Below are 57,671 nucleotides of genomic sequence, written 5' to 3' on the forward strand. Positions count from 1 at the left end.
ATCGGCGTCGGTCAACGGCTCCAGGAACGGCCGCGAGCTGTCGGGGCCGGGTTGGTTCGACGCGTAGTGCGCCCACAGTCCGGCATAGCAGTCGGCCTGCAGTTCGGTGCGCACCGCCAGCGACGCCGCACCGCGCGGATCCTGTTGTGCCCGGCCGATGTCGCCGAGCTGGTTCTGGATGTGATGCCCGAACTCGTGCGCAACGACGTACTCCTGCGCGAGCGGGCCGGCATTCGCGCCGTACCGGTCGACGAGCAACTGGAAGAAGCTGGTGTCGAAGTAGGCCGTCGAATCGGCGGGGCAGTAGAACGGGCCGACGTCGCTCGTGGCGTAACCGCATCCGGTGTCGATCGCGCCGGAGAAGAGCCGAACCTTCGGCGCCTCGTACCTGACGCCGGTCTGGGTGGGCAGCTGTGCGCCCCAGACGGCGTCGAGACTCTCCGCGGTCCCGGCCACTCGGCAGCCGACGTCCCGGTTCGCGTCGACGCCGAACTCACAGTTCTCCAGACCGGAGCCGCCGACCGCGCTCGTGCCGGCGTCGTACGGCCCGTCCGTCGCGCCGAGAAGCGACCCCGGATCGCCGCCGAGGAGCAGCGCGAGGACGAGGACTATCAGGCCACCCGCGCCACCGCCGAGCACGTACTTCCCGCCGCGTCGACCGCCTCCGCCACCTCCGACGGAAACTCGGTCGGCGTTGATCGGGACGTCGTCGTTGAACGTCATCGCGTTGGCTCCCTGTCCGAATCCGTGTGTGCCGGTCGTAACAGCATTCCAGCAATCCGGGCGTGCGTTTCCGGTAACACGAGGTGCCTCCGTAGGATCGCAGCAACAGAACACCGTGCCGTACGCACGGATCGACCACTGTGCTGGATGTTTGTGAAAGGAATCCCGTGCTGCGCACCCACCTGGCAGGCTCGCTACGACCCGAGCACGCTGAGCAGACCGTCACCCTCACCGGCTGGGTGGCCCGGCGGCGCGATCACGGCGGAGTGATCTTCATCGATCTCCGTGATGCTTCGGGCGTTTCCCAGGTGGTGTTCCGTGCCGGCGACGTACTCGAGCAGGCGCATCGACTGCGCGCCGAGTACTGCGTCAAGGTCACCGGCAAGGTCGAGGTGCGTCCCGAGGGCAACCAGAACTTCGAGATCCCCACCGGTGCCATCGAGGTCAACGCGACGGAGCTCGAGGTGCTGAACGAGAGCGCCCCGCTGCCGTTCCAGCTCGACGACCAGGCGGGCGAGGAAGCCCGCCTGAAGTACCGCTACCTGGATCTGCGCCGGGAGGGCCCGGGCCGCGCGATCCGGCTGCGTTCGAAGGCCAACGCCGCTGCGCGGGCCGTGCTGGCCCACCACGAGTTCGTCGAGGTCGAGACCCCGACCCTCACCCGCTCGACGCCGGAGGGTGCGCGTGACTTCCTCGTGCCCGCACGCCTGCAGCCGGGTAGCTTCTACGCGCTGCCGCAGAGCCCGCAGCTGTTCAAACAGCTGCTGATGGTCGGTGGCATCGAGCGCTACTACCAGATCGCGCGCTGCTACCGCGACGAGGACTTCCGCGCCGACCGCCAGCCCGAGTTCACTCAGCTCGACATCGAGATGAGCTTCGTGACGCAGGAGGACGTGATCCTCCTCGCCGAGGAGATCCTGCACGCGGTGTGGAAGCTCATCGGCCACGAGATCAGCACGCCGATCGCCCGGATGACCTACGCCGAGGCGATGCGCCGGTTCGGATCCGACAAGCCGGACCTGCGGTTCGACATCGAACTCGTCGAATGCATGGACTTCTTCAAGGACACGACGTTCCGCGTCTTCCAGGCGGAGTACGTCGGCGCGGTCGTGATGCCGGGTGGCGCGAGCCAGCCCCGCAAGCAGCTCGACGCCTGGCAGGAATGGGCCAAGCAGCGCGGCGCGAAGGGTCTGGCGTACGTCCTGGTGGGTGAGGACGGCACGCTCGGCGGCCCGGTCGCCAAGAACCTCACCGATGCCGAGCGCGACGGTCTGGCCGCCCACGTCGGCGCGAAGCCGGGCGACTGCATCTTCTTCGCGGCCGGCGCAACCAAGCCGATGCGCGCGCTGCTCGGCGCGGCTCGCGGCGAGATCGCCCGTAAGCAGAACCTCATCGATCCGGACGCGTGGGCGTTCGTGTGGATCGTCGACGCACCGATGTTCGAGCCCACCGCCGACGCCACCGCGAGCGGTGACGTGGCCCTCGGGTACAGCGCGTGGACCGCGGTCCACCACGCCTTCACCTCGCCCAAGCCGGAGTCGATCGATACGTTCGACACCGACCCGGGCAAGGCCCTGGCCTACGCCTACGACATCGTCTGCAACGGCAACGAGATCGGCGGCGGTTCGATTCGTATCCACCGCAAGGACATCCAGGAACGCGTCTTCAAGGTGATGGGCATCTCCCACGAGGAGGCCGAGGAGAAGTTCGGCTTCCTACTCGATGCCTTCGCGTTCGGCGCCCCGCCGCACGGCGGCATCGCGTTCGGTTGGGACCGCATCACCGCGCTCCTCGCGGGAGTCGATTCGATCCGCGAGGTCATCGCCTTCCCGAAGTCGGGAGGCGGCGTCGACCCGCTCACCGACGCGCCCGCACCCATTACCGAACTCCAGCGCAAGGAATCCGGCATCGACGCCAAGCCCGAACCTGCGGCAGCCGAGTCCGAGTAGGACACCGGGGCGGGGGGAACACACGTGCTGCATCTGCGCGTGATCTGTCCGGCGGACTTCACCGACGAGGTTCTCGCACTGCTCGAGGAGGAGCCCGGCGCCACCCACATCACGGTGGCGCGGGGCTCCGCAGTGGAGCCCGCCGGTGACGTGGTCCAGGCGGACATCGCGCGCGAGTCGGCCAACGAAGTGCTCGATCAACTCCACGCGCTGCGAATGGAACACATCGGCGCCATCACGTTGGTGCCGACGGAGACGGTGCTCTCGGATTCGGCGCGGGCGGCCGAACAAGCGGCTCCCGGCGACCCGGACGACACGGTCGTCTGGGAGGAACTGATCTCCCGGACCCGCGAGGAGTCGACGCTCAACGTCACGTTCCTGGCGTTCCTCACCATTGCGTGTCTGCTGGCGTCGGTGGGCATCGTGACGGACTCGCCGGTGACGATCGTGGGGGCGATGGTGGTGGGGCCGGAATTCGGACCACTCGCCGCGCTCGCGGTCGCAGTCGCCCGCAGGAAGTTCAGCCTGGCCCGCCGTTCCTTGATCGCGTTGGTGGCCGGCTTTCCGTTCGCCATCGCCGTCACGGTGGCGTGCACGCTGATAGCCAAGTTGCTGGGCTGGGTCGACCTCGCGACGATCGAGGACCTGCACCAGGTCGACTTCATCTACCGGGTCGGACTGTCGTCGTTCATCGTCGCCCTGCTCGCCGGCGCCGCGGGCATGCTGGCCCTCGTCTCCGCGAAGTCGGCGGCGCTGGTCGGCGTGTTCATCTCGGTGACGACGGTCCCCGCGGCCGGTTTCACGGCGGTTGCCGCCACCCTCGGCGAGTGGCGGGTGGCGGCGATGTCGGCGCTCCAGCTCGGCGTCAATCTGACCGGAATTGTGATCGCGGCCATCGCGGTGCTGCTCCTCCAGCAGACGCGCACGCGTCGTGACCGAGCTGCAACACACAATATTCCCAGGTCAGCGCCCTGGGCGCCGCGTTCCTGATCCCGAATGCCCGGCCTCGAACGAGTCGGCCAGGTAGGTTGGGGGGCGATGACCGCAATATTGGCGGAACCCCTCTCCGAGGTCGTTGCCGCAGCCGAGAAGTTGCTCGCCCGTCGCACGGGCGCCGCTGTCCGACTCGTCGACCCAGTCGATCTCGGGGGGAGCGGCCGCACGATCGTGCTCCGAGTCCGCGTCGCCGAGAACCCGTTCTCCCTGCCCCGGACGCTCGTTCTCAAGCAGGTACGCGAATCGTCCCGCAAGGCGGCCGACCCGCGGCGGATCGAGTTCGACGGCGTCGACGACAACTCCGTCGATGTCGCCTTCCTGCGGGAAGCGGTGTCGTACCAGTTCGCCACGGCGCTCGCTACGGAGAATCGGCCCGGCGCGGAGCTGCTCGCCTACGACTTCGAGACGCGCCTGCTCGTTCTCGGCGACCTCGGCGATTCCACGCCGTTCGCGACGCTGCTCAAGCACTCCGATCCCGACTCGGTCACGAACTCGCTGATGGCGATGGCGCAGGCCCTCGGCCGGATGCACGCGGCCACGGTGGGTCGCGAAGAGGACTTCACGGCGCTGCTGCGGCGCGCCGAGGTGGCCCATTGCGGAGATGTGGTCGCGGAGCAGGCCGCAGCCTCGCTCGAGACGGTGCCGGCGCTGCTGGCCGAGCAGCTCGGGGTCGAGGTCTCGCCGGCCGTGCTCGACGTCGCGGCCCGGGCCGGCAAGCTGTTCGGCGGGGGCCGATTCCGCGCCTTCAGTCCGTCGGATCTGTGCCCGGACAACATCATCGTGAACGACGAGGGTGTCCGCTTCCTGGACTACGAATGGGGCGGCTTCCGCGACGCCACCCTCGATCTGGCTTACGCGCTCGTCTCGTTCCCCGCCTGTCTGTGCAGCATCGAGTTGTCGTACGAGCGGGCGCGGGCGATGACCGAGGCCTGGCGCGCCGAGGTCGTCGGTATGTGGCCAGCCCTCGCGGACGACGACTTCCTCACCGAGCGCGTTCTCGACGCCCAGCTCGTGTGGGTGTGGCTGAGCACCTTCCTGTTCCTGCCGGAGGATTACACGCGCATCGCGGCCGTGCGGGGCCACCAGCTCTCCGCGCCGCGAGCCGAGGCTCTGCAGGCGCGATGGGGGAGCCTGGCGACGTTCGCGGAGCAGACCGGCCACGAGGCCGTTGCGGAGCACGCCACGCAGGTCCTCGCGCGTCTGCGCGAACGCATGCGCTGACCGACAGCTCGTCAGCCGGCGTCCGCGGAGTCTTCCCGATCCGAGGCGCCGGCGACCAGCAGCTCGACGGAGCGACGCAGGTTCTCTCGTGCCGCCTGTTCCATGCTGGGCACACCACCGCCGGGAGCCCCGTGTCCGAGCCCGCTCGCAAGAGGGAATCTCTCGGCGAAGTCGGGCGCGGCCGCGGCCAGTGCCTCCAGACGGGGATTCCACGACGGTTCTCCGGCGTCCTCGCCGGCCGACCGCGCGCGCCTCGCATCGACGATCGTCCGTGCGGCCGCGGCGGGAAGCGAGTACGCCGACGAGGCGATCGCCACGATGTCCCGGCGATCGAAGCCGTAGGGCACGAGTGTGCCGAGGAGAAGCTCGAAGGCCTGCTGCTGATGGGGTCCGAGCACCGGGCGGGCGGGCGCGATGTCGAGTAGCCACGGGTGGGCGAGATAGAGCTCCAGGAGCCGCTCGGTCCATTCGATCACCGAAACCGGGGCCGCCGTCCCGAACTCTCGGTGGGCCCGGTCGTACATCAGGTCGAGCAGTTCGTCCTTCCCGTCGACGTAGGTGTAGAGCGCCATCGCGCTACATCCGAGGCGCTTGCCGATCGCGCGCAGCGGCACCGCGGTGTCACCGCGTTCGTCGGCGATCGCGGTGGCGGTGTCGATGATCGCGGCAAGCGTCAGACCCGTCTGTGAGGTGTGCTCCTCGCCCGGGGGCGTCCACAACATCGACATCGTCCGGGACACACGCGGGTGTGCGGCCGTCGTGCCCATCCATCTCCTTACACTGTAAAGACTGCAGGTAGTAATCACTTTACAACGTAAACCCCGATTGTGTGGAGGCTGGCCGAATTGTGTCCGTTCGGCGGTTCCGACTGTGGTGTGGCGATCGGTGGACGAGACTGGAGCGACTCGGAAGGGATTCGGCATGGACACGGGTACAGCGGACGCGGTTCTGGGTGAGATCGCTGCGGGCGGTCCGTCGCTCGTGGTGGTGGCGCATCCGGACGACGAGAGTTTCGGATTGGGCGGGGTGCTGGCCGCGCTGGCGGTGCTCGGCGCCGACATTCGCGTGTTGTGCCTGACGGCCGGCGAGGCCAGCACGCTCGGCGCTGTCGTGGACCTCGCGGAGATACGACGCGACGAGCTGTCGGCCGCCGCCGCCGGCCTCGGAATCGGCGACGTCGCTCTTCTGGACTTCCCCGACGGCGGTCTGGACGGGGTGGACCCCGACGCGCTCGACGCGGTGGTGGTCGATGCGCTCGGAACGGCCGCGACGCTGGTCGTGTTCGAGTCGAGCGGCGTCACAGGTCATCCCGACCATCGTGCGGCGACGGCGTCCGCTGTCCGCGTCGCGCGTGAACGAGGTCTGCGGGTGCTCGAGTGGGGCGTGGCACCGGCCGTCGCCGACGCACTGAACCGCGAGTTCGGCGCGGCCTTCGCCGGGTTCGAGGGTGACGACGTGCTCGATGTGGCCGTCGATCGGGAGATGCAGGCTGCTGCCATCGCGTGCCACGCAAGCCAGGCCACCGACAACCCGGTCCTGCGCCGGCGTCTCGAGCTCTCGGGGCCCCTCGACCGGATCCGATCGACCACACAGCGGCGCTGACCCCGGCTCGGGGGGTGTGGGCACAAGCACATTGTCGTGGATACCCCAGGGGGTATTGTTGACGGCACGATCCGCAACATCCCCGAGGAGATTCATCGTGTGTTACCCCGTCACCTGCAAGACCTGCTCCAAGACCACGTGGGGCGGCTGCGGCCAGCACGTCGACAGCGTCATGCGGACGGTCCCGGCGAGTGAGCGTTGCACGTGCGAGAAGCCGGCCAAGTCGGGCTTCTTCGCATCGCTGTTCGGCCGCTGACCGGGCGCGTTTCGGCGGTGACGTCCTGCGCCCTGCCCGGTCCGCGCGTTCGGCGTCACACCGCGGCTGGTTGCCGGTCGGCGGAGCGGACGTCTCGACGCGACGGATCGGGCAACGGCACCGCGTCGATCAGTGCCCGGGTGTAGGGGTCGTGGGGTGTCGTGAACACGGTATCCACCGGTCCCGCCTCGATCACCGACCCGGACCGCAGGACCGCGACCCGATCGGCGACCTGGTGGACCACCGCCAAGTCGTGGCTGACGAACAGGCATGCGAACCCCAGGTCCTGCTGGATCGCGGTGAACAATTCGAGCACCTCGGCCTGCACGGACACGTCGAGAGCGCTCGTCGGTTCGTCCGCGATGAGCAGCTTCGGCCGAAGCGCGAGAGCGCGGGCCAGCGCGATCCGCTGGCGCTGTCCACCCGAGAGTTGGTGCGGGAGGCGGTCGGCGAAGGCGGCGGGCAACCGGACGGCGTCGAGGAGTTCGAGCACGCGACGGCGGCGGTCGGCCGCGGAGCCGACGCCGTGCACGTCGAGCGGCTCGCGAACACTTGCGCCGATCGTCAGCCGGGGATCGAGGGAGGTCGCGGGATCCTGCTGGACGAACGCCACGTCGCGCCGCAGTTCGCGGAGATGCCGGGCGGTGATCTCGCCGAGATCGAGCCCTTCGACCAGCACCCGGCCCCCGGTGAGCGGTACGAGTCCCACCGCGGCCCGCCCGAGGGTGGTCTTGCCGGAACCTGATTCCCCCACGAGCCCGAGAACTTCGCCGCGGCGGACCGTGAGGCTCACCTGGTCGACGGCACGGAAGGCGGGACTTCCGTGCCGTGCCGGGTACGTGACCGTGGCCGCGTCGAACTCGAGCACGACATCGGCACCGGACGTCGGAGGCGGCGTCACGGCCGCCTCCTCGGGTAGTCGCGGAACCGCCGCCAGCAGGGATCGGGTGTACGGGTGTGTCGGGGCGTCGAACACCGCGTGCACACTGCCCGTTTCGACGACCCGGCCGGCGCGCATGACGACGACACGGTCGGCGTGCTGCGCCACGACACCCATGTTGTGAGTGATGAGCAGGATGCCCATGCCGGTTCGGGCGCGCAGGCGGTCGAGCAGCGCCAGGATCTCGGCCTGGACCGTGACGTCGAGGGCTGTGGTGGGCTCGTCGGCGACGAGCAGATCGGGTTCGCCCGCCAGGGCGAGCGCGATCGCGACCCGTTGCTTCTGCCCCCCGGATAGTTGGTGCGGGTAGTAGTCCACGCGTCGCTCGGGGTCGGGGATCTCCACCTGCCGGAGCAGGTCCACTGCCGCCGCTCGGGCGCCTGCCCTCGATGTCTTCCGGTGTGCGCGGATCGCCTCCCGTAGCTGCCAGCCGACGCGGCGTACGGGGTTCAGCGCGCTCTGCGGCTCCTGGAAGATCAGCGACACCGTGTTGCCGCGCACGCGGGCGAAGTCGGCGTCGGGGACACCGATCATTTCAGCGCCGTCGAGGACGATCGACCCTCGGGGAGTCGCGCCGTCGGGCAGGAGACCGAGGATCGCGCGGGCGGTCATGGACTTGCCGGAGCCGGATTCGCCGACCAGGGCCACGATCTCGCCGCGGTCGACGTCGAGGGAGGCGGAATCGACGGCGGGTCGTGCCGCCCCGAAGGCGATCGTCAGGTCGCGGATGTCGAGTAGTCGAGTGGTCACGAGAGTCCTTGGAATGGTGGTTCACCGCAGCCGTGACCGGGCGGCGAGGGCTTGCGAGATCAGGAGCAGTCCTAGTACCAGGACGACGACGACCGCGAGGGGGCCGACGACGAAGAACGGTGAGTGGTACGCATTCTGCGTCCCCTCCTTGATGAGGGAACCGAGCGACGGGGCCGGCGGAGTGATACCTAGGCCGAGGAAGCTCATGGCTCCCTCGATGAACACCCCCACCGACATCGCCAGCGCGAGTTGCACTGTCAGTGGTTCGAGGCAGTTGGGCAGGACGTGTCGGCGCAGGATCCATCCCTCCTCGGCTCCGAGCGTTCTCGCGGCTTCGACGTAGGGCGCCTGCCGTACCGTGAGCACCGACGTCCGGGTCAGCCGACCGAACACCGGGATCTCCGCAAGCACGATCACCGTCGCGATCGTCCAGACGCCGGGACCGATGACCATCGTGAGCGCGATCGCGAGGACGATGGTCGGGAACGCGAGGATCAAGTCGAACGCGCGTTGGACAACGGTGTCGATCCGGCCGTCCCGGGTCGCGGCGAGGCCGAGCAGCGAACCGATCACCGCTCCGGCCGGCACCGCCAGGAAGATCACTACGAGATCGATCCGGATGCCGTAGAGGGTCCGGGACAGGATGTCGCGCCCGACGGAGTCGGTGCCGAGGAGATGCTCACCGCTCGGTCCGAGCAGCGCCGCGCCGGCGGTCTGTTCGTCGGGTGCGTACGGTGCGAGCCAGGGCGCAGCGAGGCCGGCGAGCGCAACGATGGTCACCAGGACCACACCGGCCGACCCGCGACCCGTGCGCAACGCGGCCCAGCGACTGCGCCGATCGGTGGTGACGGCGGTCTCGTCCGGTGCGGCGTCCACAATTGCGCTCATGCGTGACCACCCAGCCGGATGCGCGGATCGAGCCAGGCGTTGACGAGATCGGTGATCAATTGGACGGCGACGAACAACCCGACGGAGAACAGCAGCATCACCTGCACCACCGGGTAGTCACGGCTCGAGATGGCCCGCTCGATCAGGTGCCCGAGTCCGGGCCAAGCGAAGATCGCCTCGACGAGAACGGTTCCGCCGAGCAGATGCCCGACCTGCATGCCCAGTACCGTGACCGTCGACGGCAGCGCATTGGGCAGGGCCTGGGTCAGCACGATGCGCCGGCGTGAGATCCCGAGCGCGCGGGCCGTGGTGACGTACGGTTCGGCGAGTTGGCTGCGCAGCGATTCGGTGAGGAACCGGGTGAGCGCTGCTGCGATCGGCAGAGCCAGGCACACGGCGGGGAGGATCAGGTACTGCACGGAGATTCCGGGGTCGTCGAGAAAGCCGCTCCTCGGCACACCTCCCGCGGGCAACACCGCCCACACCACACCGAACAGCACCACCAGGATCGTGCCGGTGACGAAGTTGGGGATCGCGACGGCCACGGTGCCGAACCCGGTGACGACGCTGTTGAGCCAGCGCCGGTCGACGATCACCGAGACCGTGCTCATGGTGAAGGCGATGACGACGGCGAGCAGCAGCGCCGCCGCCGCGAGGACGACGGTGTTGCCGAGCGCGTCGAGCAGCAGGGAGCCGATGTCGCCACCGAGAATCAGCGAATGCCCGAGATCGAAGGAAGCGACACCACCGAGCCATGAGAAGTACTGGCCGACTTGGGAGCCGGTCAGACCGAGGTCGTCACGGATCGACTCGAGTGCTTCGGGAGAGGAGTCGGGGCCGGCGAGGATCTGGGCCGGGTCGCCCGGTACCAGCCGCAGCAGGGTGAAGATCACGACCGAACCGATGGCGAGCACGATCAACGCGGACGGGATCCGACGGAGGCTGTAGCGCAGCATCGTCGGTCACCCACCCAGGTAGGCGTCGCTCAGGTCGAGCTCGCCCTTCTTGGTCCAGCCCACGCCCTGGAGGGCGGCGGACGCGGCCAGCTCGTTCTCGTGGTTGAACAGGCCGATCACGAAGGCGTTGTCGAGCAGCTCGGTGTTCAGTGCGCGGTATGCGTCCTCGGCGTCAGTACTGCTCGGATCGGTGATCCCCCAGACCCTTTCGACGGCGGCCTGGTATCCGGGGTCGATGAAGTTCGACGTGTTCTTGTTCGCGTTGTAGACGTAGGCGCTGGTGGGCAGGGTTGCCGGTGTGTACTGCGCGAAGGTGTGTTCGGTGATCCACAGGCCGCCGTAGGTGCCCGCGATCAGGTTCTTGAGGGTGGTGGCCTGATCCTGGGGCTGGAGGGTGGTCTCGATCCCGACCGCGGCGAGGTCGGCCTGCACGATCTGCGCGACCGCCTCGGATTCGGTGGATCCCGCCGTGTAGGCGACGGGGATGACCGGCACGCTGCCGACCTCGCCGACCAGTGCCTTGGCCTTCTCGGTGTCGTGGTCGTACGTGCCGTTCAGGTCCGCGTCGAATGCGGGCGAATACTGCGGCCACGGCAGGTTGGCGAGATCCCCGTGCCCCTGGTAGACGTCGGCGACGATCCGGTCTCGATCCACCGCGTGGGCGATCGCCTGGCGAAGCCGGATGTCGCCGAGTCCCGGCGCCTGCACATTGGCGCCGATGTAGGCGGTGCGCTGCACACCGGTCTGGTCGACCACCCGGAAACCGGGATCGGCGCCCAGTTGGTCGGCGTCGCGGGGCGCGACGTTGAGCAGCAGGTCGAGTTGGCCGGAGCGCAGCTGCGACACCCGCGTCTGGGCGTCGGGGACGATGACGTACTCCACCCCGTCGAGGTGCGGCGCGCCGTCCCAGTACTGTTCGTTGGCGTCGAAAGTGATCGACGCCCCCGGCTTCCAGGCGGCGAACCGGAACGCACCGGTCCCGTTGTACCCCTTGCCGGTATCGAGGTCGGGCAGTGTGTCGACGTCGATGATCGGCATGACGTCGAAGAGGTCGAGGAAGTTGCCGGCGGGCCTGGCAAGCGTGAGCGTGATCGCGTGCGGATCGCTGGTGTCGAAGCCCGTGACCAGGGCGGCTGTGCGGGCGAGCTGCCCGGACCGGGCCGGATCGGCGTACGTCCGGATGCTGGACTCGACGTCCGCCGAGGTGAACGGCTTGCCGTTGTGGAAGGTGACGTCGTCGCGCAACTCCAGGTGCACGGACAGCTTGTCCTCGGAGACCGTCCAGGACGTCGCCAGTTTCGGCTGCGGATCGAGGCTGTCGGCGGGGTAGCGGATGAGGGTGTCGTAGACCAGTCCGGTGATGGTGGCCTGCGCGGGGGCGCCCGAGTACAGCGACGCGGGGGTCAGATCACCACCGTCACCGATTCGAAGGATACCGCCCTCCGTGACCTCGGTACGGGTGTCGGCGCCGGCCTGGTCGACCGCGGAGTTGCACCCCGCGGCGCCGAGGACGCCGACGACGGACAGGACGAGGGCTCCCAGTAGGGAGCGACTCCGGGGGAGCGCGGGACGGCTGAACACAGGGGGTCCTTTCGGGGCCGTGTGGAGGTGAACTCGCAGGGGCGAGGTGGGGGCGTCGATCGGGATGTCGGCGCGCCTGGGCTGAAAAGCTCCGAGGATCAAAGTAATTGGGAGGAATTAAATTACGGAGGTATCGGATCCACGTGCGTCGAATCCTTTACAGGGCCGCTCACAGGACCGTCGCGCGGTCAGTGCGTGACGAGCTCCGCCGCGAGCCGCTGAGCGTCGGTGGGGCGGCTGCCGGCTGCTTCGGTCTCGAGAGTGACCTCGCCGATCCGACCGGTGTACCGGTACTCGTCGCCGCGGGCGTAGTCGGAGGTGACCGGCGTGCCCGGGTTCGCACCCACCGTCAGCCGACCGGACCCGAACAGGGCCGTGCGTTCGACGCGACCCTCCCCGACGATCCGACCGTCGACGAGGATGCGACCGGTCCCGCCCCGCCCGATGCCTCCGCCGTCATAGGCGAACAGGTACTCGAGCAGGTGTTCGCCGGCCGTGAGCGACTCGGTGGCGCGTACGTGCGTGGTGACCAGGCTGCACAGGTTGTGGGCGAACGTCACCACCCCTTCCCGGACGTAGAAGGACAGCCCGTTGAAGGAGTTGCCCAGGCTCACCAGAACGCCGTCGGACTCGGCACTGTCGGCCACTACGGGCACGCTCAGCCGAAACGACGTGTTCGATGTGCTGGGGAATGCGGCGGTCGGTAGTCGCCGTGTGCCGGCCGGCACGGTGACCCGCCCGCCCAGGTCGGGGACGCGGCGCCCTGCGACGGCCGCGTCCATTCGTTCGATGCCTCGGTCGTCGAGCGGCAGCACCTGGTGTAGCCGTGCCTGCTCCAGGAACAGCTCTTGCAGCGCGGCCAGCCGTTCCGGGTACTCGGAGGCCAGATCGGTGGCTTGGGAGAAGTCACGGGTGATGTCGTACAGCTCCCACGTGTCCTGGTCGAACGGGATGGGGTCGGTTCGCGACAGGTCCCACGGAGAACGGTGCTTGGTGACCGCGGTCCAGCCGTCGTGGAAGATTCCGCGGTTGCCGAAGATCTCGAAGTACTGGGTGAGGTGCCGGTCCGGCGCGGCGCCGTCGCGCAGGGCGTACAGCATCGAGGTGCCCTCGATGGGGCGCTGGGCGATCCCGTCGACCCGGTCGGGATGCGGGATCCCGGCGGCCTCCAGGATGGTCGGTGCCACGTCGATGACGTGGTGCCATTGTGTGCGGACGCCACCTCGATCGGAGATCCCCTTCGGCCAGTGCACGACGAGCCCGTTGCGCGTTCCACCGAAGTGCGACGCGACCTGCTTCGTCCACTGGAAGGGGGTGTCCATCGCCAGGGCCCAACCGACGGGGTAGTTCACGTAGCTGGTCGGACCCCCGATCTCGTCGAGGCGATCCCGAATCTCGGCGGCGGTTTCCGGCAGTCCGTTGTAGGTCCGCGACTCGTTGAACGTGCCTGTCAGGCGTCCCTCGCAGGACGCGCCGTTGTCGCCCAGGATGTAGAAGACCACCGTGTTCTCGAGCTCCCCGGCGGCGCGGAGAGACTCGACCAGCCGACCGACCTGCTCGTCGGTGTGCTCGGCGAACGCCGCGTACATCTCCATGAGCCGTTCCGCGACGACGCGACCGTCGTCGTCGAGCTCGTCCCAGTGCGGGGCGCCGTCGGGCCAGGGCGACAGGAGCGTGCCGGGCGGGACGACGCCCAGCTCCTTCTGCCGCTCGAGGGTCTGCTCACGTTGCGCGTCCCAGCCGTGGCCGAACTTCCCGCGGTACCGGTCCCGCCACGAATCCGGAACCTGGAAGGGGGAGTGGGTGGCGCCGAAAGGCAGGTAGGCGAACCAGGGACGGTCCTTGTCCACGTCGCGCACCGATCGGATCCAGTCCCTGGTCTTGTCGACGAGGTCCTCGGAGAGGTGATAACCCTGCTCCGGCGTCGACGGCGGCTCCACCTGCGCGGTGCCGGAGTACAGGTTCGGGTGGAATTGATCGTCGGCCCCGCCGATGATCCCGTAGAAGGTGTCGAAGCCCTCCCGAGTCGGCCAGTGCGTGAACGGGCCGACGGGAGTGATCTCGTCCTGCGGGATTTGGTGCCACTTGCCGAACACGCCGGTCGCGTAGCCGTTCTCCCGCAGGGTCCGCGCCAGCGGAGCGGCGTCCAGCGGTCGGACACCCGTGTAGCCCGGTGCGCTGGAGGAGAAATCGGTGACGACTCCCATTCCCACGCTGTGGTGGTTTCGCCCCCTGAGCAGCGCCGCCCGCGTCGGTGAGCAGATCGCCGTGGTGTGGAAGCGGTTGAACCTCAGCCCGTCGGCCGCCAACTGCTCGGCCACCGGCATCGAGCACGGCCCGCCGAAGGCCGACGAGGCACCGAAGCCCATGTCGTCGAGCAGAATCACCAGCACGTTGGGTGCACCCTCGGGTGCGGTCACTCTCGGGGGCCCGGGGAAGGGCACCTGCTGATCGCGGACGTCGTGCGCGGCGTCGACGGTCTCCGGGGTGAGGTGAATCGGTAGCTGAGTGCGATCCATCGGGGCTCTCCTCTGTTCTGAACGAACCGTCGCGCGCCGGTCCGAGAGGTCCGGGAATTCGCCCGGTAGGTGCTGAAGCTGCTGCCGCTGACGTCGAGCCGCCGCGGGTGACGACCGGTGGCGAATCGGATTCGAGAAGTGCGCCGCGGTGCCGCAATTCTCCTCCGTCGCGAAGGCGCCGAAGGTGAATTGCGCTCGGTTCCTTCCCCGGTCCAGGTGGGTCAGGCGTCGAAGCCGGGGAAACGGTCGGGGGTGTCGACGACCGAGAAATGCGACGCGTCGCCGGTGAGGATGCGGCTGGCATCCCCGTCGACCGATACCGGGACGTCGCCGGCCAGGGTCACCCGGTGCACGCTGCGCTTGTGGGTGCCGAAGTCCGCGATGCCGTAGTGCTGGGTCGCGCGGTTGTCCCAGATCACCAGATCGCCCGGCGCCCAGGCCCAGCGCAACGTGTTCTCGAGCCGAACGACGCGCTCCTGCAGGAGCTGGAACAGTGCAGCCGACTCGTTGGTCTTGAGTCCCACGAAGTTCTTGACGAAATGACCGAGGAGCAGCGACCGCTCGCCGGTTTCGGGATGCACGCGCACGACCGGGTGCTCGATCTCGAACTTCAGGCGCGTGAAGTTCTGCATCGTCTCGTGACGGTTGACCGCGATGCCCTTGCGGTCGGCGTGTACGCCTGCGTAGTCGTACTCGTTCGAGTGCACCGCCCACAGGCTGTCCACGAGGGCCTTCAGGGGGGCGGGAAGCTGCTCGTAAGCCGCGGTGGTCGAGGCCCACGTGGTGGCGCCACCGTAGGGCGGGATGTCGACCGCTCGCAGGATCGATGCCTTCGGGATCCGGTCGACGAAGCTGACGTCGGTGTGCCAGCTGTTGGCGGCGCCCTCGATGACGAGCGTCCGGTTGTCCTCGGACGTCAGCGTCGGATGGGTGGTGGTCTGCGAGCCGAGGGTCCCGGCGAACCGGTACTGGATGTCGTCGGTGACGTGGTGCTGGCCGCGGAAGACGACGACCTTGTTCGCGGCGAGGGCGTAGCGGATCGCGTACGCGGTCTCGGCGGGGATGTCCCCGGAGACGTGCACGCCCTCGATCAGGGCGCCGATGTTCTCGCCGAGTCGGGTGACGGTGATGCCGCCGGCGGCGTAGATGTCGTGCGCGGTGGACGGGCGGGTCTCGACGGTGGTCACGATTGCTCCTCTGCTGTGGGTGACGGGTACGGCCTGTGCTGTGTCAGCGCGCGGGGACGGGTGCCTCGGGCGCGACCTCGATGCGATGGATCCGACGCGGCTCGTCGCCGTAGTCGTAGATGGCGTTGTGCTGGACGAAGTGGTTGTCCCAGACAGCGATGTCCCCTACGCTCCAGCGGCGGCGGACGGTGAACTCGGGCCTGATCGACACCGTCTTCAGCAGTCCGAGCAGCGCCCGGCTCTCGTCCTCGGTGACCCCGTCGATCGCGGAAGTGAAGAGGTCGTTGACGAACAGCGCCTCGCGTCCTGTCTCCGGATGCCGGATCACCAGCGGGTGCCTCGCCTCGGGGACGTTCGGCAGTGGCGCGATCCGATGCGTCGCAGTGAGTCCGTACAGCGCTTCGCGGATCGGGGGCGAGAGTGCGTCGAGCGCCGCGTACTGGTTGGACCACAGCGTGTCGCCGCCGACCTCCGGGAGCACCTGCATGTGCAGGATGCTGAAACGTGACGGCTCGGCTCTCCACGCGACGTCGCAGTGCCAACGGTTGGCCTGGTAGGCGCTGCCGTTGTCGGTGCTGATCACACTGATCTCGCGGTAGCCCTCGTCGCCGAGGTGAGCGAGGTGCTCGTGCGGATACACGATGTCGCCGAAGTGCTGCGCGAAAGCCCGGTGGGTGGCGGGGTCGACGCCCTGCTCGGGGAAGAACAGCACCCCGTGGTCGTGCAGGGCCGTCCGGACGAGCTCGACGTCGGCGCCGGACAGGGCGGCCACGTGGAGACCGCGCACCTCGGCGCCGATCGCTCCGGCCAACGGTGTGACGGTCACCGTGGCGGCTTCGAGTGTCGTCATCGGTCGTCCTCGAATCTGTTTGGGGGACTGGGATGATCGTCAAAGTAGTTGCCGAGTATTAATTTCTGGAATGGATTCGCTCCGTGTGCGTCCAGGGGTTTACAGATCGGCGGCCGCGCGATATTCGTGAGCGCAGGACGCGCTTCGGCGTCGGCACGTCGACCCGAGATCCGACGCGATTAGGGTGAGCAGCCATGACTGCCAGACGCGGCCGCTACAGCGCCGGCCAGGAAACGCGCGTCCTCCTGGTGGAGACAGCCGAACGGTTGTTCGCCCAGCGCGGCTACGACGCCGTCACGCTCGCCGAGATCCGCAGTGCCGCAGGTCAACACAATGCATCGGTGATCGGCTACTACTTCGGGTCGAAGGAGAAACTGCTCGAAGCGGTCCTCGAGCACCGCCTGCCGGCCGTCAACGCGCACCGCGAGCGGATGATCGGCGAGCGGAGGACCGCCGACGGTCGGCTGACCGTTCGCGACGCCCTGTGGTGCCTCGTGCAACCGCTCGCCGACAGCGTGCGCGAGGGAAATCACTACGTCGGCCTGCTCGACCGACTGCTGGACGCCGAGATCCTGGGAAGCGTGTTCGGCTCCGCGGATCCCACCGTGACCGCGAGTGGCCTCGCCGTGGACCAGGCTCTACGCGAGGCCCTCGATGATCTTCGGGACGAGGTCCGCCTGCAGCGGATCATGATGGTCTACGAGAGCGCGCTGCGGACGCTGGCGCGAATCGCCCGCTCGAGCGGGTCCCCCGATCGCGGCGAGCTCTCGGCGTGCATCGACGCCTGGGTGGGGTTGCTGCGTGCGCCGACGTCCGACGAGACCCTCCGTGCGCGCGCTCACTCCTGAGTGCAGCCGGCTCGGTGCGTCGGTGTCGGCTAGTAGCGTCGGGGCGTGACTGATTTCTTCGGCGACACGGACCCGGGCAGCGATACGGGCCTGTTCGAGGCCCCCGCCGCCGAGCCGGAACCCGAGCCCCTCACGTCGGTTCCGCGCTCGGCGCCGACGTCTCATCCGGGGGCCCCGCTGGCCGTTCGGATGCGGCCCGCGGCGCTGTCCGAGGTAGTCGGCCAGCAGCATCTGCTCGCACCGGGGGCCCCGCTGCGCCGTCTCGTCGAAGGCTCCGGCGCCTCGTCGGTGCTGCTCTACGGCCCGCCCGGCACCGGGAAGACCACGCTGGCGTCGCTCATCTCCGGTGCCACCGGACGCAAGTTCGAGGCGTTGTCGGCGCTGTCGGCGGGTGTGAAAGAAGTGCGGGGCGTCATCGAACTGGCCCGCCGACGCCTGCTCCAGGGTGAGCAGACGGTCCTGTTCATCGACGAGGTCCATCGCTTCTCCAAGACCCAGCAGGATGCGTTGCTCGCCGCGGTCGAGAACCGCATCGTGTTGCTCGTCGCGGCCACCACGGAGAACCCGTCGTTCTCGGTGGTCTCGCCGCTGCTGTCGAGGTCGTTGGTGCTGCAGCTGCAGTCCCTCACGTCCGACGACATCCGGCTGGTCATCGAACGGGCCCGCGCCGACGAGCGGGGGCTCGGCGGCTCCGTCGAGATCGCCGACGACGCGCTCGAGCACCTGGTCCGGTTGGCCGCCGGTGACGCGCGCCGGGCGTTGACCGCCCTGGAAGCGGCGGCCGGCACGGCGCTGGATCGGACCGACGAGCGCCCGGCGCTGCTCGACCTCGAGACCGTCGAATCGAGCGTCGACAAGGCTGCCGTCCGCTACGACCGCGACGGCGACCAGCACTACGACGTCATCAGCGCGTTCATCAAATCCATCCGTGGCTCCGACGTCGACGCCGCGCTGCACTACCTGGCCCGGATGATCACGGCAGGGGAGGATCCGCGATTCATCGCCCGCCGGCTCGTCGTGCATGCCAGCGAGGACATCGGCATGGCCGACCCGACGGCGCTGCAGACCGCGACCGCCGCGGCGCAGGCGGTGCAGCTCATCGGGATGCCGGAGGCGCGGCTCGCCCTGGCGCAGGCCACCATCCATCTCGCGACCGCGCCCAAGTCCGGAGCGGTGATCGCGGCGCTGGGCGCGGCGATGGCGGACGTCGCGGCCGGTAAGGCAGGTCTCGTGCCGCCGCACCTGCGGGACGGTCACTACGCCGGCGCCGCCCAGCTCGGGAACGCGGTCGGTTACAAGTACCCGCACGACCACGCCGACGGTGTCCTTCCACAGCAGTACCCGCCGGACGAGCTGGTGGGTGTCGACTACTACGAACCGACCACTCACGGCGCCGAGAGGGAGATCTCGGCGCGGGTCGGGAAGCTCCGGAGGATCGTGCGCGGACGCTGATCCGCGGTTCGGTCGACCACCTCGGTCGCCGCCGAATAAATGGCGAGCGCCGGGGCGTTAAGCTTGCCCATGGCTGATTCGCGCCTCGGTGCCGATATCTGCTTGCCGAACACTGTGACATTTCGACGGACATACGTTAGGACGAACCCAGGTGCAGACCCACGAGATCCGTAGGCGCTTCCTCGACCATTTCGTCAAGGCGGGCCACACCGAGGTGCCCAGCGCCTCGCTGATCTTCGACGATCCGAACCTGCTGTTCGTCAACGCCGGCATGGTGCAGTTCAAGCCGTTCTTCCTCGGCCAGCAGACTCCGCCCTACGACACCGCGACCAGCGTGCAGAAGTGTGTGCGCACCGGTGACATCGAGAACGTCGGCGTCACCACCCGCCACAACACGTTCTTCCAGATGGCCGGCAACTTCAGCTTCGGCGACTACTTCAAGCGCGGCGCGATCAAGCATGCGTGGGCGCTGTTGACGAACAGCGTCGAGGACGGCGGCTACGGCTTCGATCCCGAGCGGCTGTGGGTCACCGTCTACCTCGACGACGACGAGGCCCGCGACATCTGGAAGGAAGAGGCCGGCATCCCCGACGAGCGCATCCAGCGCCGTGGCATGGCCGACAACTACTGGTCGATGGGCGTGCCCGGCCCGTGCGGCCCCTGCTCGGAGATCTACTACGACCGCGGTCCCGAGTACGGTGCCGAGGGTGGCCCCGAGGCCGACGAGGACCGCTACCTCGAGATCTGGAACCTCGTGTTCATGCAGAACGAGCGAGGGGAGGGCACCGGGAAGGACGACTTCGAGATCCTCGGCCCGCTGCCCAAGCAGAACATCGACACCGGTATGGGTGTCGAGCGTGTCGCGTTCCTGCTGCAGGGCGTCGACAACGTCTACGAGACCGACCTGGTCCGTCCCGTGATCACCAAGGCCGAGGAGCTGTCGGGCCGCACGTACGGCACCGACCCCGAGGCCGACGTCCGCTTCCGCGTCATCGCCGACCACGCGCGTACCGCTGTGATGCTGATCGCCGACGGCGTCAACCCGGGCAACGAGGGCCGTGGCTACGTGCTCCGCCGCCTGCTGCGGCGCATCATCCGGTCGGCGAAGCTGCTCGGCGCCGAGAAGCCCAGCATGCGCGAATTCGTGACCGTCGTGCGCGACACGATGTCCCAGTCGTACCCGGAACTCGCCACCGACTTCGACCGCATCGTCGGTGTCGCCGTGGGTGAGGAGACCGCGTTCCTGCGCACCATCGCGGCCGGCTCGAAGATGTTCGAGGCCGAGGCCGACGAGGTGAAGGCCGCGGGCAGGAAGGTCTTCGGCGGCAACGAGGCGTTCGTGCTCCACGACACCTACGGTTTCCCGATCGACCTGACGCTCGAGATGGCGGCCGAGGCCGGCCTGAGCGTCGACGAGGACGGCTTCCGCTCGCTGATGGCCGAACAGCGGAAGCGAGCCAAGGAGGATGCGCAGGCACGCAAGCACGCGCACACCGATCTCACGGTCTACAAGGAGTTCGTCGACCGCGGCGCCACGGAGTTCACCGGCTTCAACGAGCTGGTGTCCGAGGCGCACGTGCTGGCGCTCATCTCGAACGGTGTGCGCGTCCCCACGGCGACCGCCGGCCAGGACGTCGAGGTCATCCTCGACCGCAGCCCGCTGTACGCGGAGTCGGGCGGCCAGATCGCCGACATCGGCACGATCACCGCGAACGGTCTGCGGGTCAAGGTCAACGACGTGCAGAAGATCGCCAAGAAGGTATGGGTCCACAAGGTCTCGGTGACCGAGGGACAGATCACCGAGGGCGACGTCGTCCTCGTGCAGGTCGACCCGGAGTGGCGCAAGGGCGCGACGCAGGGCCACTCCGGCACCCACATGGTGCATGCCGCGCTGCGACAGGTGCTCGGCCCCAATGCCGTTCAGGCCGGTTCGCTCAACAAGCCGGGCTATCTGCGTTTCGACTTCAACTGGCAGGGCCAGCTGTCGGAGTCGCAGAAGCAGGAGATCGAGGTCGTCACCAACGAGGCCGTCGCCGCCAACCACGCGGTCAACACCTTCGTCACCGATCTGGACAAGGCGAAGCAGATGGGCGCGATGGCGCTCTTCGGCGAGAACTACGGCGACGAGGTGCGCGTCGTGGAGATCGGCGGACCGTTCTCGATGGAGCTGTGCGGCGGCACGCACGTGCAGACGTCGGCGCAGATCGGTCCGGTCACGCTGCTCGGTGAGTCCTCCGTCGGCTCCGGCGTGCGACGCGTCGAAGCGTTCGTCGGTCTCGACTCGTACCGCTACCTGGCCAAGGAGCGCGCGCTCCTCGCCGGGGTCGCGTCGTCGCTCAAGGTGCCGTCGGAGGAGGTCCCGGGTCGTGTCGAGGCACTCGTCGAGCGGCTGAAGGCGGCCGAGAAGGAACTCGAGGCCACCAAGGCGGCCGCGGTGCTGGCGTCGGCGGGCACGTTCGTCGACAAGGCGCACCGCTTCGGCGAGGTGCTTCTCGTCGCCGAGCAGGCACCCGACGGTGTCGCCGGAAACGACCTGCGTGGTCTGGTCAGCGACATCCGGGGCCGGTTCGGCACGCAGCCCGCTGTGGTGGTGCTGCTCGGCAACGCCGACGGCAAGGTGCCGTTCGTCGTCGCCACCACCAAGGCGGCCCAGGATCTCGGCATCAAGGCCGGTGAGCTGGTGTCGAGCTTCGGCCCGCAGATCGGTGGCCGCGGCGGCGGCAAGGCGGACATGGCGCAGGGCTCCGGCTCCGACGTCTCCGGAATCCCGGCGGCGCTCGAGGGCGTGCGGGGCCGGGTCGCCGAGCTGGCAGGAAACTCCTAGCGGTGCCCCCGGTCTCGTCGGGTCCCGACCGTTCCGCCCAGTCGGGTCCCGACCGGCCTGGGGCGGACGACCCCGGGCGCGGGCGTCGGATCGCAGTCGACGTCGGGAGTGTGCGGATCGGGGTGGCCTCGTGCGACCCCGACTGCATCCTCGCGACGCCGGTGGAGACCGTTCCGCGCTCGAAGGAGAAGGGCCCCGACGCGCCGGACATCCGGCGGATTGTCGCGATTGTCGAGGAGTACGAGGCCGTCGAGGTTATCGTCGGTCTGCCGCAGACCCTGCGAGGTGAACGCGGCAAGGCTGCAGACCTGGCGTCCGCGTTCGCGCGGCGACTCCGGCGTGCCGTCGAGCCTGTCCCGGTGCGGATGGCCGATGAACGTCTGACGACGGTGACGGCGTCGCGCGCACTGCGCGAGAGCGGGGTGAAGGCCAAGGGTCAGCGGCCGATGATCGATCAGGCCGCGGCGGTGGCGATCTTGCAGGGATGGTTGGACGAGCGGAGCAGAGCGGTGAACGTGTCGGATCCGGAAGAAGGCGATCGACCCACGGGAGACGCCCTGTGAGTGATCAACGGCCGCCGTCGGGGCGTCCCGAGTACGAGTCGGACTCGCGGTACGCGGGTGGTCACGACGGCGACTACGGCTACGAGTACAGCCGGCCGTACGAACCGGCGTACGACCGGGGCCGGGCCTCGGACGTCGACCAGGGCTACACCTCGGACCACACATCGGACTACGGCTCGGACTACGGATACGAGCCCCAGTACGACAGGTACGAGTACGACGACGGGCGCCGCGCCCTGCCGACCGCGGTCGGCACCCACCCGATCAGCCGCGGCGAGGCCCGTCGACTCCAGGCCGCCGCGCGCCGCAAGCGGCGTGGCCGCATCATCGGCGTGCTGGCCGGCGCGGTGCTCCTCGGCGGCATGGGCGCGGCCGCGGTCGCGGTGTACGACAAGGTCTCCGGACGCGATGTCGCGGACTACGCGGGCCCGGGCGGTCCCGAGGTGGTCGTGCAGGTGCATCCCGGCGACACGGCGAACCAGATCGCGGACGAGATGGCCGCGAAGGACGTCGTCAAGAGCGAGGCCGCGTTCTATCGGGCGGCGCTGCGCAACGATGCGATGAGTGCGGTGCAGCCCGGCTACTACTCGATTTCCACCCGGATCTCCGGTTCGGACGCGGTGTCGGCGCTCGTGTCGCCGGACGCCCGCGTCGGCGCGCTGGTGATCTCGGAGGGGCGTCAACTCCACGACACTCGCGACGTGCAGACCGGCGCGGTGAAGAAGGGCATCTACACCCTCATCGCCGAGGCCAGCTGTGTCGGCCCGGCGGACGCGCAGAAGTGCCTCACGTACGACCAGCTCAACGAGGCGGGCGCGGGCCCGGACCTCGCGGCGCTGGGCGTGCCGGACTGGGCGCGGGCAGCGGTGGCGAACGTCCCGGACCGGGATCGTCAGCTCGAGGGCCTGATCGCCGCGGGCAGCTGGGATTTCGATCCCACGCAGACCCCCGCCGAGATTCTCCGGCAGCTGGTGAGTTCGAGCGCGGAGAGCTACGAGGCGACGGGACTCGAGAGCGCGGGTGGCAACGTCGGGCTCGCGCCGTACCAGATGCTCATCGTCGCGTCGCTCGTCGAACGCGAGGCGTTGCCCTCGGACTTCGACAAGGTCGCGCGGGTGGTGGTGAACCGGCTTGCGGTCGCCCAACCGTTGCAGTTCGACTCGACGGTCAACTACGCACTCGACACGACCGAGGTCGCGACCACCGACGCCGATCGTGCCCGGGTCACGCCGTGGAACACGTACGCCATGCCGGGCCTGCCCGCGACGCCGATTGCGTCCCCGAGCATCAATGCGCTTCGCGCGGTGGAGAATCCGGCGCCCGGTGACTTCCTGTACTTCGTGACGATCGACAAGAAGGGCACGACGCTCTTCACTCGTAGCTACGAAGAGCACCTCGCGAACATCGAACTGGCCCAGAAGAGCGGCATTCTCGACAGTGGAAGGTGATCGACGTGTCGGCCCGTGAAGGCAGGAAGGCTGCCGTTCTCGGTAGCCCGATCGCGCATTCGAAGTCCCCGGACCTGCACCTCGCTGCCTATCGTGCGCTCGGGTTGACCGACTGGACGTACGAGCGGATCGAGTGCACCGGCGAACAGTTGCCGGGTCTGGTGTCGGGTCTCGGGCCCGAGTGGGTCGGCCTGTCGGTGACGATGCCCGGGAAGGTGGCGGCGCTCGAGTTCGCGACCGAACGCACCGACCGCGCCGTCGCGATCGGGTCGGCGAACACGCTGGTGCGCATCGACGACGGCTGGCGGGCGGACTGCACCGACGTCGACGGGGTCCGCGGCGCACTCGTCGAGGGCGGGATCGGCGACCTCTCGGGCGCGCCGGCCGTCGTGATCGGTGCCGGTGGCACCGCCCGGCCCGCGCTGGTGGCCCTCGCGGATCTGGGCGTCGGCTCGGTGACCGTCGTGGCCCGCGATGCCGCCCGCGCGCGCGAGACCCTGGACTGCGGGGAGGCCGTCGGTCTCCACGTGCGGCACCTGACGTTCGACGACGCCCGCCTCGGCGACGTCTGTGCGCACTCCGCCGCCCTCGTCAGTACGGTGCCGGCCGTGGGGGCTGCGCCCTGGGCCGAGGCGATCGGCCGGGCACCGTTCGTGCTCGACGCGATCTACGACCCGTGGCCGACGCCGCTGGCGCAGGCCGTCGAGCGGGCCGGCGGCACCGTCGTCGGCGGTCTCGCGATGCTCCTCAACCAGGCATACGGCCAGGTGGAGCAGTTCACCGGCATGCCGGCGCCGCGTGCGGCGATGGCTGCCGCACTCGATTCCTGAATTCGCCGATGGCGCGGTAACCGCGGCACAGCCCGCCTGTGGCGGGTGTGGCGAGTGCGACCGACGGCCCGCTGTCGAAGGTGACCCTACGGACGTGGAAAGATGCTGGACGTGTTGCGCTGGATAACTGCTGGAGAGTCCCATGGTCCCGCCCTCGTAGCCATGCTCGAGGGGATGGTCGCCGGCGTCGAGGTGACGTCCGACGACATCTCGGCGCAGCTCGCGCGCCGTCGTCTCGGCTACGGCCGCGGTGCCCGCATGAAGTTCGAGGCCGACAAGGTCACGATCATCGGCGGTGTACGGCACGGCCGCACGCTCGGCGGACCGATCGCGGTCGAGGTCGGTAACACCGAGTGGCCCAAGTGGGAGACCATCATGTCCGCCGACCCGGTGGACGAGGCCGAACTCGCCGGCCAGGCGCGCAACGCGCCGCTCACCCGTCCGCGTCCCGGGCACGCCGACTACTCGGGCATGCTCAAGTACGGCTTCGACGATGCCCGCCCGGTGCTCGAGCGCGCCAGCGCCCGTGAGACCGCGGCCCGTGTCGCCGCCGGTACCGTCGCCCGCCAGTTCCTCCGCCAGCTCTTCGGCGTCGAGGTGCTCTCGCACGTCATCTCGATCGGCGCGTCCGAGCCCTACGTCGGCGTCGGCCCGGAGGCCGGCGACCTCGAGGCGATCGACGCCAGCCCGGTGCGCGCGTTCGACAAGGCCGCGGAAGACTCCATGATCGCCGAGATCGAGGCAGCGAAGAAGGACGGCGACACCCTCGGCGGCGTCGTCGAGGTCATCGTCCACGGTCTCCCGGTCGGCCTCGGCTCGTTCATCAGCGGCGCCGATCGTCTCGACTCGAAGCTGGCCGCCGCCCTGATGGGCATCCAGGCGATCAAGGGCGTCGAGGTCGGCGACGGCTTCGAGACCGCACGCCGTCGCGGTAGCGCGGCACACGACGAGATGCGTCCGGGGCCCGACGGCATCCTGCGTTCCACCAACCGCGCCGGCGGTCTCGAGGGCGGGATGACCAACGGCGAGGCCCTGCGGGTCCGCGCCGCGATGAAGCCGATCTCCACCGTCCCGCGCGCGTTGTCCACGATCGACATGGCCACCGGTGAGGAAGCGGTCGCGATCCACCAGCGCTCCGACGTGTGCGCGGTCCCGGCGGCAGGCGTCGTGGCCGAGGCGATGGTCGCGTTGGTCGTGGCCCAGGCCGCGCTCGACAAGTTCGGTGGCGACTCGATCGCCGAGACCCGCTCGAACTTCCAGCGCTACGTCGACGGCATCGCGGCACGTCACCCGCGGTGATCGGATGACACCACGTGCGGTGCTGATCGGGCCGCCCGGTGCGGGCAAGTCGACCATCGGTCGACGGCTCGCGCAGGCGCTCGACCTGGAACTGCTCGACACGGACGTCGAGATCGAACGCCGGACGGGCCGCACCATCCCGGAGATCTTCGCGACCGACGGGGAGCCGCACTTCCGGGAGATCGAGGAGCAGGTGGTCGGGGAGGCGCTCGAGAAGCACGACGGGATCCTGTCCCTCGGTGGTGGCGCGATCCTGTCCGAACGCACCCGTACCCGGCTTGCCGGGCATACCGTGGTGTACCTGGAGATCAGTGTCGCGGAGGGCCTCAAGCGGACCGGTGCGACCACCGGTCGGCCGCTGCTCAACGGGGGCGACCCGAAGGCGAAGTACCACGCGCTGATGCGCCGCCGTCGGCCGCTGTACCGGCAGGTGGCGACCATCCGGATGCGCACCGACAGTCGGAGCCCGAGCCGGGTGGTCCAGCAGTTGGTGACGAAGTTGACCGACGGGCCCGCACCGGGCACCCCGGCACACGACGAGACAGAAGCGGAGCAGTAGAGAAGTGACCGAACCGGTACGCGTCGAGGTGGCAACGGCCGATCCCTACCCGGTGATCATCGGGCGGGGTCTGCTCGGTGACCTCGTCGAGGAGCTCGAAGGCACCCGCACGGTGGCGATCTTCCATCAGCCGCCGCTCGCCGAGACCGCGGAAGCGGTACGAGGGGCGTTGGCGGAGAAGGGGATCGATGCGCACCGCATCGAGATTCCGGACGCCGAGGACGGCAAGGATCTCGCGGTCGCGGGCTTCTGCTGGGAGGTGCTCGGCCGGATCGGCCTGACCCGCAGCGACGCGATCGTCAGTCTCGGCGGCGGCGCCGCCACCGACCTCGCCGGTTTCGTGGCCGCGACGTGGATGCGCGGCGTGCGGATCGTGCACGTCCCGACGACCCTGCTCGCGATGGTCGACGCCGCCGTCGGCGGCAAGACCGGGATCAACACCGAGGCCGGCAAGAACCTGGTCGGTGCGTTCCACGAGCCGTCCGCGGTCCTGATCGACCTCGCGACGCTGGAAACGGTGCCGCGCAACGAGATAGTCGCCGGCATGGCCGAGGTCATCAAGACCGGATTCATCGCCGATCCGGTGATCCTCGATCTCATCGAGGCCGATCCCGAGGCCGCGTTGGATCCGACCGGAACCGTGCTCCCGGAGCTGATCCGCCGCTCCGTCGAAGTCAAGGCGAAGGTGGTCGCCGCGGACCTCAAGGAGTCGAGCCTGCGGGAGATCCTCAACTACGGGCACACCCTCGGACACGCGATCGAGCGTCGCGAGCGGTACCGCTGGCGTCACGGCGCCGCAGTGGCCGTCGGCCTGGTGTACGCCGCCGAACTCGGTCGGCTGGCCGGCCGCCTCGACGACGCCACCGCCGACCGGCACCGGTCCATCCTCGAACTCGTCGGCCTGCCCACCACGTACGACGGGGACGCGTTCGCGGATCTGCTGAAGGGCATGCAGACCGACAAGAAGAACCGCGCCGGGCTGCTGCGTTTCGTCGTGCTCGACGGGCTCGCCAAGCCCGGTCGGCTCGAGGGCCCGGACCCGGCGCTGCTCGTCGGCGCCTACGGTGCGATCGCGCGGGACGCGAGCCCCAGCGGTGGGTCGGTGCTGCTGTGAGGGTGCAGGTCGTCAACGGCCCGAACCTCGGCCGTCTCGGGAAACGTCAGCCGGAGGTCTACGGCTCCACCACGCACGATGACCTCGTCGCGCTGTGTGAGCGCACCGCACAGGAACTCGGCATCGAGGTCGTCGTGCGGCAGTCGGACAGCGAGGCCGAACTGCTCGGCTGGATCCACGACGCCGCCGACGCCGGTGAACCGGTGATCCTCAACGCCGGCGGACTGACCCACACGTCGGTCGTCCTGCGGGACGCGTGCGCGGAACTCACTGCCGGGCTGGTCGAACTGCACATCTCCAACGTCCATGCACGCGAGGAGTTCCGGCAGCACTCCTACCTGAGTGCGGTCGCGACCGGGTCGATCGTGGGCCTGGGCGTCGCGGGTTACGCACTGGCGCTGCGGTTCCTCGCCGAGCGGGGCTGACCGACAGCGAATTTGCCGAGTCCGACGAGAACGGGCCGGGGCGGTACTCCGCCCCGGCCCGTTCGCCGTCCTGTACTCCCCGCCGCCTGCTGGTCGACTGCTACTTGTCGGCGCGGTGCGCTCCGCCCCCGCCCTGGCTGCCGTCGGGATCGACCGGGCTGAACACCTCGGTGGCGGACTCGTCGGCCGCCGGGTTGTACCCGCTCTCGTTGCCGTGCTCGTACGACCATTCGCTGTCGGCGTAGTTCTCGGCCGCGTTCTCCTCGACCTCGAGGTCGGCGTCGTGCTCGTAGGCGACCGCCCCGTCGGACGACTTCGACTCGCGGCCGGCGAGGAACCGGCCGAGAGCCACGGCGACGGACGCCGGGACGAACACCAGCAGGACGGTGAACGCGGCGCCGGAGGTCACCTCGAAGAACAGCGATCCGTTGGTCACCGCGATGTCGAAGATCAGACCCACCAGCCACGACACCGCCCCAGCGAGGATGCCGGCCACGAAAGCCGCCTTGAGCCACATCATCGTGAGGTCGGCGGCGTCGTCGGGATCGGGGTTGGCGCGCCGGTCCCGGATGCCGTCGAAAGCGCCCCACAGGAACGCGGCGAGGATCACGAGGATCAACGAGAACCACCGCAGGATGCTGCCCTGCTGGGGCCACTGCGTCACCGCCGCGCCCAGGAAAGTGCGCACCACCGCATGTACCAAAGCCAGACCGAGACCGCGTACGACCCACCCATTCATGTGACACAGCGTAACCAGCAGGATTCCGCGCTTGTGTCGTAACCCACACAAACGGCACGAAGAGGCGTCGGACACGTCGGGGGTGCGGGGTAGTTTCGGTGCATGTCGATTCATGAGGTGACCACGTCGACCGCCGCGCGCAGGTCGCGGCTCCGCGAGATTCTTCGGGAGCGCGAGCTCGATGCGCTGCTCGTGACCGATCTGCTCAACATCCGGTATCTGACGGGCTTCACGGGATCGAATGCGGCCCTGATCGTTTCGGTCTCCGACGTGCTCGGGTCCGAGGACCGCACCGTCATCGCCACCGACGGCAGGTACCTCGTGCAGGTGGGGGAGCAGGTGCCCGATCTGCGTGCCGAGATCACCCGGGCGTGCGCGCCGGAACTCCTCGAACTGGCCACGGCCTGGGGCGCCGGCCGGCTCGGGTTCGAGAGCCACGTGGTCACCGTCGACCAGCACGCTGCGTGGCGTGACCGGGTGCCGGGGATCGATCTCGTGCGCTCACCCGGGATCGTCGAGCAGTTGCGGGAGGTCAAGGACGAGGGCGAGATCGAACTGCTGCGCCGGGCGTGTGCCGCCGCCGACGACGCCCTCGCCACGCTCGTCGAGCGCGGGGGCCTGCGTCCCGGTCGGACGGAGCGCGAGGTCGCGCGCGAGCTCGAATGGTTGATGTTCGAGCACGGTGCCGACGGCATCTCGTTCGAGACGATCGTGGCCGCCGGCCCCAACTCCGCCGTACCGCACCACCGGCCCACCGGGGCGGTGCTCTCGTCCGGCGACTTCGTGAAACTCGACTTCGGTGCCCAGATCGGCGGCTACCACTCGGACATGACCCGCACCTACGTCCTCGAGCGCGCGGCCGACTGGCAGCGCGACGTCTACGACCTGGTCGCGCGGGCGCAGGCGGCGGGCCGGGCGGCGCTGACGCCGGGGGCGGCGGTCGGTTCGGTGGACGCGGCGGCTCGGTCGGTGATCGAGGACGCCGGCCACGGCGAGAAGTTCCTGCACGGATTGGGGCACGGCGTCGGACTCGAGATCCACGAAGCGCCCGGGATCGGCAAGCTCGGCACCGGTACACTGCTTGGCGGTGCGGTGGTGACCGTCGAGCCGGGTGTGTACTTCTCCGGGCGCGGTGGCGTCAGGATCGAGGACACGCTCGTCGTTCGCGAGCAGGGGCCGGAACTCCTCACTCTCACCAGCAAGGATCTCGCAATCGTCTGAAGGAGACGCGAACTAAGTGGCAGACACCAGTGATTTCAAGAACGGGCTCGTGCTGAAGATCGAGGGCCAGCTCTGGCAGATCATCGAGTTCCAGCACGTCAAGCCGGGCAAGGGCCCTGCGTTCGTGCGCACCAAGATGAAGAACGTCCTGTCGGGCAAGACCGTCGACAAGACCTTCAACGCGGGTGTCAAGGTCGAGACCGCGACGGTCGACCGCCGCGACATGACCTACCTCTACCACGACGGTAGCGACTACATCTTCATGGACGGCGACACCTACGACCAGATCCCGATCGGCGAGGCCACGGTCGGCGACGGCGCGCGCTTCCTGCTCGAGAACATGCAGGTCCAGGTTGCCACGCACGAGGGTGCTCCGCTGTTCGTCGAGCTCCCGGTCACGGTCGAGCTCGAGGTCAAGCACACCGATCCGGGTCTGCAGGGCGACCGCTCCACGGGCGGCACCAAGCCCGCCACGCTCGAGACCGGTGCCGAGATCCAGGTTCCGCTGTTCATCAACACGGGCGACAAGCTCAAGGTCGACTCCCGTGACGGCAACTACCTCGGGCGCGTGAATTCCTGAGTGTCGGGCACGCATAAGAAACTCGGAGCACGTCACAAGGCCCGCAAGCGGGCCGTCGACTTCCTGTTCGAGGCCGAGGCACGCGACGTCGACCCGGTCGACCTCGCGGACGAGCGGTCCGATCTGGCCGGCCGCGACGATTCGGTGGCGCCCGTAGCCCCGTACACGGTGACGGTCGTCCAGGGTGTCGCCGAGAACCTGGACCGGTTGGACCAGGTGATCGAGTCCCACTTGCAGGACTGGACCCTCGACCGCCTGCCGGCGGTCGACCGGGCGATCCTCCGTATCGCTGTGTGGGAGTTGTTCCATGCAACCGACGTGCCGCCCGTCGTGGCCGTCGACGAGGCCGTCGAACTGGCCAAGGAACTCTCCACCGACGATTCGCCGGGCTTCGTGAACGGGGTGCTGGGCCAGGTGGTCCTGGTCGCGCCGCAGGTCCGGGCCGCCGCTGCCGCCACCTCGCAGCGCTCCACCGTCGAGAACGCCGAAGACGACGAGTCCTGACGTGTCGCCGCTGCCGCCCATTCCCGTCACGGGGGTGGGCGGCAGCGGCGTCCGTGCGGCCCTGGACGCAGTGACGTCCGGGTCCGTGGATTCGCACTACCCGGAATCTGGCGCGTGCGCGGCCGCTGATAAGCTGTGCCGCGTCAGACATCCTTTAACGATCCGTCCAGAGAGGCGGAGAAGGAGGTCGCTGTATGCCTACGCCCGAAGGGCCCTCGTCCGGCATTCCTGCGAACGCTCGCGAACTGTTGTCCCCGGCAGATGTCGGCAGGACCGTCGCCCGTATCGCCCACCAGATCATCGAGAAGACCGCGCTCGACGCCACTGAGACGGTCGACGGCGCCACCGCCGTCGGCTCGGCCCCGCGCGTCGTCCTGATCGGCATCCCCACCCGCGGCACGACGCTCGCCGCTCGCCTCGCCGACAAGATCGAGGAGTTCGCGGGGGTCCGACCGCCGGTCGGCTCACTCGACATCACGCTCTACCGCGACGACCTGCGGACGAAGCCGCACCGTCCGCTCGAGCGCACGTCGGTGCCGGAGGGCGGCATCGACAACGCGCTCGTCGTCCTCGTCGACGACGTCCTGTTCTCCGGCCGCACCGTCCGCTCCGCGCTCGACGCGCTGCGCGACCTCGGCCGACCGCGCGCGGTCCAGCTGGCGGTCCTCGTCGACCGCGGCCACCGTGAGCTGCCGCTGCGCGCCGATTACGTAGGCAAGAACGTGCCCACCGCACGCACCGAAGATGTCGCCGTGCTCCTGGCCGAGCACGACGGACGGGACGGTGTCGTGTTGTCGAGCGGGCACGCAGAGGAGAACGAGAAGTGAAGCACCTGCTCTCCATCGCGGACCTGAACCGGGATTCCGCGACCGAGCTACTCGACGAGGCCGAGCGTTTCGAGCAGGCCCTGCTCGGGCGTGAGGTCAAGAAGCTCCCGACGCTGCGCGGCCGCACCGTGATGACGGTGTTCTTCGAGAACTCCACCCGCACACGGGTCTCGTTCGAGGTCGCCGGCAAGTGGATGAGCGCCGACGTGATCAACGTCAGCGCCTCCAGTTCGTCGGTGTCGAAGGGAGAGTCGCTGCGCGACACCGCGATGACGCTGCGTGCGGCGGGCGCCGACGCGCTGATCGTCCGGCATCCGGCGTCGGGCGCGGCGCACCAGATCGCGGCGTGGACCGGTGCGGCCGAGGACGGCGGCCCCGCCGTCATCAACGCCGGTGACGGTACCCACGAGCACCCCACGCAGGCGTTGCTCGACGCGCTCACTCTCCGGCAGCGACTCGGCGGCATCGAGGGTCGTCGTATCGCGATCGTCGGCGACATCCTGCACAGCCGGGTGGCCCGCTCGAACGCGTTGCTGCTCTCGATGCTGGGTGCCGAGGTGGTCCTGGTGGCGCCGCAGACGCTGCTGCCGGTGGGCGTGGAGACGTGGCCCGTGCGGGTCTCGCACTCGATCGACGCCGAACTCCCCGGACTGGACGCGGTGCTGATGCTGCGGGTGCAGGCGGAGCGGATGAACGGCGGGTTCTTCCCGTCACCGCGCGAGTACTCGATCACCTACGGGCTCAACGAGAAGCGGCTTGGGTTGCTGCCCGATCACGCCGTGGTGCTGCACCCCGGCCCGATGCTGCGCGGCATGGAGATCGCGTCGTCGGTCGCCGACTCGGCGAGAACGGCTGTGCTGCAGCAGGTCACGAACGGCGTCCACGTTCGTATGGCGGTGCTGTTCCGGCTGCTGGTGGGAACGGAAGAGGTCGCGTGAGCGACCGGAACACGACAAGTATCGACGAGACGAGAAACGAGAAGGTGGCGCCGCAGATGTCCGCGAGCGGGAACGTGTTGATCCGAAACGTTCTGGTGTACGGGGAGGGCGAGCCGACCGATCTGCTGCTCGGCGGGGGGCAGATCCTCGAGATCGGCACCGGTCTGGACGCAGGCGACGACGTCGAGGTCATCGACGGCGCCGGCCAGATCCTGCTGCCCGGCTTCGTCGACATGCACACGCACCTGCGGGAGCCGGGCCGCGAGGACACCGAGACCATCGACACCGGTTCCGCGGCTGCGGCTCTCGGCGGGTACACCGCCGTGTTCGCGATGGCGAACACCAGCCCGGTCGCCGACTCGGCCGTCGTCACCGATCACGTGTGGCGCCGCGGCCAGGAAGTGGGCCTCGTCGACGTGCACCCCGTCGGCGCAGTCACGGTCGGCCTCGAAGGCCGCCAACTCGCCGAGATGGCGACGATGGCCGCCGGTGTCGGCAAGGTGAAGATGTTCTCCGACGACGGCCACTGCGTCGCGGATCCGCTGATCATGCGACGGGCGCTCGAGTACTCGGCGTCGCTCGGGGTCCTGATCGCGCAGCACGCGGAGGAGCCGCGACTGACCGTGGGGTCGGTTGCACACGAGGGTCCCACCGCGGCTCGCCTCGGACTCGCCGGCTGGCCGCGCGCCGCCGAGGAGTCGATCGTCGCCCGGGACGCACTGCTGGCCCGCGACGCCGGTGCGCGCGTGCACATCTGCCACGCATCCACCGCGGGCTCCGTCGAGCTCGTCAAGTGGGCACGCGGCCAGGGCATCTCGATCACGGCCGAGGTCACCCCGCACCACCTGTTGCTCGACGACTCGCGGCTCGAGACGTACGACGCGGTCAACAAGGTCAACCCGCCGCTGCGGGAGGCGTCCGACGTCGCGGCGCTGCGTGCGGGCCTGGCCGAGGGGATCATCGACTGCGTGGCCACCGACCACGCGCCGCACGCCGAACAGGACAAGTGCTGCGAGTTCTCCCAGGCGCGTCCCGGCATGCTCGGGCTCGAGACGGCGCTGTCGATCGTCGTGGAGACGATGGTCCGGCCCGGTCTGCTCGACTGGCGCGGTGTCGCCCGGGTGATGAGCGAGCGTCCCGCGGAGATCGTCGGGCTCGACGACCAGGGCCGCCCGATCGAGGTGGGAGAGCCGGCCAACCTGGTGCTCGTCGATCCCGACACCGAGTGGACGGTGCATGGTCCGGAACTGGCCAGCGTCGCGAACAACACGCCGTACGAGTCGATGACCCTTCCGGCGAAGGTCACGGCGACGGTGCTGCGCGGCCGGGTCACCGCCCGCGACGGCAAGGTGCGGCCACTCGGAGAGGCACGGTAGTCATGGAACGAATCCTGTGGGTGGTCGGCTGCATCGCGGTGTGGGCACTGCTGGTGTTCCTGATGTACCGCGGGTGGAAGGGCCGCGCCAGGCGCCAGGCGGACCGGATCGGTGAGCTGCCGCAGGTGCCGGCGGATCTCGGTGAGCGGTTGATCGCGCCGAGCACGGGCCTGTACGTGGGCAGCACGATCGCCCCGAGCTGGCAGGACCGCGTCGCGGTCGGCGACCTGGGGTTCCGGGCGACCGGCGAGATCAGCCGCTGGACCGGGGGAATCCTGCTCGAGCGCGACGGCGCGTCGACGCTCTGGATCCCGGAGGCGGCGATCCGGGCGATCCGGACCGAACGCGGCCTGGCCGGAAAAGTGATGACGAAGGACGGAGTCCTGGTGATCCGGTGGGAGCTCCCCACCGGCACCGAGATCGATACGGGATTCCGTGGAGACGACAAGACGGTGTACCCGCAGTGGGTACGCGAGACAGACAGTGATGACACAGCGAATGCGGCGGGCTCTGGTGAGGTCGAGCAGAACGGAGAAGACGCATGAGCGGCTTTGACAGCAATACGGCGGTCCTGGTTCTCGAAGACGGCCGCGTCTTCCGCGGGACCACCTTCGGCGCCGTGGGACAGACCTTGGGCGAGGCGGTCTTCAGCACCGGGATGACGGGCTACCAGGAGACCCTGACCGATCCCAGCTACCACCGCCAGATCGTGGTGTCGACGGCACCGCAGATCGGCAACACCGGTTGGAACCAGGAGGACAACGAGTCGGTCGGCCCGACCGGCGAGTCCGCCGGATCGAAGATCTGGGTGGCCGGCTACGTCGTGCGCGACCCCTCGCGCCGCACCTCCTCGTGGCGTGCGACCGGTTCGCTGCAGGACGAGCTCGAGCGTCAGGGCGTCGTCGGTATCGCCGGCATCGACACCCGTGCCCTCGTCCGGCACCTGCGCACCCGCGGCTCGATGCGCGCCGGCATCTTCTCCGGTGAGGCGCTGGCCGACGTGGACGTCCTCCTCGATCGGGTCAAGACCCAGCCGTCGATGCTCGGTGCCGACCTGGCCGGCGAGGTGTCCACCCCGAACGGCTACGTCGTCGAGCCCGCCGGCGGTGAGGCCCGCTTCACCGTCGCGGCCATCGACCTCGGCATCAAGACCAACACCCCGCGGATGTTCGCCGAGCGCGGCATGCGGGTGCACGTGCTGCCGTCCACCGCGACGCTCCACGACATCCTCGACATCGGGGCGGACGGGGTGTTCCTGTCCAACGGTCCGGGCGACCCGGCCACCGCGGACGGCGCCGTCCACCTCACCAAGGAGGTGCTGGGCCAGGGACTGCCGCTGTTCGGGATCTGCTTCGGCAACCAGATCCTCGGCCGAGCACTGGGTATGAGCACCTACAAGATGAAGTTCGGCCACCGCGGCATCAACATCCCGGTCGTCGAGCACGAGACCGGCCGCATCGCGATCACCGCGCAGAACCACGGTTTCGCCCTCGAAGGCGAGGCCGGCCAGGAGTTCGACACCCCGTTCGGGCGCGCCGTGGTCAGCCACACCTGCGCCAACGACGGCGCCGTCGAGGGCGTCCGCCTGCTCGACGGTTCGGCCTTCTCGGTGCAGTACCACCCCGAGGCCGCGGCCGGCCCGCACGACGCCGCGTACCTGTTCGATCGTTTCGCCACCATGCTCGAGGGAGTCAAGAAGTAATGCCACGTCGTACAGATCTCGAGCACATCCTGGTCATCGGCTCGGGCCCCATCGTCATCGGCCAGGCCTGCGAGTTCGACTACTCGGGCACGCAGGCGTGCCGCGTCCTCCGCGAGGAGGGTCTGCGCGTGAGCCTGGTCAACTCGAACCCGGCCACGATCATGACCGACCCCGAGTTCGCCGATTCCACGTACGTCGAGCCGATCACGGCCGAGTTCGTCGAGAAGGTCATCGCCCGTGAGGCGGCCAACGGCAACAAGATCGACGCCGTCCTGGCCACGCTCGGCGGCCAGACCGCCCTCAACACCGCGGTTGCGCTGCACGAGCAGGGCATTCTGGAGAAGTACGACGTCGAGCTGATCGGCGCCGACTTCGACGCGATCCAGCGCGGCGAGGACCGTCAGAAGTTCAAGGACATCGTCGAGAAGTGCGGCGGCGAGTCCGCGCGCTCCCGGGTCTGCTACACGATGGAAGAGGTCAAGGCCACCGTCGCCGAGCTCGGTTACCCGGTGGTCGTGCGCCCGTCGTTCACGATGGGTGGCCTCGGTTCCGGCATGGCGTACGACGAGGTCGACCTCGAGCGCATCGCCGGCGGCGGTCTGGCCGCGTCGCCCACCGCGAACGTCCTGATCGAGGAGTCCATCCTCGGATGGAAGGAATACGAGCTCGAGCTGATGCGCGACGGCCGCGACAACGTCGTGATCGTCTGCTCGATCGAGAACGTGGACCCGGTCGGCGTCCACACCGGCGACTCGGTCACCGTCGCACCGGCGATGACTCTCACCGACCGCGAGTACCAGGCGATGCGCGACCTCTCGATCGCGATCCTGCGCGAGGTCGGCGTCGACACCGGCGGCTGCAACATCCAGTTCGCGATGGACCCGAAGGACGGCCGTCTGGTCGTCATCGAGATGAATCCGCGCGTGTCGCGCTCGTCGGCGCTGGCGTCGAAGGCGACCGGCTACCCGATCGCGAAGATGGCCGCCAAGCTGGCCATCGGGTACACGCTCGACGAGATCGTCAACGACATCACGAAGGAGACGCCGGCCTGCTTCGAGCCGACGCTCGACTACGTCGTCGTCAAGGCTCCGCGCTTCGCGTTCGAGAAGTTCCCGGGCGCCGACGGCACGCTCACCACGACGATGAAGTCGGTCGGTGAGGCCATGTCGATCGGCCGCAACTTCACCGAGGCGTTCGGCAAGGTCCTGCGTTCACTCGAGACCAAGCGGGCCGGCTACTGGACGGGCCCCGAGGTGGAGGGCACGCTCGAGGAGCTGCTCGAGGCGATCAAGGTTCCGACCGACGGCCGGATGTACCAGATCGCGCAGGCCTTCGAGCTGGGTGCGACCCTCGAGCAGCTGTTCGACGCCACCGCGATCGATCCGTGGTTCCTCGACCAGATGCAGCAGATCGTGGAACTGGGGGCCGAGGTCCGCTCCGCGGAGACCTTCGGCGCGACCGAACTGCGTTTCGCCAAGCACCACGGTTTCTCCGACCGCCAGATCGCGGCGCTGCGTCCGCAGCAGTTCGGCGAAGGGCAGGCGGGGGAGGACGCCGTCCGCGCGCTGCGTGACGAGCTGAACGTGCACCCCGTCTACAAGACCGTCGACACGTGCGCCGCGGAGTTCGAGGCCAAGACCCCGTACCACTACTCCACCTACGAGCTCGACCCCGAGGCCGAGACCGAGGTGGCGCCGCAGACCGAGCGTCCCAAGGTCCTCATCCTGGGTTCGGGTCCGAACCGCATCGGCCAGGGCATCGAGTTCGACTACTCGTGCGTCCACGCCGCGCAGACGCTGTCCGAGGCCGGCTACGAGACCGTCATGGTCAACTGCAACCCCGAGACCGTGTCGACCGACTACGACACCGCCGACCGCCTGTACTTCGAGCCGTTGACGTTCGAGGACGTGCTCGAGGTGTACCGCGCCGAGACCCTCTCCGGCACCGTCGCGGGCGTCATCGTCCAGCTCGGCGGTCAGACCCCGCTGGGTCTGGCGAAGCGCCTCAAGGCCGCCGGCGTCCCGATCGTCGGTACCAGCCCCGAGGCCATCGACCTGGCCGAGGACCGTGGCGAGTTCGGCCGCGTCCTCACCGAGGCCGGCCTGCCCGCGCCGAAGTTCGGTACCGCCACCACGTTCGAGGGTGCGCGCGAGATCGCGTCGGGCATCGGTTACCCGGTGCTGGTCCGCCCGTCGTACGTGCTCGGCGGCCGTGGCATGGAGATCGTGTACGACGAGAAGGCACTCGAGAGCTACATCTCGCGGGCCACCGAGATCTCCGACGACCGGCCGGTGCTGGTCGACCGCTTCCTGGAGGACGCGGTGGAGATCGACGTCGACGCGCTGTGCGACGGCACCGAGGTGTACCTCGGCGGCGTGATGGAGCACATCGAGGAGGCCGGCATCCACTCCGGCGACTCGGCGTGCGCGCTCCCGCCGATCACCCTGGGCCGCGCCGACCTCGAGAACGTGCGCCGCTCCACCGAGGCCCTCGCCAAGGGCATCGGCGTCAAGGGCCTGCTCAACGTGCAGTACGCGCTCAAGGACGACATCCTCTACGTCCTCGAGGCCAACCCGCGCGCGTCGCGGACCGTGCCGTTCGTCTCGAAGGCCACCGCGGTGCAGTTGGCCAAGGCCTGTGCCCGGGTCATGCTGGGTGAGTCGATCGCCGATCTGCGTGCGGGTGGCATCCTCCCGGCCGAGGGCGACGGTGGCCATGCGCCCATCGACGCTCCGGTCGCGGTCAAGGAGGCGGTGCTGCCGTTCAACCGGTTCCGTCGCGCCGACGGCACCGGTATCGACACGCTGCTGAGCCCGGAGATGAAGTCGACGGGCGAGGTCATGGGCATCGACGCGGACTTCGGTACCGCGTTCGCCAAGAGCCAGACCGCGGCGTACGGCTCGCTGCCGACCAGCGGCTCGGTGTTCGTCTCGGTGGCCAACAAGGACAAGCGCTCGCTGATCTTCCCGGTCAAGCGTCTGGCCGACCTCGGCTTCCGGATCCTGGCCACCGAGGGCACCGCAGATGTGCTGCGCCGCAACGGCATCACGTGCGAAGAGGTGCACAAGCAGTCCGGTGAGAACCTGCCCGAGGGTGCCCGCACCATCGTCGACCAGATCAAGGACGGCGAGGTCGACATGGTGATCAACACCCCGTACGGCAACTCCGGCCCGCGCGTCGACGGCTACGAGATCCGCAGCGCCGCGGTGTCGAAGAGCGTTCCGTGCATCACCACGGTGCAGGGCGCCTCCGCAGCGGTGCAGGGCATCGAGGCCGCGATCCGTGGCGACATCGGGGTCCAGTCCCTGCAGGAGCTGCACACGCGCTTGCGGGATCAGCAGCAGTGACGTCCACGGAGACGTTCGGGGCGCGGCTCCACGAGGCGACGGGCCGGCACGGCTCGCTGTGCGTCGGCGTGGACCCGCACCCCGAGTTGCTCGAGGCGTGGGGCCTGCCCGACAGCGTCGACGGACTCGAACAGTTCAGCGAGATCTGCGTCGAGGCGTTCGTCGGGCAGGTGGCCCTCGTGAAGCCCCAGGTCGCCTTCTTCGAGGCCTACGGCTCCGGCGGCCTGGCCGTGCTGGAGCGGACCGTCTCGGTGCTGCGGGAGGCCGGGACGCTCGTACTGGCCGACGCCAAGCGCGGCGACATCGGCACCACCATGAACGCGTACGCGCGGGCCTGGCTGGGCGCGGGATCGCCGCTCGAATCGGACGCGGTGACGGTGTCGCCGTACCTGGGATTCGGGTCGCTCGACCCCGCGCTGGAGTTGGCGGAGCGCAACAACGGGGGACTGTTCGTGCTGGCGGCGACGTCGAATCCGGAGGGCGCGCAGGTCCAGTCGTCCACCGCGGCGGACGGCCGAAGGATCAGTCAGGTGATGGTCGACGAGGCCGCCGCCCGCAACGCGGGTGCCGACGTCCTCGGGTCGATCGGTGTGGTCGTGGGGGCGACGCTGCGCGACGCCCCCGACCTCGGCGCGCTGCACGGCCCGATCCTCATGCCCGGCGTCGGGCATCAGGGCGGCACCGCCGACGACGTGCGACGACTGGCGGGCTCCGCCCTCCGCGCGGTCGTTCCGAGTGTCTCGCGCGAGGTCCTGCGCGCAGGACCGTCCGTGACGGCGCTGCAGGAGGCCGTAGGCCGCTCGGTGGACGCCTTCGCGTTCCTCCAGGACTGACCGCGCTGCTTCGAGTGTGACACCCGGCAGGGCCGGACCCGGTGAACTCACCGGGTCCGGCCCTTTGTCGTTGTGGGGGCGCCGTTTCCGGCGCCGCGCGGGTGCGACACGCACAGTGGTCGACGGATTTCCGAGATTTCTTCCCGATTTCTCCGGCATGTCGTGCCGTTCCGGCGCAAGTGTGGGCCACGCCACGTCGCCGAGGAGTGCCGGCTGGGGCGCGTGAGGCAGGAAAAGCGGTTTCACCAGGGAGTATCCGGGCCGGACTCGCCCCCGGGGCGACGTCCGGGCCCGAGGAGGCGGGTGTACCGGCCCCCGTTCGAACACCCCGTCGAATGAACACATATCCCACCCGAATCGCGCGTCTACGTCGGGGGGTGGGTTAGCAATCGTCGCCCCACGTGGGTACGGTCGCTATCGCCCCTGGTTATCCGGGGGTTGTAGACCATATGTGCACACGATGAGACGGAGGAACCGTGGCCCTTCCCCAGTTGACCGATGAGCAGCGCGCTGCTGCTTTGGAGAAGGCGGCTGCCGCCCGCAAGGCCCGGGCTGAGCTCAAGGAGCGCCTCAAGCGCGGCGGCACCGACCTGAAGCAGGTCCTGAAGGATGCCGAAGAGGACGAGATCCTCGGCAAGATGAAGGTCTCGGCACTGCTCGAGGCTCTGCCCAAGGTGGGCAAGGTCAAGGCTCAGGAGATCATGACCGAGCTGGAGATCGCCCCGACCCGCCGCCTGCGTGGCCTCGGCGACCGTCAGCGCAAGGCTCTGCTGCAGCGTTTCGATTTCGAGGCCTGAGCGCGGCACGTGATCTCTGACGCAGAAAACGTGTCAGGCGGCAGTGTCGTCTCGGCGACGTCCGAGACAGGCAGCGCAGTGCGGAGGGGTCGGCTGGTAGTACTGGCCGGCCCCTCGGCCGTGGGTAAGTCCAGCGTCGTGCGGCTGCTGCGGGAGCGTTTCCCCGAGGTCGTCTTCAGTGTCTCGGCGACCACCCGCGACCCGCGTCCGGGCGAGGTGGACGGTCAGGACTACCACTTCGTCACGCGTGACGAGTTCGACCGCATGATCGCAGCCGGTGACCTGCTCGAATGGGCGGAGATCCACGGCGGCCTACAGCGTTCGGGTACGCCGGCCGAACCGGTTCGCCGGGCGTTGAGCGAGGGCAAGCCGGTTCTCCTCGAGGTGGATCTGGTGGGCGCACGCTCGGTGCGGGCCGCGATGCCGGAAGCCGTGCTCGCGTTCATGGCACCGCCGAGCTGGGACGTGCTGGTCGCCCGACTGACCGGTCGCGGAACCGAACCGGCCGACGTCGTCGAGCGCCGGCTCCAGACCGCGAAGGTGGAATTGGCCGCCCAGGACGAGTTCGACACCGTCATCGTGAACGAGGACGTCAGCCACGCCTGCGACGAGTTGGTATCCTTGTTGGCTGGACGACAGGCCTAGGCACCGTCGCCCCTGGTTCCGACATTTTCCTCTTGCCATTTACCCAGTCCAGTTCAGGAGAAACCGAGTGAGCAGCACCGAAGCAGTTGTGTCCGACACCGCAGGTCGGGGCGCCCTGCCTGCCTACGACACCCCGCTCGGCATCACCAACCCGCCGATCGACGAGTTGCTCGAGCGCACGTCGTCGAAGTACGCCCTGGTCATCTACTCGGCCAAGCGTGCCCGTCAGATCAACGACTACTACAACCAGCTCGGTGACGGCATCCTCGAGTACGTCGGCCCGCTCGTCGAGCCGGGTCTGCAGGAGAAGCCGCTGTCGATCGCGCTGCGCGAGATCCACGCCGACCTCCTCGAGCACACCGAAGGCGAGTGAGCGGAGTAGCGCCCGTGTCAGATCGGGGAACCGATTCGGCGACCGACGGCTCGGGGACTTCCCCGGCACGTAAGCGGATCGTCGTCGGTGTCGGTGGCGGTATCGCCGCGTACAAGGTGTGTGCGCTCATTCGGAGTTTCACCGAGAGCGGCCACAGTGTGCGGGTGATCCCCACCGAATCCGCGCTCCAGTTCGTGGGGCGCGCAACGTTCGAAGCGCTGTCGGGGAACCCGGTGCAGACCGGGGTGTTCGCGGACGTTCCGGACGTGGCGCATGTGCGCCTCGGCCAGGAAGCCGATCTGGTCGTCATCGCCCCGGCCACCGCGGACCTCATGGCCCGCGCCGTCGCCGGGCGTGCCGACGACCTGCTGACCGCGACCCTCCTCACTGCGCGGTGCCCGGTGGTGTTCGCGCCCGCGATGCACACCGAGATGTGGGAGCACGCGGCGACCGTCTGGAACGTCGCGACGCTGCGTGAACGCGGGAACGTCGTCATCGAACCGGCATCGGGTCGGCTCACCGGGAAGGACACCGGCGCCGGCCGGATGCCCGAGCCCGAGGAGATCTTCGCGCTGGCCTCGCTGCTCCTCGAAAGGTCCGAGGCAATGCCGCGGGATCTCGAGGGCCACCGTGTGGTCGTGTCGGCCGGCGGGACACGGGAGCCGCTCGACCCGGTGCGGTTCCTCGGTAACCGCAGTTCCGGCAAACAGGGCTACGCGATCGCGCGCCTCGCGGCCCAGCGCGGCGCCCAAGTGACGCTCGTCGCGGGTGCGGTGTCGGATCTCTCGGACCCCGCCGCGGTCGACGTCGTCCGTGTCCGCACCGCCGAGGAGATGCGGGAGGCGGTCATGAAGCACGCCGTCGACGCGGACGCCGTGGTCATGTCGGCGGCGGTCGCGGACTTCCGTCCGGCGTCCGTGGCCACCAGCAAGATCAAGAAGGGCGCAGCGGACGAGCCGGATTCGATTCCGCTGGTTCGAAACGAGGACATCCTCGCGGGTCTCGTGCAGGCCCGCCGCGACGGCGCCGTCGGATCGTCGACGGTGATCGTCGGATTCGCGGCCGAGACCGGTGACGAGACCGGCGGAGTACTCGACCACGCCCGCACCAAACTGGCCCGCAAGGGTTGCGACCTGCTGGTCGTCAACGCGGTCGGCGACGGCAAGGCGTTCGAGGTGGACCACAACGACGGTTGGCTACTCGGTTCCGACGGCACCGAAACCGCGATCGAGCCGGGCTCGAAGTCGCTGATGGCCAGTCGTGTCCTGGACGCGCTGGCTGGTCTGCTGGTCCCCGAGTAACACACTGCGCGAGCAGTTGCCGCCGGGGACGGCTTCCTGGCACTAGGGTCGTCCGCGGTATTGAATAGAAGTCGAAATCAAAATCAGCTCAGGTGTCGTATCGAGTCCCCGGAGTCCGTTGACACGGATTCGGCGAGGTGAGATTCGGGCAGAACGTCGAGAGGGAGATCTGTGAGCACGTCCGGCAAGCGGCTATTCACCAGTGAGTCCGTGACCGAAGGTCACCCGGACAAGATCTGTGACGCGATCAGTGACTCCATCCTCGACGCGATGCTCGAGAAGGATCCGCGCAGCCGCGTCGCGGTCGAGACCCTGGTGACCACCGGGCAGGTCCACGTCGCCGGCGAGGTCACCACGTCCGCGTACGTCGACATCCCCAAGATCGTGCGCGACAAGGTGCTCGAGATCGGTTACGACTCCTCGGCCAAGGGCTTCGACGGCAACTCTTGCGGCGTCAACATCGCGATCGGCGCGCAGTCGCCCGAGATCGCACAGGGCGTCGACCACTCGCACGAGGCCCGCGTCGGCGGCCTCGCCGACGACGAGATCGATCGTCAGGGCGCCGGTGACCAGGGCCTGATGTTCGGGTACGCCTGCACCGACACCCCCGAGTTGATGCCGCTGCCGATCGCGTTGGCGCACCGCCTGTCGCGTCGTCTGACCGAGGTTCGCAAGACCGGTGTGCTGCCGTACCTGCGTCCGGACGGCAAGACCCAGGTCACGATCGAGTACGACGGTGACCGTCCGGTGCGCCTCGACACGGTCGTCATCTCGACGCAGCATGCCGCCGACATCGATCTCGACAACCTGCTCACCCCGGATCTGCGCGAGAAGGTGCTCGGCCACGTTCTGTCGGAGTTGACCATCCCGCTCGACACCGCCGACGTCCGCCTGCTGGTCAACCCGACCGGGAAGTTCGTGCTGGGCGGCCCGATGGGCGACGCCGGTCTCACCGGCCGCAAGATCATCGTCGACACCTACGGCGGAATGGCGCGCCACGGCGGCGGCGCGTTCTCCGGCAAGGATCCGTCGAAGGTGGACCGCTCGGCCGCGTACGCGATGCGCTGGGTCGCGAAGAACGCCGTGGCGGCGGGTCTCGCCGACCGAATCGAGGTCCAGGTGGCCTACGCGATCGGTAAGGCCGCACCGGTCGGACTGTTCGTCGAGGCATTCGGCACCGAGAAGGTCGACATCGCGACCATCCAGCAGGCGATCAGCGAGGTCTTCGACCTGCGTCCCGGCGCGATCATCCGCGACCTGGATCTGCTTCGCCCGATCTACGCGGACACCGCGGCGTACGGCCACTTCGGTCGCACCGACGTGGATCTGCCCTGGGAGCGCACCGACCGCGCGGAGAAGCTGCGCGCGGCCGCCGGCCTCTGATCGCGACCGAGAGATCGGTTCGCTGACCGGCACCGACAAGACAGCGGCAGCACACGCGCCCGTGGCGCGAGTGCTGCCGCTGCTTCCTGTTGCGCACCTGGACCGGGAATTCGACTACCTGATTCCTGCGGAGCTCGACGATCAGGCGCAGCCCGGCGTGCGGGTGCGGGTGAGGTTCTCCGGGCGTCTGGTCGACGGCTATCTCCTCGAACGGATCGAATCCAGCGAGCACCCCGGCAAGCTCGGCTGGCTGGACCGGGTCGTGTCCGCCGAACCCGTCCTGACCGCGGAGGTGCGGGATCTGGTCGACGCCGTCGCCCAGCGCTACGCCGGGACGCGGACCGACGTCCTGCGTCTCGCGGTTCCACCGCGGCACGCGAAGGTCGAGTCCGAGGAGTGGACGCCCCGCCCGGTCCCCGAGCCGCCGAAGGCGGATCGGGAGGCGTGGTCGGCGTACACCCACGGCATCAACTTCCTGGAGGCACTCGAGGCGGGGCGCGGGCCGCGCGCCGCGTGGCAGGCCCTTCCCGGTGAGGACTGGACGACGCGGTTGGCCGAGCTGGCCGGTGTCGTCGCCGCGACGGGCCGCGGCGTGATCCTCGTGGTGCCCGATCAGCGCGATCTCGACCGACTGCTCGCGGCGTGCGAAAGCGTAGTCGGCGCCGATCATGTCGTGGGACTCGCGGCCGGGCTCGGTCCGGCAGCGCGGTACCGCCGCTGGCTCGCCGCCCTGCGGGGCACTGCGCGGATCGTCGTGGGGACCCGCGCCTCGGTCTTCGCCCCGACGCCGGACATCGGCCTCGTCGTGGTGTGGGACGACGGCGACAGCAGCCTGTCGGAGCCACGGTCGCCGTACCCGCATGCGCGGGAGGTCGCGTTGCTGCGGGCCCATTCCACCGGATGCGCCGTGGTGATCGCGGGTCACGCCCGGACGGCGGAGGCGCAGGCCCTCGTCGACTCCGGGTGGGCGCACGACCTCGTGGCGGCGCGCGACGTCGTGCGGGCGCGGGCACCGATGATCACCGCGCTCGCGGACAGCGACCATGCGCTGGCTCGCGATCCCGGGGCCCGCGCCGCCCGGCTGCCGGGCATCGCCTTCGCGGCGGCCCGTCAGGCGCTTGCCGCGGGACACGGTGTGCTGGTCCAGGTTCCGCGGCGCGGCTACGTCCCCTCGCTCGCGTGCGCCAAGTGCCGGGCGCCTGCACGATGCCGTCGCTGCAACGGTCCGCTGGCGCTGCCCGCGGCGGCCGGGCCGGACGGTGCGGGCTCGCCGACCTGCAAGTGGTGCGGTGTGGCCGACACCAACCATCGCTGCCACGCGTGCGGCGCCCGGGCGCTGCGGGCGGTGGTCGTCGGCGCCGGTCGTACCGCGGAGGAACTGGGCCGGGCGTTCGCGGGGATCGCGGTGCACACGTCGGGGGGATCCGACGTCAAGGCCGAGATCTCGCCCGGGCCCAAGCTGGTGGTGTCGACCGTGGGCGCGGAGCCGGTGATGCCGGGCGGCTACGGCGCGGCGCTGCTGCTCGACGGTTGGGCACTGCTCGGCCGGGCGGATCTGCGCGCCGCCGAGGAGACGCTGCGCCGGTGGATGACGGCGTCGGCGCTGGTGCGGCCGCACGGCGACGGGGGACAGGTCGTGGTGGTCGCCGATTCCGGGATACCCACCGTGCAGGCGCTGGTGCGCTGGGACCCGGTGTGGCACGCCCGCGGGCAACTCGAGGAACGGGCCGAGGTCGGGTTCCCTCCGGCCGTGCACCTCGCGGCGATCGACGGGACGGTCGCGTCGATCGGGGAGATCCTCGAGCTCGCGGCGCTGCCCGAGTCGGCCGAGGTACTCGGACCGGTGCCCTTGCCGCCCGGTGAGCGTCTGCCGTTCTCGAGTGACGAGCCGGAACCCGAGGACGTGGAGCGAATGCTGGTGCGGGTTCCCCGTGCCGACGGGCGAGCGCTCGCGAAGGCCTTGGCCGAGGCGCGGGCAGTGCGGAGCGCCCGCCGGTCGGTAGGTCCGGTGCGGGTGCAGGTGGACCCGCTGCGCATCGGCTAGCTCTCGTGGACCTCGACGATGTACATCCGGTTACGTGAGCGGTCGAGGAACTTCTCCTCGTCGGCCTCGATCGCCGCGGCCACCTCGGGGCGCGCATGGGTGGCGATCATCGCCTCGTACGCCTCCCGGTCGGCGAACACGAACTCACTGATCACGTCGAAGTCCGGGTCAGGCGCGCCGGCCGCGCCCAGCATGTTGCCGCGGTCGAGGTAATTGCGGCGGTACTCGCCGATCTGCGGCAGCAGGCGCCGGATCAGCTCGGCGTGATTGTTCTCGTAGTATTCGACGAACTCGGCGTGGGTGAGTTCCGGCTTACGGGCCAGTAGCGCAACGGCTTTGATCATGTCGGCACGGTAGGGCACGCGCCGCGTCGCCGGCAGATGTGATCCCGCTCACCGGCAACGTCTCGGGTCAGAGCCAGTGTTGGCGTTTGAAGACGAAATACAGCGTCACGGAGGTCGCGACCATGAGCAGGACGGCTATCGGATAGCCGAATTGCCAGCCGAGTTCGGGCATGTTCTGGAAGTTCATCCCGTACACCGTGCCGACCAACGTAGGCGCGAAAAGGATTGCAGCCCAGGCCGAGATCTTCTTGACTTCCTCGTTCTGGGTGAGGCTCGTCAGCGTCAGACGGCGCATCTCCTCGTTCTGCTGCTGCGCCACCAGGGTGGCGTGCACCGTCAGGGCCGTCTGCAGATGGGCACGGGACGAGTCGGCGCGCTCGACGATCCGCAGGGTGTGGTCCAGGACGTCACGCAGATGCCGACGAAGTTCGAGTTCGACGTGATACTTGTCGGATCCGCGTTCGAGGGCCTCGAGGATCGACACGAGCGGATGGGTGGCGCGCTGGAAGTCGATGACCTCGCCGGAGAGGTCGTAGATGCGCCTGGCCACCGCCGGATCACCGGTGAAGACCTGATTCTCGATCTCGTCGATGTCGTTCTCGAGTCCCGCGGCGACGGGCAGGTACTCGTCGACGATCTGGTCCAGGATCGCGTAGAGGACCGCCTCGGGGCCCAACTTCAGCAGGTCGGGGGAGGCTTCGAGCCGACGTCGGACCTGCGCCAGGTCGGGCGACTCGGCGTGCCGGATGGTGACCACGAAATCCGGTCCGACGAAGACGTGTACCTCGCCGAACTCGACCTTCTCGACGTCGTCCAGATAGCGGGCAGGGCGGAGCACCACGAACAGGGTGGTGTCGTAGCGCTCGAGCTTGGGGCGCTGGTGCGCCGCGATCGTGTCCTCCACCGCGAGGTGATGCAGACCGAATTCACGAGCGAGCGAATCGACCTCGGCCGCGTCCGGCCGGTACAGGCCGATCCAGGCCATGCCGTCGTGCTCGCGCATGCTGCGGTACGTACAGTCGAGCGACTTCGGCGTGTCCACCCGCGTGCCGTCGACGTAGACCGCGTTGTCCACGATGGTCATCAGTGCCCCTGATTCTCTCGCGCAGTGGCCTTATTGCATCACGTCCGCGGCGCTGCCGGTTCGAACGCCGCCGTGCGGCAGTCGTTCCACGATCGTGATCTCATCCACCGGTCTGCGATACGCCGCCACCGCAACGATCTTGATAGACACACTCGAACAGGTCCGGTCGGGGAGGTGCGCATGAACCGAACGATGCGAATGGTCGCGGCGACGGTGGGTGTCGCCCTCGCGGTCGGTGCCGGGGGCTGGGGCGCGACCGCCGCTGCGGACCCGATCGGCACCGCCACCGACCATCCCGCCTACGTCGTCCCCGTGGACCCCGGGCCGGTACAGACCCGGCACGCGGCGGCGCTGCGGTACGCCGAGGATCATCCTGATACGGCACCTCCCGGCTCGAACGACTTCACGTGCCGCCCGGCACCTGCACACCCGAATCCGGTGGTTCTCGTCCACGGCAGCGATTCCGACTCGTACACCGACTGGGCGGCGCTGTCACCGATGCTCGCCGACCGCGGCATGTGCGTGTTCACGCTCAACTACGGTTCGGACGGCAAGCCCGGCAAGTACGCGCGGGGCGACATGGCGCTCAGCGCCGCGGAGGTCGGCGCGTTCGTCGACCGGGTACGTGCGGCGACGGCGGCCGCGAAGGTCGACCTGGTCGGGTACTCGCAGGGCGCCACCGTCGCCCGCTACTACGTCAACCGGCTCGGGGGCAGCGCCGCAGTCGATCGCTGGGTGGGCGTCGCGTCGCCCACCTACGGCGGGAACATGTACGGCATCGTGACTCTGCTCAAACTGGTGCCGCGCCCCGAACGGATCGTCGAGTGGCTCACCTCGGAAGCGATCAGCCAGCAGATGCAGGGGTCTCCCTTCCTCGCCGCCCTCAACGCCGGTGGCGACACCGTGCCCGGCGTCCGATACACCACCGTCGGCTCGCGCTACGACGAGATGATCCAACCCCACACCAACATCGCATTGCGAGATCCGGGCGCGACGAATCTGCTGATCCAGGACCTGTGTGCCGAGAACCGGGGCGGTCATTTCAACATGGTGTACGACCCGTTCGCGCTCGGTCTGGTCGTGCGCGCACTCGACCCGAGCGCGCCGGCGCCGCCGTGCCGTCCGGTCCCGCTGGGCACCGGGATCCTCGACATGATCGTCGTCAGCAATTCCTGACAGTTCCGCCGGAACGGCAGTCAGTCGGCGAGTGTCGCCACGGCCTGCGCCCACAGGAAGAACTTGTTGGTGCCCAGGTCCCGTACGGTCCGGATGCCGAAGGCGGCCAGGAGGTGTTCGGCGTCGGAGTCGCTGACTCCCCGCAGCGACGAGACCGGGGCGTCGGCGAGGTCGTCCACCGAGCGTGATTCGAAGGCCTTGTCGAACTTGCTCGCGATTCCCGTCATGTCGACCTCCACACGCTGGGTTACGGTCAGGATTCGTACCCGCAGTAGAGCGCAGGACACGGCGGGTACGTCGAGATTGCGGCCTCGATCCGGTGTCGAGGCCTTATCGTTCCGGCCATGACAGCAGCTATCCGGGCATCCGACCCGGGTGCGGATGGTGCCGACGGCACCGCGCACGCACCCGACGACGGTGTCGGCACCCCGTCCGTGAGCCGTCGTGCCGTGCGGCGGATGCGGGAGTACGGGCGTGGACTGCACCCGGTGGGACTCGCGGTCGCACTCGTGCTCTTCACGTGGTCGATCAGCCCGTCCCTCCTGCCCCGCGCCTGGTATCTGCAGGGGGTGGCGACCGGTATCTCCGTCGCCGCCGGCTACGGCTTCGGTTGTCTCGCCGCATGGGTCGTGCGTTCGTGCGGCGTGCAACCGGCGTGGTCGGCGCGCACCCAGCGGATCGGCTGGTGGATCCTCGCTGCGGCGACCGTGATCGTCGTCCCCGTCTTCCTGGTGCTCGGTGGGGTGTGGCAGAACTACGTCCGCGACCTCGTCGGCATCGAGCGCACCAATCAGGCGAACGTCCTGCTGGTGTTCCTCATCGCGCTCGTGGTCTGGTTCGTGCTGCTCGAGGCCGGCCGCGGTGTCCGGGCCGGGACCCGCGAGCTCGCCGCGTTGGCCCGGCGGGTGATTCCACGGCCCGCCGCCAACGTCGCAGGCCTGGCGGTCGCGGTCGTGCTGGCCGTCCTCCTCGTCAACGGCGCGCTCTACAACGGGCTCGTCGCGTTCGCCAACTGGAGCTTCTCGGGAGCCGACACCGCCACCGCGCCGGGAGTCGAGCAGCCGACGGTCCCGGAGCGAAGTGGGTCGCCGGCGTCCGCGCAGGCGTGGGACACCCTCGGTCAGGAGGGGCGCACGTTCGTCGGGCGCGGCCCGGGCGCGGCCGAGATCGCCGCGGTCACCGGTCGTCCCGCGAAGGAGCCGATCCGGGTCTACGCGGGACGGGAGTCGGCCGAATCCGTGCCCGCGGTGGCGAACCTGGTGGTCGCCGAGCTCGACCGGACGAAGGCGTGGGAGCGGAAGGTCCTGGCGGTCAACACCACCACGGGCCGCGGCTGGGTGAATCAGAGCGTGGCGTCGTCGCTCGAGTACATCGAGGGCGGTGACACCGCCATCGCGTCGATGCAGTACTCGTTCCTGCCGAGCCCGCTGGCGTTCATCGCGGACCGGGAGAGCCCGCAGATCGCCGGGCGCGCGCTCTTCAACGCCGTGTTCGCCCGGTGGATCGACCTGCCCGTGGAGACGCGGCCGAAACTCGTCGTGTTCGGCGAGAGCCTCGGGTCCTACGGCGGCCAGAACGCGTTCGCGGGTTTCCAGGACATGGCCGCACGCGTCGACGGGGGCCTGTGGGTGGGGACCCCGAACTTCACCCCGCAATGGCAGGAGGTGACCGCCGCCCGCGATGCCGGCTCGCCCGAGATCCTGCCCGTCGTCGGGGACGGGGCGTCGGTGCGGTTCGCATCCGATCCCGAGGACCTCGACCTCGGCACACCGTGGAAGCCACGGCGGATCGTGTACTGGCAGCACGCGAGCGACCCCATCGTGTGGTGGTCGCCGAGCCTGCTGTTCAACGAGCCCGACTGGCTGAGGGAACCGCGGGGTCGCGACGTGGATCCGAACATGACGTGGATGCCGTTCGTGACCTTCTGGCAGGTGACGCTCGACATGGTGTTCTCCGCGGACGTCCCGGACGGCCACGGGCATTCGTACGGGCCGGAGGCGGCCGGGATCTGGGCGCGGATCCTGCAGCCCGAGGGGTGGACCGACGCCGACACCGCGCGCGTGCAGGCGGCGCTGACCGGGGAGGAGAGCGCTCCGTAGAATCGCGGGGTGAACCCTCTTCCGGCGCCGCCGGGATTCGATGCTCCGGGAGCCGCCCTCGTGAACTGTGTGACCACCCGTCCTCCGTGCAGGGAGGTTCGGCGCTGATGCGGATCGTCTTCGCCGGGACACCGGAACCGGCCGTGCCGTCGCTGCGACGGCTGATCGAATCCGAGCGGCACGAGGTGGTTGCCGTCGTCACTCGGCCCGACGCCGTTGCCGGCCGGGGCCGCAAGCTGGTGCGTTCGCCGATCGGTCAGCTCGCCGACGAACACGGCATCGAGGTGCTCACCCCGAAGTCGGCGTCGGACCCGGAGTTCCTGGCCCGATTGCAGGAGCTCGCTCCGGACGCCTGCCCGGTCGTCGCGTACGGCAACCTGCTGCCGCGTCCGGTGCTCGACGTCCCCCGGTTCGGGTGGATGAACCTGCACTTCTCGTTGCTGCCCGCGTGGCGGGGAGCGGCGCCCGTGCAGGCTGCCATCAACGCCGGGGACGAGATGACCGGCGCGACGGTGTTCGCTCTCGACGAGGGCATGGACACCGGGCCCGTGTACGGGGTGGTGACGGAAGCCATTCGCACCACCGACACGGCGGGCGCGCTGCTCGCCCGGCTCTCGGAGAGCGGTGCGATTCTGCTCGAGAGCGTGCTCGACGGCGTCGAGGACGGTGCGCTGCAGGCGGTTCCGCAGCCCCGCGAGGGTGTCTCCCACGCGCCCAAGGTGTCGGTCGAGTCGGCGCGGATCCGGTGGGATCAGCCCGCGCTGGCGGTGCACCGCCACGTGCGTTCGGTGACCCCGACACCCGGTGCGTGGACCATGATCGGTGATCTCCGGGTGAAGATCGGGCCCGTGACACTGGCCCAGGACTCCCTGCCGCCCGGTCGGATCGAGATCCGCAAGGACGGCTTCTACGTCGGGACGTCGACCACCGCGGTCCGGCTCGATCAGGTGCAGCCGCAGGGCAAGAAGCAGATGGCGGCGGTGGACTGGGCGCGTGGTGCGCGTCTCGACGGAGAGGTTCGGGCACAGTGAGCGACGAGAAGCGACCGGCACGCCGATCCGGAGGATCCGGTGGCCAGGGAGCGCGCAGTCGGAGCGGGCGTCCCACCGGACAGGGGCGGCGTAACGAGCGGCCCAAGCAGGCTCGTCGTCCGGACGCCGCCCAGGCCTCGATCGACCAGCCGCGGCGCGCGGCGCGCGACGTGTTGCGTGCGGTCCGTGAGCGCGACGCGTACGCGAATCTGGTTCTGCCGGGCCTGCTTCGGGAACGACGCCTCGACGGACGCGATGCCGCGCTGGCCACCGAACTCGCGTACGGCGCCGCCCGGGCCCGCGGCCTGCTCGACGCGGTGATCGCCGAATGTGCGGGCCGGCCCGTCGAGGAGATCGACGGACCCCTGCTCGACGTCCTCGAGCTCGGTGCGTACCAGCTGCTGCGGACTCGTATCGCGCCGCACGCGGCGGTCGCGACATCGGTGGACCTCGTGCGCGCCGAAGCCGGCCCGGGCAAGGCGGGCTTCGTCAACGCGGTACTGCGCCGGGTGTCCGAGAAGACCGAGGACGAGTGGGTCGCCCGCCTGGCCCCGGACGCCGTCGCCGACCCGGTGGGGCACCTGGCATTCCGCTACGCGCACCCCAAGTGGATCGCGCAGGCGTTCGCCGACTCGCTCGGCGCCGACGCCGCCGAGCTGCAGGACGTGCTGGTCGCCGACGACGCTCGGCCGGGAGTCCATCTGGTCGCGCGGCCGGGTGAGATCTCGGCAGAGGAATTGGCGCTGGTCACGGGCGGTGAGGTGGGCCCGTACTCGCCGTACGCGGTGCACCTCGACGGTGGCGATCCCGGTCTGCTCGACGCCGTGCGCGAAGGGTTGGCCGGTGTTCAGGACGAGGGCAGCCAGCTGGTCGCTCGCGCACTGACGCTGGCGCCGTTGGAGGGACCCGACACCGGCCGGTGGCTCGACCTGTGTGCCGGGCCCGGCGGGAAGGCGGCCCTGCTCGGGGCGCTCGTCGGCATCGACGGTGGCCGGCTCGACGCCGTGGAGCCGGCCGAGCACCGGGCGGACCTGGTGCGTAAGACCACCCGCGATCTGCCCGTCGATGTGCACGTCGCGGACGGTCGCGAGCCTGGACTCGACGGCGGGTACGACCGGATCCTCGTCGATGCGCCGTGTACCGGCCTGGGTGCGCTGCGCCGGCGTCCGGAGGCCCGGTGGCGGCGGCAACCGTCGGACGTGTCCGGCCTGGTGAAGCTGCAGCGGGAGCTGTTGGCGTCGGCTTTGCAGTTGGTCCGTCCCGGCGGCGTGGTGCTGTACTCGACGTGCTCACCGCACGTGTCCGAGACGGTCGCGGTGGTTGCGGACGCGGTGCGGCGTCACGGCGCGGTCGCGCTCGACACGCGCGAGTTGGTGCCCGGGGTGCCGAACCTGGGTGACGGTCCGGGCGTCCAGTTGTGGCCGCACCGGCACGGCACGGACGCGATGTTCATGGCGGCGCTGCGCCGGCCCCTGGAGAGCTGATCCGGGGCCGGCGGCGGCGCGGTCAGTTCGTCAGCGCGCGGTAGCCCTTCGCTCCGGCCCGGTCGACGGCGGCCTTGACGACGGCGAACACGGCGCCCTGCAGGGCTGCGGCGACGAGGACCTCGCGGTTGGAGCGGGCGAGGTCCTTGGGGTCGGGGGCGTTGTCGTCGTCCCCGACCCGCTTCCAGATCTGGCGGAAGGCGGCCCCGGCCAGGATGCCGCCGAGTACACCCGTGGCGAGGGACAGCGGCTTGTACAGAGCCTTCGCGGTCATCTTGTTCATGATCGAATCTCCTTGTCGTCGGTGAATCTCGGTCGTGGTGTGCGGTGCGGGGGCGACGCGCGCGGGCGGCGGGTCATCCGACCAGCCCTTCGCGGGCGGCGACGGAGGCGGGGTCAGCGCTCGCCGGTTCGAACGTCTCGATCAGAACGTCCGGGTCGGCGTAGCGCGCTGTGCGGACCAGTCCGGGCCGGGCGGCGAGAGCGTCGTGGACGGCGTCGCCGGTCTGCGGATAGTCCGGCACCGGGTGCCGCCAGTGCACGGCGACGATCACGCCGTCGTCGGTCAGATGGTCGTCCAGCTCGTCCAGCGTCCGGTGCAGTGCCTCGGGCGACAGGTAGTACGCGACCTCGCTCAACACCACCAGATCGAACGAGCCGGCCGGCCAGGGATCTCCCAGGGCCCAGCGCCGGAACGTGACGGCGGCACCCGCGAGTCGCACCCGCGCGCGTGCCAGGACGTCGTCGACGACGTCGGTTGCGAGAACGTGGTCGCAGCGGCCGGCCAGCACCTCGGTGAGATTGCCGATGGAACACCCCGGCTCGAACGCCGACCGGAATCGTCTGCGGGGCAGAACCGCGGCGGTGAGGGCGCGCTTGCGTTCCTCGTACCACCGCTCGTCGAACTCCCAGGGGTCCGGGGACTGCGAGTACATGTCGGCGAAGTAGTCGTCGGAGAGGCGGTTCACGGGACGAACACCGTCTCGTGGTCGCGCAACAGCCGGTCGAGCACGTGGCGCGGCAGGATGGCCCGGTCGGCCGGCGCGGGGGAGAGGTCGGTGATCTGAGAGGTGAACTCCGACACCGCGTCCCGCTTGCATCGCTGCCGGTGCCGCGTCGGGTGGAAGGTCCGGGCCCGGTGCCACGGCACGGACGGATCGCCGGGGCGCGACCAGTGCCACAACCACACCGGATACTCGATCAGCACCGCACCCGAGCGTAGGGCAGCGTCTGCGGCGGCCCGCCCGGCGGCCTCGTGGTCGGGGTGCCCGTCGTGCCGGAACGGCGCGGCGCACCAGGCGCCGGGCCGCAGGTGTCCGGCGATGGTCGTCGCGAGGTCCGTCTCGTGGTCGGCGACACGACCGTCGGGCAGGCCCAGGGGTGTCGCGGCGAGCAACCCCAACCGGTCCGCGGCGCGGAGCGATTCGGTCCGCCGCCGCTCGGCGAGCTCGGTGGGAGTCACGGTCGGCGAATCGGGGTGGGAGGCCTCACCGTCGGTGACGGACAGTATCGAGACCGGGACGCCGCGGGCCGCGAGTTCCGACGCGAGCGCGCCGACACCGAGGACCTCGTCGTCCGGGTGCGGCGCGACGACGAGCAACTCGGGGCAGGTGTGGACGTCGAGGTGAGGGAAGGCGGTGTGCCCGGACCACACCGATTCCGGGGTACCGCCGGATTCGATCGGTTCGGCGGCGAAGCGTGCGGTGGCGGCACGGGGTGAACGAGTGTGTGAGTCGGTGGTCACGGGATGGTCCTTTCCGGGCGGGAGAGGGCGGAGCCCAGATCGGCGAGGTCGTGTTCGGCATGGCTCTGCCGGAGGTAGACGGTCAGGTCGGCGACCAGTTGCGCATGGCTTCGGTCGCTGCACAGCGGGCCCGCGCCGAGGGCGCGTCCCACCCGGTCGACGGTCTCCGTCGCGGCCGCCTCGATCACCGCGCGGACGCGGCGCGCGCGGACGTGGGCTGCTCGTCCGTCGGTAGGATCGCGGTCCAATTCCTCCGCCGCGACGTCCAGCACACAGTGCGCCGCGTACAGCGCGGCATCGACGGCGCCCAGATGGGCGAGCCGGAACGGGTCGTCACCCACGCGCCGTCGGAGCTCGTCCGCGACCGCTATCGCGCCGCCGTACCAGCAGGCGGCCACGCCGATCGCACCGTGCCAGAAGCCGGGCCGGTCGAGGTACGCGCCGGGCTCACCGATCCGGACGGCGGGGACGCCGACGAAGTCCACCGCGCCGGAGTCGCTGGCACCCATCCCGACCGCGTGCCACGTGTCGGGCACGGCGGCGCTGCCCGGGCCGCGCAGGTCCACCGCGAACAGGGCGCGCTCGCTGTCCGTCCGTGCCGTCACCAGTGCGTGCGTGCAGGAGTGAGCGCCGGAGCACCACAGCTTCCTGCCGTCGAGCACGTATCCGCCGTCGGTCGCGCGCGCCGTCAGCGCAGGCGCCGGCGGTTCGGCGGCCCACACGCCCCACAGTTCTCCGGGCCGCGGTGACGGGCCGTGCAGTTCCGCCAGGATGGCGACCGCGTCCGCGTGCGCCTCGAGCAGTCGAGCGCCCACCAGGTCTCGCCGGGCCGCGTCCGCCAGGTCGCTCCATCGCTTTCGCGTCTGGCCGGAGCCGGGGAGGGGCCACCGCGCCGCGTCGTCGGGGGTGACGGTCGGATGCACCGCCGTCGCGCTCGGCGTCATCGCTGCTCCACGGACAGTGCCGGGCCGACCGGACCCCGACGAGTGGGCGCCGTGGATCCGGGGCCGGCAGCGATGGAGAGAAGGTGATCGCCGAAGCCGCGCGGTGCCCGCGGGTCACGCCGATCCGACGTCGTGACGACCGTGTGTTCGTCCCAGGCGACGCGATGACCAGCGCTGCCCAGCCGGGTCACGAGGTCGACGTCCTCTCCGGTTGCCAGCGCCCGGAATCCCCCGACCGCGTGGTAGACGTCCGCGCGGACACCGAGGTTCGCGCCGTGTACGTGGCCGTGGACCGATCCGCGGCGGCGGCGATAGCCGTCGTCGTACCGGCGCCGGGTCTCGCCGTCGTGTGCGGCCCAGTCGACGCGCACGGTCCCGGCCATCGCGTCGTGGTCGGCCCAGTAGGTGAGCTGGTCGACGAACCAGGAGTCCGGGACGACGGAGTCGGCATCGGTGGTCGAGAACCACACGTCGGGGCGGCCGACGAGACCGCTCGCGGCGAAGCCGGCGGCGCGTGCGGCGCCGACATTGCGCAGACTCAGCTCCACGAGGGTGATCCCGGCGGGCACGACGAGTGCGGTGTCGTCCGTGCAGGCGTCGAGTACGACCGTGGTGTGCACCGGCACCGGCGAGCGCTGTGCAGCCCTCTGCAGCGCTCGCAGGCAACGGGGAAGAAGCTCGCGTTCGTCGTGGGCCGGCACGACCGTGACGATGCATGTCGGCGCGGGTGTCGCGGCGGTGGTGGGACGGATCGCGGCGGGGTGGTTTGCTGTATCGGACACAGGGACTCCTGTCGCGGCGATGTGCTGCATCATCGGGAGATAATCTGTGTCAAACTTTGCATATTTCCCATTTGTCCGCACGACAACGGAGCCGAGTCACACCGGTTCGGGCCACACCCAGTTCCGGACCTCGGGCATGTCCTCGAGATGCTCGCGCACGTAGTCGTGGTGGCGAGCGAGCATGCGCTCGCAGTAGCCGACGAGATCGGCGGCGCCCTCCGGGCTCCGGCGGCACCGCCGCAGTGCCTCCATCGCCAGGTGATAGCGACTCATGTGGTTGAGAACGACCATGTCGAACGGCGTCGTCGTCGTGCCCTGCTCGGTGTAGCCGCGGACGTGGAAGCGATCCGGTCGGACCCGACCGTGCAGCAACTGGTGGAAGGCCCGCGCGTAACCGTGCCATGCGACCACGACGTCGACGTCCTCGGTGAACAGGCGAGCGAAGTCCTCGTGGGAGCGCCCGTGTGGGTGGACGTCGGGTGGGGCCATCGACATCAGGTCGACGACGTTCACCACGCGGACCCGGAGATCGGGAACCTGGCCGCGCAGCAGAGCCGCGGCCGCGAGGATCTCCTCGGTCGGCACGTCCCCGA

At 69.5% G+C, this 57,671-nt stretch carries 54 protein-coding genes (2 of these 54 only partly in view); 35 read left to right on the plus strand and 19 right to left on the minus strand.

The features are described from left to right. Positions 1-723: the 5' portion of a KPN_02809 family neutral zinc metallopeptidase gene (ypfJ, locus tag C7H75_RS11620; RefSeq protein ID WP_081121746.1), read on the minus strand. 207 nt of this gene lie to the left of the window's left edge; only the first 723 of its 930 coding nucleotides appear in the window; its start codon is at positions 721-723; the stop codon falls past the left edge of the window. A gap of 167 nt (positions 724-890) precedes the next feature. On the opposite strand from ypfJ, the gene aspS reads away from it, so the two are divergent. Genes aspS through C7H75_RS11635 form a run of 3 tightly spaced genes read left to right on the plus strand, consistent with a single transcriptional unit; the run spans position 891 to position 4,889 of the window. Continuing rightward, entirely contained in the window at positions 891-2,672 is a 1,782-nt protein-coding gene (gene aspS, locus C7H75_RS11625) for an aspartate--tRNA ligase (RefSeq protein ID WP_005513481.1), read from the plus strand. Between the two features lie 24 nt (positions 2,673-2,696). Then, a complete protein-coding gene (locus tag C7H75_RS11630; protein ID WP_022595694.1) occupies positions 2,697-3,662 on the plus strand; it encodes a DUF389 domain-containing protein in 966 nt (321 codons plus the stop codon). A gap of 48 nt (positions 3,663-3,710) precedes the next feature. Beyond that, entirely contained in the window at positions 3,711-4,889 is a 1,179-nt protein-coding gene (locus C7H75_RS11635; RefSeq protein ID WP_081121744.1) for a kinase, read from the plus strand. 11 nt (positions 4,890-4,900) lie between these two features. On the opposite strand, the gene C7H75_RS11640 is transcribed toward C7H75_RS11635, so the two are convergent. Further along, a complete protein-coding gene (locus C7H75_RS11640) occupies positions 4,901-5,656 on the minus strand; it encodes a TetR/AcrR family transcriptional regulator (RefSeq protein ID WP_084844193.1) in 756 nt (251 codons plus the stop codon). Positions 5,657-5,810: 154 nt separating this feature from the next. On the opposite strand from C7H75_RS11640, the gene C7H75_RS11645 reads away from it, so the two are divergent. Together C7H75_RS11645 and C7H75_RS25965 are read left to right on the plus strand one after the other, a co-directional pair. Further along, positions 5,811-6,491: a PIG-L deacetylase family protein gene (locus tag C7H75_RS11645; protein ID WP_084846091.1), complete on the plus strand. Its 681-nt coding sequence runs from the start codon at positions 5,811-5,813 to the stop codon at positions 6,489-6,491. A gap of 97 nt (positions 6,492-6,588) precedes the next feature. Beyond that, complete coding sequence (locus tag C7H75_RS25965; RefSeq protein ID WP_013415898.1) at positions 6,589-6,747, plus strand: DUF8730 family Cys-rich protein; 159 nt, start codon at positions 6,589-6,591, stop codon at positions 6,745-6,747. A 55-nt stretch (positions 6,748-6,802) separates the two neighbouring features. On the opposite strand, the gene C7H75_RS11650 is transcribed toward C7H75_RS25965, so the two are convergent. The 7 genes from C7H75_RS11650 to C7H75_RS11680 all read right to left on the minus strand — a co-directional run bounded on the left by C7H75_RS11650 (position 6,803) and on the right by C7H75_RS11680 (position 16,418). Beyond that, positions 6,803-8,437 (minus strand): ABC transporter ATP-binding protein, encoded by a 1,635-nt coding sequence (locus tag C7H75_RS11650; RefSeq protein ID WP_106851373.1) that lies wholly within the window; start codon positions 8,435-8,437, stop codon positions 6,803-6,805. Positions 8,438-8,458: 21 nt separating this feature from the next. Beyond that, positions 8,459-9,325 carry an ABC transporter permease gene (locus C7H75_RS11655; protein WP_005513473.1) on the minus strand — a complete coding sequence of 289 codons (867 nt, stop codon included), beginning with the start codon at positions 9,323-9,325 and terminating at the stop codon, positions 8,459-8,461. Continuing rightward, the gene (locus C7H75_RS11660) at positions 9,322-10,281 is read right to left on the minus strand and encodes an ABC transporter permease (RefSeq protein WP_005513471.1); all 960 of its coding nucleotides are present in this window, start codon (positions 10,279-10,281) and stop codon (positions 9,322-9,324) included. The genes C7H75_RS11655 and C7H75_RS11660 overlap by 4 nt, the downstream gene beginning before the upstream one ends. 6 nt (positions 10,282-10,287) lie before the next feature. After that, positions 10,288-11,862, minus strand: coding sequence for an ABC transporter substrate-binding protein (locus C7H75_RS11665; protein WP_013415902.1), 1,575 nt, complete (start codon positions 11,860-11,862; stop codon positions 10,288-10,290). A 188-nt stretch (positions 11,863-12,050) separates the two neighbouring features. After that, the gene (locus C7H75_RS11670; protein WP_106851374.1) at positions 12,051-14,381 is read right to left on the minus strand and encodes an arylsulfatase; all 2,331 of its coding nucleotides are present in this window, start codon (positions 14,379-14,381) and stop codon (positions 12,051-12,053) included. 221 nt (positions 14,382-14,602) lie between these two features. Next, positions 14,603-15,568 (minus strand): TauD/TfdA dioxygenase family protein, encoded by a 966-nt coding sequence (locus tag C7H75_RS11675; protein ID WP_022595705.1) that lies wholly within the window; start codon positions 15,566-15,568, stop codon positions 14,603-14,605. A gap of 43 nt (positions 15,569-15,611) precedes the next feature. Beyond that, positions 15,612-16,418, minus strand: a complete 807-nt coding sequence (locus C7H75_RS11680) for a TauD/TfdA dioxygenase family protein (RefSeq protein ID WP_005513467.1) — start codon at positions 16,416-16,418, stop codon at positions 15,612-15,614. Between the two features lie 194 nt (positions 16,419-16,612). Here C7H75_RS11680 and C7H75_RS11685 point away from each other — a divergent pair, with 194 nt between their 5' ends. The 10 genes from C7H75_RS11685 to aroQ all read left to right on the plus strand — a co-directional run bounded on the left by C7H75_RS11685 (position 16,613) and on the right by aroQ (position 27,780). After that, positions 16,613-17,266 carry a TetR/AcrR family transcriptional regulator gene (locus C7H75_RS11685; protein ID WP_005513465.1) on the plus strand — a complete coding sequence of 218 codons (654 nt, stop codon included), beginning with the start codon at positions 16,613-16,615 and terminating at the stop codon, positions 17,264-17,266. Positions 17,267-17,311: 45 nt separating this feature from the next. Then, positions 17,312-18,718, plus strand: a complete 1,407-nt coding sequence (locus C7H75_RS11690) for a replication-associated recombination protein A (protein WP_013415906.1) — start codon at positions 17,312-17,314, stop codon at positions 18,716-18,718. Between the two features lie 151 nt (positions 18,719-18,869). Further along, positions 18,870-21,542 carry an alanine--tRNA ligase gene (alaS, locus tag C7H75_RS11695; protein WP_005513463.1) on the plus strand — a complete coding sequence of 891 codons (2,673 nt, stop codon included), beginning with the start codon at positions 18,870-18,872 and terminating at the stop codon, positions 21,540-21,542. Positions 21,543-21,544: 2 nt separating this feature from the next. After that, complete coding sequence (ruvX, locus tag C7H75_RS11700; protein WP_022595710.1) at positions 21,545-22,105, plus strand: Holliday junction resolvase RuvX; 561 nt, start codon at positions 21,545-21,547, stop codon at positions 22,103-22,105. Further along, positions 22,102-23,553 carry an endolytic transglycosylase MltG gene (gene mltG, locus C7H75_RS11705; RefSeq protein WP_106851375.1) on the plus strand — a complete coding sequence of 484 codons (1,452 nt, stop codon included), beginning with the start codon at positions 22,102-22,104 and terminating at the stop codon, positions 23,551-23,553. Before ruvX ends, mltG begins: the two co-directional genes overlap by 4 nt. 5 nt (positions 23,554-23,558) lie before the next feature. After that, positions 23,559-24,383 (plus strand): shikimate dehydrogenase, encoded by an 825-nt coding sequence (locus C7H75_RS11710; protein ID WP_080559320.1) that lies wholly within the window; start codon positions 23,559-23,561, stop codon positions 24,381-24,383. A gap of 111 nt (positions 24,384-24,494) precedes the next feature. Beyond that, positions 24,495-25,682 carry a chorismate synthase gene (gene aroC, locus C7H75_RS11715; RefSeq protein WP_041674679.1) on the plus strand — a complete coding sequence of 396 codons (1,188 nt, stop codon included), beginning with the start codon at positions 24,495-24,497 and terminating at the stop codon, positions 25,680-25,682. Between the two features lie 4 nt (positions 25,683-25,686). Continuing rightward, positions 25,687-26,241 (plus strand): shikimate kinase, encoded by a 555-nt coding sequence (locus tag C7H75_RS11720; protein WP_005513458.1) that lies wholly within the window; start codon positions 25,687-25,689, stop codon positions 26,239-26,241. A gap of 4 nt (positions 26,242-26,245) precedes the next feature. After that, positions 26,246-27,355: a 3-dehydroquinate synthase gene (gene aroB, locus C7H75_RS11725; protein WP_005513457.1), complete on the plus strand. Its 1,110-nt coding sequence runs from the start codon at positions 26,246-26,248 to the stop codon at positions 27,353-27,355. Beyond that, positions 27,352-27,780, plus strand: a complete 429-nt coding sequence (gene aroQ, locus C7H75_RS11730) for a type II 3-dehydroquinate dehydratase (protein WP_005513456.1) — start codon at positions 27,352-27,354, stop codon at positions 27,778-27,780. Before aroB ends, aroQ begins: the two co-directional genes overlap by 4 nt. 100 nt (positions 27,781-27,880) lie before the next feature. On the opposite strand, the gene C7H75_RS11735 is transcribed toward aroQ, so the two are convergent. Then, positions 27,881-28,519 (minus strand): B-4DMT family transporter, encoded by a 639-nt coding sequence (locus C7H75_RS11735; protein WP_041674205.1) that lies wholly within the window; start codon positions 28,517-28,519, stop codon positions 27,881-27,883. A gap of 102 nt (positions 28,520-28,621) precedes the next feature. Between C7H75_RS11735 and C7H75_RS11740 the strand changes: the two genes are divergently transcribed. From C7H75_RS11740 to C7H75_RS11815, 16 genes are all read left to right on the plus strand, one after another. Then, positions 28,622-29,740, plus strand: a complete 1,119-nt coding sequence (locus C7H75_RS11740) for a M24 family metallopeptidase (RefSeq protein WP_013415913.1) — start codon at positions 28,622-28,624, stop codon at positions 29,738-29,740. Positions 29,741-29,756: 16 nt separating this feature from the next. Beyond that, entirely contained in the window at positions 29,757-30,320 is a 564-nt protein-coding gene (efp, locus tag C7H75_RS11745; RefSeq protein ID WP_005513453.1) for an elongation factor P, read from the plus strand. Beyond that, positions 30,321-30,824, plus strand: coding sequence for a transcription antitermination factor NusB (nusB, locus tag C7H75_RS11750; protein ID WP_005513451.1), 504 nt, complete (start codon positions 30,321-30,323; stop codon positions 30,822-30,824). 194 nt (positions 30,825-31,018) lie between these two features. Beyond that, on the plus strand, positions 31,019-31,651 hold the full coding sequence (pyrR, locus tag C7H75_RS11755) for a bifunctional pyr operon transcriptional regulator/uracil phosphoribosyltransferase PyrR (protein ID WP_013415914.1): 633 nt from the start codon (positions 31,019-31,021) through the stop codon (positions 31,649-31,651). Beyond that, positions 31,648-32,589, plus strand: coding sequence for an aspartate carbamoyltransferase catalytic subunit (locus C7H75_RS11760; RefSeq protein ID WP_013415915.1), 942 nt, complete (start codon positions 31,648-31,650; stop codon positions 32,587-32,589). Before pyrR ends, C7H75_RS11760 begins: the two co-directional genes overlap by 4 nt. 56 nt (positions 32,590-32,645) lie before the next feature. Then, complete coding sequence (locus C7H75_RS11765) at positions 32,646-33,965, plus strand: dihydroorotase (protein WP_013415916.1); 1,320 nt, start codon at positions 32,646-32,648, stop codon at positions 33,963-33,965. A 2-nt stretch (positions 33,966-33,967) separates the two neighbouring features. Continuing rightward, entirely contained in the window at positions 33,968-34,510 is a 543-nt protein-coding gene (locus tag C7H75_RS11770) for a PH-like domain-containing protein (protein WP_005513446.1), read from the plus strand. Continuing rightward, positions 34,507-35,667, plus strand: a complete 1,161-nt coding sequence (gene carA / locus C7H75_RS11775; protein ID WP_005513445.1) for a glutamine-hydrolyzing carbamoyl-phosphate synthase small subunit — start codon at positions 34,507-34,509, stop codon at positions 35,665-35,667. The genes C7H75_RS11770 and carA overlap by 4 nt, the downstream gene beginning before the upstream one ends. Beyond that, positions 35,667-39,014, plus strand: coding sequence for a carbamoyl-phosphate synthase large subunit (carB, locus tag C7H75_RS11780; protein ID WP_022595724.1), 3,348 nt, complete (start codon positions 35,667-35,669; stop codon positions 39,012-39,014). The genes carA and carB overlap by 1 nt, the downstream gene beginning before the upstream one ends. Next, a complete protein-coding gene (pyrF, locus tag C7H75_RS11785) occupies positions 39,011-39,847 on the plus strand; it encodes an orotidine-5'-phosphate decarboxylase (protein WP_005513443.1) in 837 nt (278 codons plus the stop codon). The genes carB and pyrF overlap by 4 nt, the downstream gene beginning before the upstream one ends. A gap of 476 nt (positions 39,848-40,323) precedes the next feature. Continuing rightward, positions 40,324-40,644 (plus strand): integration host factor, actinobacterial type, encoded by a 321-nt coding sequence (mihF, locus tag C7H75_RS11790; protein ID WP_005513442.1) that lies wholly within the window; start codon positions 40,324-40,326, stop codon positions 40,642-40,644. A 78-nt stretch (positions 40,645-40,722) separates the two neighbouring features. After that, positions 40,723-41,289 (plus strand): guanylate kinase, encoded by a 567-nt coding sequence (gene gmk, locus C7H75_RS11795; RefSeq protein ID WP_106852008.1) that lies wholly within the window; start codon positions 40,723-40,725, stop codon positions 41,287-41,289. Positions 41,290-41,377: 88 nt separating this feature from the next. Further along, complete coding sequence (gene rpoZ / locus C7H75_RS11800; RefSeq protein ID WP_207390550.1) at positions 41,378-41,662, plus strand: DNA-directed RNA polymerase subunit omega; 285 nt, start codon at positions 41,378-41,380, stop codon at positions 41,660-41,662. A 14-nt stretch (positions 41,663-41,676) separates the two neighbouring features. Beyond that, the gene (gene coaBC / locus C7H75_RS11805) at positions 41,677-42,963 is read left to right on the plus strand and encodes a bifunctional phosphopantothenoylcysteine decarboxylase/phosphopantothenate--cysteine ligase CoaBC (RefSeq protein ID WP_106851376.1); all 1,287 of its coding nucleotides are present in this window, start codon (positions 41,677-41,679) and stop codon (positions 42,961-42,963) included. Between the two features lie 171 nt (positions 42,964-43,134). Continuing rightward, complete coding sequence (gene metK / locus C7H75_RS11810) at positions 43,135-44,346, plus strand: methionine adenosyltransferase (protein WP_013415919.1); 1,212 nt, start codon at positions 43,135-43,137, stop codon at positions 44,344-44,346. 22 nt (positions 44,347-44,368) lie between these two features. Next, a complete protein-coding gene (locus C7H75_RS11815; RefSeq protein WP_174525762.1) occupies positions 44,369-46,390 on the plus strand; it encodes a primosomal protein N' in 2,022 nt (673 codons plus the stop codon). Here C7H75_RS11815 and C7H75_RS11820 read toward each other — a convergent pair. Beyond that, a complete protein-coding gene (locus C7H75_RS11820) occupies positions 46,387-46,734 on the minus strand; it encodes an EthD domain-containing protein (RefSeq protein WP_005513432.1) in 348 nt (115 codons plus the stop codon). The two genes, C7H75_RS11815 and C7H75_RS11820, sit on opposite strands and share 4 nt — an antisense overlap. A 67-nt stretch (positions 46,735-46,801) precedes the next feature. Further along, positions 46,802-47,818, minus strand: a complete 1,017-nt coding sequence (gene corA, locus C7H75_RS11825; RefSeq protein ID WP_013415922.1) for a magnesium/cobalt transporter CorA — start codon at positions 47,816-47,818, stop codon at positions 46,802-46,804. A 180-nt stretch (positions 47,819-47,998) separates the two neighbouring features. Between corA and C7H75_RS11830 the strand changes: the two genes are divergently transcribed. After that, positions 47,999-48,994: an esterase/lipase family protein gene (locus C7H75_RS11830; protein WP_231812510.1), complete on the plus strand. Its 996-nt coding sequence runs from the start codon at positions 47,999-48,001 to the stop codon at positions 48,992-48,994. Between the two features lie 20 nt (positions 48,995-49,014). Here the strand turns inward: C7H75_RS11830 and C7H75_RS11835 are convergent, their stop codons facing one another. Next, a complete protein-coding gene (locus tag C7H75_RS11835) occupies positions 49,015-49,221 on the minus strand; it encodes a hypothetical protein (RefSeq protein ID WP_037085301.1) in 207 nt (68 codons plus the stop codon). A gap of 231 nt (positions 49,222-49,452) precedes the next feature. On the opposite strand from C7H75_RS11835, the gene C7H75_RS11840 reads away from it, so the two are divergent. The 3 genes from C7H75_RS11840 (at position 49,453) to C7H75_RS11850 (ending at position 53,608) form a co-directional block, all read left to right on the plus strand. Beyond that, positions 49,453-51,093 (plus strand): alpha/beta hydrolase, encoded by a 1,641-nt coding sequence (locus C7H75_RS11840; protein WP_044991007.1) that lies wholly within the window; start codon positions 49,453-49,455, stop codon positions 51,091-51,093. Positions 51,094-51,200: 107 nt separating this feature from the next. Then, positions 51,201-52,124, plus strand: a complete 924-nt coding sequence (gene fmt, locus C7H75_RS11845; protein ID WP_005513425.1) for a methionyl-tRNA formyltransferase — start codon at positions 51,201-51,203, stop codon at positions 52,122-52,124. Beyond that, positions 52,121-53,608 carry an RsmB/NOP family class I SAM-dependent RNA methyltransferase gene (locus tag C7H75_RS11850; RefSeq protein ID WP_084844179.1) on the plus strand — a complete coding sequence of 496 codons (1,488 nt, stop codon included), beginning with the start codon at positions 52,121-52,123 and terminating at the stop codon, positions 53,606-53,608. Before fmt ends, C7H75_RS11850 begins: the two co-directional genes overlap by 4 nt. A gap of 22 nt (positions 53,609-53,630) precedes the next feature. Here the strand turns inward: C7H75_RS11850 and C7H75_RS11855 are convergent, their stop codons facing one another. The 6 genes from C7H75_RS11855 to C7H75_RS11880 all read right to left on the minus strand — a co-directional run. Further along, on the minus strand, positions 53,631-53,891 hold the full coding sequence (locus tag C7H75_RS11855) for a DUF4235 domain-containing protein (RefSeq protein ID WP_005513423.1): 261 nt from the start codon (positions 53,889-53,891) through the stop codon (positions 53,631-53,633). Positions 53,892-53,964: 73 nt separating this feature from the next. Continuing rightward, positions 53,965-54,576 carry a class I SAM-dependent DNA methyltransferase gene (locus C7H75_RS11860; RefSeq protein WP_013415928.1) on the minus strand — a complete coding sequence of 204 codons (612 nt, stop codon included), beginning with the start codon at positions 54,574-54,576 and terminating at the stop codon, positions 53,965-53,967. Beyond that, on the minus strand, positions 54,573-55,352 hold the full coding sequence (locus tag C7H75_RS11865) for a PIG-L deacetylase family protein (protein ID WP_081121736.1): 780 nt from the start codon (positions 55,350-55,352) through the stop codon (positions 54,573-54,575). The genes C7H75_RS11860 and C7H75_RS11865 overlap by 4 nt, the downstream gene beginning before the upstream one ends. After that, complete coding sequence (locus C7H75_RS11870; protein ID WP_081121735.1) at positions 55,349-56,296, minus strand: acyl-CoA dehydrogenase family protein; 948 nt, start codon at positions 56,294-56,296, stop codon at positions 55,349-55,351. Before C7H75_RS11870 ends, C7H75_RS11865 begins: the two co-directional genes overlap by 4 nt. Then, a complete protein-coding gene (locus tag C7H75_RS11875; RefSeq protein WP_233281903.1) occupies positions 56,293-57,078 on the minus strand; it encodes a glycosyltransferase family 2 protein in 786 nt (261 codons plus the stop codon). Before C7H75_RS11875 ends, C7H75_RS11870 begins: the two co-directional genes overlap by 4 nt. A 96-nt stretch (positions 57,079-57,174) precedes the next feature. Beyond that, positions 57,175-57,671, minus strand: partial view of a phosphoketolase family protein gene (locus C7H75_RS11880; protein ID WP_022595745.1) — the final stretch only. Its footprint extends 1,894 nt past the window's final position; the window shows 497 of its 2,391 coding nt (coding positions 1,895-2,391); the start codon falls outside the window, past its right edge; its stop codon occupies positions 57,175-57,177.

Origin of the sequence: Rhodococcus (subgen. Prescottella) equi (assembly GCF_003013675.1) — a bacterium.
In the GTDB taxonomy this organism is placed as follows: domain Bacteria; phylum Actinomycetota; class Actinomycetes; order Mycobacteriales; family Mycobacteriaceae; genus Prescottella; species Prescottella equi.

Excerpts from the sequence above, each read along its gene's own strand:
- C7H75_RS11835 (WP_037085301.1), bottom strand. The coding sequence starts at position 49,221 with ATGACGGGAATCGCGAGCAAGTTCGACAAGGCCTTCGAATCACGCTCG.
- C7H75_RS11685 (WP_005513465.1), top strand. The coding sequence starts at position 16,613 with ATGACTGCCAGACGCGGCCGCTACAGCGCCGGCCAGGAAACGCGCGTC.
- C7H75_RS11645 (WP_084846091.1), top strand. The coding sequence starts at position 5,811 with ATGGACACGGGTACAGCGGACGCGGTTCTGGGTGAGATCGCTGCGGGC.
- corA (WP_013415922.1), bottom strand. The coding sequence starts at position 47,818 with ATGACCATCGTGGACAACGCGGTCTACGTCGACGGCACGCGGGTGGAC.
- C7H75_RS11770 (WP_005513446.1), top strand. The coding sequence starts at position 33,968 with ATGGAACGAATCCTGTGGGTGGTCGGCTGCATCGCGGTGTGGGCACTG.
- C7H75_RS11680 (WP_005513467.1), bottom strand. The coding sequence starts at position 16,418 with ATGACGACACTCGAAGCCGCCACGGTGACCGTCACACCGTTGGCCGGA.
- carB (WP_022595724.1), top strand. The coding sequence starts at position 35,667 with ATGCCACGTCGTACAGATCTCGAGCACATCCTGGTCATCGGCTCGGGC.
- C7H75_RS11830 (WP_231812510.1), top strand. The coding sequence starts at position 47,999 with ATGAACCGAACGATGCGAATGGTCGCGGCGACGGTGGGTGTCGCCCTC.
- C7H75_RS11670 (WP_106851374.1), bottom strand. The coding sequence starts at position 14,381 with ATGGATCGCACTCAGCTACCGATTCACCTCACCCCGGAGACCGTCGAC.
- C7H75_RS11740 (WP_013415913.1), top strand. The coding sequence starts at position 28,622 with ATGTCGATTCATGAGGTGACCACGTCGACCGCCGCGCGCAGGTCGCGG.
- C7H75_RS11635 (WP_081121744.1), top strand. The coding sequence starts at position 3,711 with ATGACCGCAATATTGGCGGAACCCCTCTCCGAGGTCGTTGCCGCAGCC.
- C7H75_RS11840 (WP_044991007.1), top strand. The coding sequence starts at position 49,453 with ATGCGGGAGTACGGGCGTGGACTGCACCCGGTGGGACTCGCGGTCGCA.
- C7H75_RS11720 (WP_005513458.1), top strand. The coding sequence starts at position 25,687 with ATGACACCACGTGCGGTGCTGATCGGGCCGCCCGGTGCGGGCAAGTCG.
- C7H75_RS11660 (WP_005513471.1), bottom strand. The coding sequence starts at position 10,281 with ATGCTGCGCTACAGCCTCCGTCGGATCCCGTCCGCGTTGATCGTGCTC.
- C7H75_RS11640 (WP_084844193.1), bottom strand. The coding sequence starts at position 5,656 with ATGGGCACGACGGCCGCACACCCGCGTGTGTCCCGGACGATGTCGATG.
- carA (WP_005513445.1), top strand. The coding sequence starts at position 34,507 with ATGAGCGGCTTTGACAGCAATACGGCGGTCCTGGTTCTCGAAGACGGC.
- fmt (WP_005513425.1), top strand. The coding sequence starts at position 51,201 with ATGCGGATCGTCTTCGCCGGGACACCGGAACCGGCCGTGCCGTCGCTG.
- C7H75_RS11820 (WP_005513432.1), bottom strand. The coding sequence starts at position 46,734 with ATGATCAAAGCCGTTGCGCTACTGGCCCGTAAGCCGGAACTCACCCAC.
- C7H75_RS11765 (WP_013415916.1), top strand. The coding sequence starts at position 32,646 with ATGTCCGCGAGCGGGAACGTGTTGATCCGAAACGTTCTGGTGTACGGG.
- pyrR (WP_013415914.1), top strand. The coding sequence starts at position 31,019 with ATGCCTACGCCCGAAGGGCCCTCGTCCGGCATTCCTGCGAACGCTCGC.
- C7H75_RS11855 (WP_005513423.1), bottom strand. The coding sequence starts at position 53,891 with ATGAACAAGATGACCGCGAAGGCTCTGTACAAGCCGCTGTCCCTCGCC.
- C7H75_RS11655 (WP_005513473.1), bottom strand. The coding sequence starts at position 9,325 with ATGAGCGCAATTGTGGACGCCGCACCGGACGAGACCGCCGTCACCACC.
- C7H75_RS11870 (WP_081121735.1), bottom strand. The coding sequence starts at position 56,296 with ATGACGCCGAGCGCGACGGCGGTGCATCCGACCGTCACCCCCGACGAC.
- C7H75_RS11735 (WP_041674205.1), bottom strand. The coding sequence starts at position 28,519 with ATGAATGGGTGGGTCGTACGCGGTCTCGGTCTGGCTTTGGTACATGCG.